The sequence below is a fragment of the Sphingomonas silueang genome (assembly GCF_040049155.1).
GTDB classification, from domain to species: Bacteria; Pseudomonadota; Alphaproteobacteria; order Sphingomonadales; family Sphingomonadaceae; genus Sphingomonas; species Sphingomonas silueang.
Genome location: NZ_JBDZDK010000020.1, coordinates 1 through 57,451, shown reverse-complemented (window position 1 = coordinate 57,451; position 57,451 = coordinate 1). Strand labels below are relative to the sequence as shown.

General features: G+C 69.3%; 52 protein-coding genes and 1 tRNA gene (1 of these 53 cut by a window edge). 38 read left to right on the top strand and 15 right to left on the bottom strand.

The features are described 5' to 3' along the window. On the bottom strand, positions 1–55 hold the beginning of the coding sequence (locus tag ABLE43_RS16480) for a hypothetical protein (protein WP_348979472.1). It extends 350 nt beyond the left edge of the window; 55 of the gene's 405 nt are visible here — the first part of the coding sequence; its start codon is at positions 53–55; its stop codon lies beyond the left edge, outside the window. Positions 56–165: 110 nt separating this feature from the next. Between ABLE43_RS16480 and ABLE43_RS16475 the strand changes: the two genes are divergently transcribed. From ABLE43_RS16475 to lexA, 6 genes are all read left to right on the top strand, one after another. Beyond that, entirely contained in the window at positions 166–738 is a 573-nt protein-coding gene (locus ABLE43_RS16475; protein WP_348979471.1) for an anthranilate synthase component II, read from the top strand. Continuing rightward, entirely contained in the window at positions 735–1,727 is a 993-nt protein-coding gene (gene trpD, locus ABLE43_RS16470) for an anthranilate phosphoribosyltransferase (RefSeq protein WP_348979470.1), read from the top strand. Before ABLE43_RS16475 ends, trpD begins: the two co-directional genes overlap by 4 nt. Next, entirely contained in the window at positions 1,724–2,500 is a 777-nt protein-coding gene (gene trpC, locus ABLE43_RS16465) for an indole-3-glycerol phosphate synthase TrpC (protein ID WP_348979469.1), read from the top strand. The genes trpD and trpC overlap by 4 nt, the downstream gene beginning before the upstream one ends. Further along, positions 2,497–2,964 (top strand): cyclic pyranopterin monophosphate synthase MoaC, encoded by a 468-nt coding sequence (gene moaC / locus ABLE43_RS16460; RefSeq protein WP_348979468.1) that lies wholly within the window; start codon positions 2,497–2,499, stop codon positions 2,962–2,964. The genes trpC and moaC overlap by 4 nt, the downstream gene beginning before the upstream one ends. Before the next feature lie 164 nt (positions 2,965–3,128). Further along, complete coding sequence (locus ABLE43_RS16455) at positions 3,129–4,307, top strand: molybdopterin molybdotransferase MoeA (protein ID WP_348979467.1); 1,179 nt, start codon at positions 3,129–3,131, stop codon at positions 4,305–4,307. 53 nt (positions 4,308–4,360) lie between these two features. Next, positions 4,361–5,029: a transcriptional repressor LexA gene (gene lexA, locus ABLE43_RS16450; protein ID WP_348979466.1), complete on the top strand. Its 669-nt coding sequence runs from the start codon at positions 4,361–4,363 to the stop codon at positions 5,027–5,029. Positions 5,030–5,224: 195 nt separating this feature from the next. On the opposite strand, the gene ABLE43_RS16445 is transcribed toward lexA, so the two are convergent. Further along, complete coding sequence (locus ABLE43_RS16445; protein WP_348979465.1) at positions 5,225–7,336, bottom strand: alpha-glucuronidase family glycosyl hydrolase; 2,112 nt, start codon at positions 7,334–7,336, stop codon at positions 5,225–5,227. A 116-nt stretch (positions 7,337–7,452) separates the two neighbouring features. Between ABLE43_RS16445 and ABLE43_RS16440 the strand changes: the two genes are divergently transcribed. Genes ABLE43_RS16440 through ABLE43_RS16430 form a run of 3 tightly spaced genes read left to right on the top strand, consistent with a single transcriptional unit; the run spans position 7,453 to position 11,161 of the window. Further along, positions 7,453–8,772: an MFS transporter gene (locus tag ABLE43_RS16440; RefSeq protein WP_348979464.1), complete on the top strand. Its 1,320-nt coding sequence runs from the start codon at positions 7,453–7,455 to the stop codon at positions 8,770–8,772. Further along, a complete protein-coding gene (locus ABLE43_RS16435; protein ID WP_348979463.1) occupies positions 8,769–9,920 on the top strand; it encodes an endo-1,4-beta-xylanase in 1,152 nt (383 codons plus the stop codon). The genes ABLE43_RS16440 and ABLE43_RS16435 overlap by 4 nt, the downstream gene beginning before the upstream one ends. Before the next feature lie 26 nt (positions 9,921–9,946). Beyond that, on the top strand, positions 9,947–11,161 hold the full coding sequence (locus ABLE43_RS16430; protein ID WP_348979462.1) for a flavin monoamine oxidase family protein: 1,215 nt from the start codon (positions 9,947–9,949) through the stop codon (positions 11,159–11,161). Positions 11,162–11,165: 4 nt separating this feature from the next. Here ABLE43_RS16430 and ABLE43_RS16425 read toward each other — a convergent pair whose 3' ends face one another. The 3 genes from ABLE43_RS16425 to ABLE43_RS16415 all read right to left on the bottom strand — a co-directional run bounded on the left by ABLE43_RS16425 (position 11,166) and on the right by ABLE43_RS16415 (position 18,998). Then, the gene (locus ABLE43_RS16425) at positions 11,166–12,596 is read right to left on the bottom strand and encodes a flavin-containing monooxygenase (RefSeq protein WP_348979494.1); all 1,431 of its coding nucleotides are present in this window, start codon (positions 12,594–12,596) and stop codon (positions 11,166–11,168) included. A gap of 73 nt (positions 12,597–12,669) precedes the next feature. After that, entirely contained in the window at positions 12,670–16,896 is a 4,227-nt protein-coding gene (locus ABLE43_RS16420; protein WP_348979461.1) for a translocation/assembly module TamB domain-containing protein, read from the bottom strand. Further along, positions 16,896–18,998, bottom strand: coding sequence for an autotransporter assembly complex protein TamA (locus tag ABLE43_RS16415; RefSeq protein ID WP_348979460.1), 2,103 nt, complete (start codon positions 18,996–18,998; stop codon positions 16,896–16,898). Before ABLE43_RS16415 ends, ABLE43_RS16420 begins: the two co-directional genes overlap by 1 nt. A 193-nt stretch (positions 18,999–19,191) precedes the next feature. Between ABLE43_RS16415 and ABLE43_RS16410 the strand changes: the two genes are divergently transcribed. Further along, complete coding sequence (locus tag ABLE43_RS16410) at positions 19,192–20,196, top strand: YihY/virulence factor BrkB family protein (RefSeq protein ID WP_348979459.1); 1,005 nt, start codon at positions 19,192–19,194, stop codon at positions 20,194–20,196. Here ABLE43_RS16410 and ABLE43_RS16405 read toward each other — a convergent pair. Continuing rightward, entirely contained in the window at positions 20,190–20,654 is a 465-nt protein-coding gene (locus ABLE43_RS16405) for a MarR family winged helix-turn-helix transcriptional regulator (RefSeq protein ID WP_348979458.1), read from the bottom strand. The two genes, ABLE43_RS16410 and ABLE43_RS16405, sit on opposite strands and share 7 nt — an antisense overlap. A 103-nt stretch (positions 20,655–20,757) precedes the next feature. Between ABLE43_RS16405 and gntA the strand changes: the two genes are divergently transcribed. The 3 genes from gntA (at position 20,758) to ABLE43_RS16390 (ending at position 23,274) form a co-directional block, all read left to right on the top strand. Beyond that, entirely contained in the window at positions 20,758–21,444 is a 687-nt protein-coding gene (gene gntA, locus ABLE43_RS16400; protein WP_348979457.1) for a guanitoxin biosynthesis heme-dependent pre-guanitoxin N-hydroxylase GntA, read from the top strand. Beyond that, positions 21,441–22,034, top strand: coding sequence for a DUF1989 domain-containing protein (locus ABLE43_RS16395; protein ID WP_348979456.1), 594 nt, complete (start codon positions 21,441–21,443; stop codon positions 22,032–22,034). Before gntA ends, ABLE43_RS16395 begins: the two co-directional genes overlap by 4 nt. A 61-nt stretch (positions 22,035–22,095) precedes the next feature. Further along, positions 22,096–23,274 (top strand): MFS transporter, encoded by a 1,179-nt coding sequence (locus ABLE43_RS16390; RefSeq protein WP_348979455.1) that lies wholly within the window; start codon positions 22,096–22,098, stop codon positions 23,272–23,274. A 140-nt stretch (positions 23,275–23,414) separates the two neighbouring features. Here the strand turns inward: ABLE43_RS16390 and ABLE43_RS16385 are convergent, their stop codons facing one another. Next, on the bottom strand, positions 23,415–26,306 hold the full coding sequence (locus tag ABLE43_RS16385; RefSeq protein WP_348979454.1) for a M16 family metallopeptidase: 2,892 nt from the start codon (positions 26,304–26,306) through the stop codon (positions 23,415–23,417). A gap of 114 nt (positions 26,307–26,420) precedes the next feature. Beyond that, the gene (locus ABLE43_RS16380) at positions 26,421–27,140 is read right to left on the bottom strand and encodes a Crp/Fnr family transcriptional regulator (RefSeq protein ID WP_348979453.1); all 720 of its coding nucleotides are present in this window, start codon (positions 27,138–27,140) and stop codon (positions 26,421–26,423) included. Positions 27,141–27,292: 152 nt separating this feature from the next. On the opposite strand from ABLE43_RS16380, the gene ABLE43_RS16375 reads away from it, so the two are divergent. From ABLE43_RS16375 to ABLE43_RS16345, 7 genes are all read left to right on the top strand, one after another. Beyond that, on the top strand, positions 27,293–27,868 hold the full coding sequence (locus ABLE43_RS16375; protein ID WP_348979452.1) for a NifU family protein: 576 nt from the start codon (positions 27,293–27,295) through the stop codon (positions 27,866–27,868). Continuing rightward, entirely contained in the window at positions 27,868–28,461 is a 594-nt protein-coding gene (locus ABLE43_RS16370; RefSeq protein WP_348979451.1) for a malonic semialdehyde reductase, read from the top strand. Before ABLE43_RS16375 ends, ABLE43_RS16370 begins: the two co-directional genes overlap by 1 nt. A 7-nt stretch (positions 28,462–28,468) precedes the next feature. Further along, positions 28,469–29,086 carry a tRNA (adenosine(37)-N6)-threonylcarbamoyltransferase complex dimerization subunit type 1 TsaB gene (tsaB, locus tag ABLE43_RS16365; RefSeq protein WP_348979450.1) on the top strand — a complete coding sequence of 206 codons (618 nt, stop codon included), beginning with the start codon at positions 28,469–28,471 and terminating at the stop codon, positions 29,084–29,086. Next, on the top strand, positions 29,083–29,586 hold the full coding sequence (locus ABLE43_RS16360; RefSeq protein ID WP_348979449.1) for a GNAT family N-acetyltransferase: 504 nt from the start codon (positions 29,083–29,085) through the stop codon (positions 29,584–29,586). The genes tsaB and ABLE43_RS16360 overlap by 4 nt, the downstream gene beginning before the upstream one ends. A gap of 77 nt (positions 29,587–29,663) precedes the next feature. Further along, positions 29,664–30,077, top strand: a complete 414-nt coding sequence (locus ABLE43_RS16355; RefSeq protein WP_348979448.1) for a Ros/MucR family transcriptional regulator — start codon at positions 29,664–29,666, stop codon at positions 30,075–30,077. 68 nt (positions 30,078–30,145) lie between these two features. Continuing rightward, positions 30,146–30,568 carry a Fur family transcriptional regulator gene (locus tag ABLE43_RS16350; protein ID WP_348979447.1) on the top strand — a complete coding sequence of 141 codons (423 nt, stop codon included), beginning with the start codon at positions 30,146–30,148 and terminating at the stop codon, positions 30,566–30,568. A 49-nt stretch (positions 30,569–30,617) separates the two neighbouring features. Then, complete coding sequence (locus ABLE43_RS16345; protein ID WP_348979446.1) at positions 30,618–31,295, top strand: lysophospholipid acyltransferase family protein; 678 nt, start codon at positions 30,618–30,620, stop codon at positions 31,293–31,295. A gap of 115 nt (positions 31,296–31,410) precedes the next feature. Here ABLE43_RS16345 and ABLE43_RS16340 read toward each other — a convergent pair whose 3' ends face one another. The 3 genes from ABLE43_RS16340 to ABLE43_RS16330 all read right to left on the bottom strand — a co-directional run bounded on the left by ABLE43_RS16340 (position 31,411) and on the right by ABLE43_RS16330 (position 33,878). Then, the gene (locus ABLE43_RS16340; protein WP_348979445.1) at positions 31,411–32,340 is read right to left on the bottom strand and encodes a Gfo/Idh/MocA family protein; all 930 of its coding nucleotides are present in this window, start codon (positions 32,338–32,340) and stop codon (positions 31,411–31,413) included. A gap of 66 nt (positions 32,341–32,406) precedes the next feature. Further along, on the bottom strand, positions 32,407–33,123 hold the full coding sequence (locus ABLE43_RS16335) for a FadR/GntR family transcriptional regulator (RefSeq protein WP_348979444.1): 717 nt from the start codon (positions 33,121–33,123) through the stop codon (positions 32,407–32,409). Further along, on the bottom strand, positions 33,123–33,878 hold the full coding sequence (locus tag ABLE43_RS16330) for a competence/damage-inducible protein A (protein ID WP_348979443.1): 756 nt from the start codon (positions 33,876–33,878) through the stop codon (positions 33,123–33,125). The genes ABLE43_RS16335 and ABLE43_RS16330 overlap by 1 nt, the downstream gene beginning before the upstream one ends. Positions 33,879–33,942: 64 nt before the next feature. Here ABLE43_RS16330 and map point away from each other — a divergent pair, with 64 nt between their 5' ends. From map to glnA, 3 genes are all read left to right on the top strand, one after another. Then, complete coding sequence (gene map, locus ABLE43_RS16325; RefSeq protein ID WP_348979442.1) at positions 33,943–34,770, top strand: type I methionyl aminopeptidase; 828 nt, start codon at positions 33,943–33,945, stop codon at positions 34,768–34,770. A 170-nt stretch (positions 34,771–34,940) separates the two neighbouring features. Next, positions 34,941–35,279 carry a P-II family nitrogen regulator gene (locus ABLE43_RS16320; protein ID WP_348979441.1) on the top strand — a complete coding sequence of 113 codons (339 nt, stop codon included), beginning with the start codon at positions 34,941–34,943 and terminating at the stop codon, positions 35,277–35,279. 89 nt (positions 35,280–35,368) lie between these two features. Then, on the top strand, positions 35,369–36,781 hold the full coding sequence (glnA, locus tag ABLE43_RS16315) for a type I glutamate--ammonia ligase (protein WP_348979440.1): 1,413 nt from the start codon (positions 35,369–35,371) through the stop codon (positions 36,779–36,781). 317 nt (positions 36,782–37,098) lie between these two features. On the opposite strand, the gene ABLE43_RS16310 is transcribed toward glnA, so the two are convergent. Beyond that, on the bottom strand, positions 37,099–37,404 hold the full coding sequence (locus ABLE43_RS16310) for a UrcA family protein (RefSeq protein ID WP_348979439.1): 306 nt from the start codon (positions 37,402–37,404) through the stop codon (positions 37,099–37,101). Between the two features lie 186 nt (positions 37,405–37,590). On the opposite strand from ABLE43_RS16310, the gene ABLE43_RS16305 reads away from it, so the two are divergent. The 7 genes from ABLE43_RS16305 (at position 37,591) to ABLE43_RS16275 (ending at position 45,825) form a co-directional block, all read left to right on the top strand. Continuing rightward, positions 37,591–39,864 (top strand): ATP-dependent helicase, encoded by a 2,274-nt coding sequence (locus tag ABLE43_RS16305; RefSeq protein ID WP_348979493.1) that lies wholly within the window; start codon positions 37,591–37,593, stop codon positions 39,862–39,864. A 106-nt stretch (positions 39,865–39,970) separates the two neighbouring features. Then, entirely contained in the window at positions 39,971–40,171 is a 201-nt protein-coding gene (locus tag ABLE43_RS16300; RefSeq protein ID WP_348979438.1) for a hypothetical protein, read from the top strand. A 64-nt stretch (positions 40,172–40,235) separates the two neighbouring features. Beyond that, entirely contained in the window at positions 40,236–41,063 is an 828-nt protein-coding gene (locus ABLE43_RS16295; RefSeq protein ID WP_348979437.1) for an alpha/beta fold hydrolase, read from the top strand. A 203-nt stretch (positions 41,064–41,266) separates the two neighbouring features. Then, complete coding sequence (locus tag ABLE43_RS16290) at positions 41,267–42,595, top strand: MFS transporter (protein ID WP_348979436.1); 1,329 nt, start codon at positions 41,267–41,269, stop codon at positions 42,593–42,595. Next, positions 42,592–43,512: a cysteine synthase A gene (cysK, locus tag ABLE43_RS16285; RefSeq protein ID WP_348979435.1), complete on the top strand. Its 921-nt coding sequence runs from the start codon at positions 42,592–42,594 to the stop codon at positions 43,510–43,512. The genes ABLE43_RS16290 and cysK overlap by 4 nt, the downstream gene beginning before the upstream one ends. Positions 43,513–43,529: 17 nt before the next feature. Continuing rightward, positions 43,530–44,843, top strand: coding sequence for a cell wall hydrolase (locus ABLE43_RS16280; protein ID WP_348979434.1), 1,314 nt, complete (start codon positions 43,530–43,532; stop codon positions 44,841–44,843). Between the two features lie 230 nt (positions 44,844–45,073). Beyond that, positions 45,074–45,825, top strand: a protein-coding gene (locus ABLE43_RS16275) for an IS5 family transposase (RefSeq protein ID WP_425475282.1) whose coding sequence is annotated in 2 segments (ribosomal slippage) — positions 45,074–45,404 and positions 45,404–45,825 — 753 coding nt in all. Because the reading frame shifts where the segments join, the coding sequence is not laid out codon by codon here. A gap of 13 nt (positions 45,826–45,838) precedes the next feature. Here the strand turns inward: ABLE43_RS16275 and ABLE43_RS16270 are convergent. Then, positions 45,839–47,287 (bottom strand): PH domain-containing protein, encoded by a 1,449-nt coding sequence (locus ABLE43_RS16270; RefSeq protein WP_348979433.1) that lies wholly within the window; start codon positions 47,285–47,287, stop codon positions 45,839–45,841. Beyond that, positions 47,284–47,787 carry a PH domain-containing protein gene (locus ABLE43_RS16265; protein WP_348979432.1) on the bottom strand — a complete coding sequence of 168 codons (504 nt, stop codon included), beginning with the start codon at positions 47,785–47,787 and terminating at the stop codon, positions 47,284–47,286. The genes ABLE43_RS16270 and ABLE43_RS16265 overlap by 4 nt, the downstream gene beginning before the upstream one ends. Before the next feature lie 111 nt (positions 47,788–47,898). On the opposite strand from ABLE43_RS16265, the gene purS reads away from it, so the two are divergent. Both purS and purQ read left to right on the top strand, forming a co-directional pair. Then, a complete protein-coding gene (gene purS / locus ABLE43_RS16260; protein ID WP_348979431.1) occupies positions 47,899–48,129 on the top strand; it encodes a phosphoribosylformylglycinamidine synthase subunit PurS in 231 nt (76 codons plus the stop codon). Then, complete coding sequence (gene purQ, locus ABLE43_RS16255; protein ID WP_348979430.1) at positions 48,126–48,794, top strand: phosphoribosylformylglycinamidine synthase subunit PurQ; 669 nt, start codon at positions 48,126–48,128, stop codon at positions 48,792–48,794. Before purS ends, purQ begins: the two co-directional genes overlap by 4 nt. A gap of 6 nt (positions 48,795–48,800) precedes the next feature. Here purQ and ABLE43_RS16250 read toward each other — a convergent pair whose 3' ends face one another. Then, a complete protein-coding gene (locus ABLE43_RS16250) occupies positions 48,801–49,532 on the bottom strand; it encodes a queuosine precursor transporter (RefSeq protein ID WP_348979429.1) in 732 nt (243 codons plus the stop codon). A gap of 56 nt (positions 49,533–49,588) precedes the next feature. Between ABLE43_RS16250 and ABLE43_RS16245 the strand changes: the two genes are divergently transcribed. The 6 genes from ABLE43_RS16245 (at position 49,589) to ABLE43_RS16220 (ending at position 57,192) form a co-directional block, all read left to right on the top strand. After that, positions 49,589–49,665: transfer RNA gene (locus ABLE43_RS16245), tRNA-Arg, on the top strand. Positions 49,666–49,923: 258 nt separating this feature from the next. After that, positions 49,924–51,303, top strand: a complete 1,380-nt coding sequence (locus ABLE43_RS16240) for an SWIM zinc finger family protein (protein WP_348979428.1) — start codon at positions 49,924–49,926, stop codon at positions 51,301–51,303. Then, entirely contained in the window at positions 51,296–52,702 is a 1,407-nt protein-coding gene (locus ABLE43_RS16235; protein WP_348979427.1) for a DUF5691 domain-containing protein, read from the top strand. The genes ABLE43_RS16240 and ABLE43_RS16235 overlap by 8 nt, the downstream gene beginning before the upstream one ends. After that, entirely contained in the window at positions 52,699–53,778 is a 1,080-nt protein-coding gene (locus ABLE43_RS16230; protein ID WP_348979426.1) for an ATP-binding protein, read from the top strand. The genes ABLE43_RS16235 and ABLE43_RS16230 overlap by 4 nt, the downstream gene beginning before the upstream one ends. A gap of 4 nt (positions 53,779–53,782) precedes the next feature. Further along, on the top strand, positions 53,783–56,023 hold the full coding sequence (locus ABLE43_RS16225; RefSeq protein WP_348979425.1) for a DUF5682 family protein: 2,241 nt from the start codon (positions 53,783–53,785) through the stop codon (positions 56,021–56,023). Next, positions 56,020–57,192: a VWA domain-containing protein gene (locus ABLE43_RS16220; protein WP_348979424.1), complete on the top strand. Its 1,173-nt coding sequence runs from the start codon at positions 56,020–56,022 to the stop codon at positions 57,190–57,192. The genes ABLE43_RS16225 and ABLE43_RS16220 overlap by 4 nt, the downstream gene beginning before the upstream one ends. Positions 57,193–57,451: the final 259 nt, after the last annotated feature.

Sequence of the window (57,451 nt, the reverse complement as noted above, 5' to 3'; positions counted from 1 at the left end):
CCAGCACCGGGCCGGTCGCCGCCAGTGCCATCCCCGCCAACATTACCCACCGCATCGCCGTTCTCCTCGTGCCGCCACTTGAGCGACGCCTTCGATTAGCCGGACATGAACGCACCAAAGTTTCGCGATGTTGCACCCGCGCCACGGGACGCTATGGCGGGGGGCATGATCCTCGTCATCGACAATTACGACAGCTTCACCTGGAACCTCGTCCATTATCTGATGGAGCTGGGCGCCGAGGTGCTGGTCGAGCGCAACGACGCGCTGACCGCCGCCGAGGCGTTGGCGAGCGGGGCCGACGCGCTGCTGATCTCGCCGGGCCCGTGCACCCCGAACGAGGCGGGGGTGTCGCTCGACCTCGTGGCGGCCTGTGCCGAGGCGCGACGCCCGCTGCTCGGCGTATGCCTCGGCCATCAGGCGATCGGCCAGCATTTCGGGGGCAAGGTGGTGCGCGGCGGGCTGATGCACGGCAAGACCTGCCCGGTCGAGCATGACGGGACCGGCATGTTCGCGGGCCTGCCCTCGCCCTTCACCGCGACGCGCTATCACTCGCTGATCGTCACCGACGTGCCCGATTGCCTCGCGGTCAACGCGACCGCCGCGGACGCCAGCGTCATGGGCTTCCGCCACCGCACCCTGCCGATCCACGGCGTGCAGTTCCACCCGGAAAGCATCGCCACCGAACACGGCCACGCCATGCTCGCCAATTTCCTGAAGGACGCCGGGGTGCGCGCATGACCACCACGGCGCTGCTGCCCGATCCCGCGACGCCGCTCAGCCACGAAAGCGCGGCGGAAGCCTTCGCCGCGATCCTCGACGGCACCGTCCCGGACGACGCCATCGCCGCCTTCCTGATCTCGCTGACGACACGGGGCGAGACGAGCATCGAGATCGCCGAGGCCGCCCGTGCGCTGCGCGCCCGGATGATCCCGATCCATGCGCCTGACGGGGCGATCGACGTCTGCGGCACCGGCGGCGACGGGCATCATACCCTGAACGTCTCCACCGCCGTCAGCCTCGTCGTCGCGGCATCCGGCGTGCCCGTCGCCAAGCACGGCAACCGCGCCGCCTCCAGCAAGGCGGGCGCGGCGGACACGCTGGAGGCGCTCGGCCTCGACATGGCGCGCGCCGGGGCCATGGCGGAGGCGACGCTCGCCGACCTCGGCATCGCCTTCCTCTTCGCCGCCAACCACCACCCGGCGATGAAGCGCATCACCCCCATCCGCCAGCGGATCGGGCGGCGCACCATCTTCAACCTGATGGGGCCGCTCGCCAATCCGGCGCGCGTCACCCGCCAGCTGATCGGCATCGCCCGCCCCGATTACGCGACCGTCTATGCCGAGGCGATGGAACTGCTGGGTGCCGAAACCGCGCTGATCGTGTCGGGCGAGGAAGGGCTGGACGAGATTTCCGGCGCGGGGCCGACGATCGTGGTGCCGGTCGGCATGCCGCTCGCCGATCGCATCGCGCCCGAGGACGCCGGGCTGCCGCGCCATCCGATCAGCGCGATCCGGGGCGGCGACGCCGCGCACAACGCGCTGGCGCTGCGGCGGCTGTTGCGGGGCGAGGCCGGTGCGTATCGCGACGCGGTGCTGCTCAACGCCGCCGCCGCGCTGCTGATCGCGGGCACCGCCGCCGACCTTGCCGAAGGGGCGGAGCGCGCCGCCGACACGATCGACAGCGGGGCCGCCGACCGGCTGCTCGACCAATGGATCGCCTATTCATGACGATGCTCGACACCATCCTCGCGACCAAGCGTGCCGAGGTGGCCGAACGGTCCGCCCGCGCGTCCTTCGCCGACCTCGACGCCCGCGCCGCCGCACAGAGCCGCCCACGCGGCTTCCGCGCCGCGCTCGATGCGGCGCCGGGCCATGCGCTGATCGCCGAGATCAAGAAGGCCAGCCCGTCCAAGGGGCTGATCCGCGCGGACTTCGATCCGCCCGCCCATGCCCGCGCCTATGCCGCGGGCGGTGCCGCCTGCCTCTCGGTCCTGACCGACGTGCAGTATTTCCAGGGGGCCGACGATTATCTGGTCGCGGCGCGCTCGGCATGCGACCTGCCGGTGCTGCGCAAGGACTTCAACGTCGATCCGTGGCAGGTGGCCGAGGCGCGGTCGCTCGGGGCCGACGCCATCCTCATCATCGTCGCCGCCCTGTCCGACAGCCAGATGGCGGAGATCGAGGCGGCGGCGATCGAGCGCGGCATGGACGTGCTGGTCGAGGTCCACGACCGCGCCGAGCTGGACCGCGCGCTGGCGCTCAAGTCGCGGCTGATCGGGGTCAACAACCGCAATCTCAAGGACTTCACGGTCAGCTTCGACCGGACCTATGAACTGGTCGCCCATGCGCCTGCGGGCTGCACCTTCGTCGCCGAGAGCGGCCTGACCGCGCGCGCCGACCTCGACGCGATGGCCGCGCACGGCGTCCGCTGCTTCCTGATCGGCGAGGCGCTGATGCGCCATGCCGATGTCGAGGGTGCGACGCGGGCGATGATCGGATGAGCCTGACCCATCTCGACGCTGAGGGCAACGCGCACATGGTCGATGTCGGGGCCAAGGCGGTGACGCAGCGGCTGGCCGTCGCCACCGGGCGGATCACCCTGTCGACGGAGGCGCTGGACGCGATCCGGGGCGGGCTGGTCCAGAAGGGCGACGTGCTGGCGGTCGCGCGCGTCGCCGGGATCATGGCGGCCAAGCGCACCAGCGACCTGATCCCGCTGTGCCATCCGCTGCCGCTGACGAAAGTATCGATCGACTTCGGCTTCGAGGAGGGCGCGATCCGGGTGACGGCGACGGCGGCGACCGCGGGCCGGACCGGGGTGGAAATGGAAGCGCTTACCGCCGCTTCCGCGACGCTCCTCACCATCTATGACATGGCCAAGGCGATCGACAAGGCGATGGTGATCGAGGGCGTGTGCCTGCTGGAGAAGCGCGGCGGCAAGTCGGGCGACTGGGTGCGCGGGTGAGCGGCGGTTGGTAGCACTCCGGATCGACCTGCCTCGTACCCCGGCGGATGCCGGGGTCCAGTTGGAGGCCGGATGTATTACAGAATCGACCTTACCCAACTGGACCCCGGTCTGCGCCGGGGTACGGCACAAGTGACGAAATCCAACCCGATAAAGGCCACGCCATGACCCTGCTCCCCGTCGCCGAGGCCCAGGCGCGCGTCCTGTCCCTCGGCCGCCCCCTTCAAACCGAAACGATCGCTATCGCCGACGCCATCGGTCGCTACACCGCCGCCGATGTGGTGGCGCTGCGCACCCAGCCCGCGCGCCCGCTGTCGGCGATGGACGGCTATGCCATCGCCTTCGACGACCTGCCCGGCCCATGGGAGGTGATCGGCGAATCCGCTGCCGGAGCCTCGTTCGGCGGCACCGTCGCTCCCGGACAGGCCACCCGCATCTTCACCGGCGCGGCCATGCCCCCCGGCACCGACTGCGTACTGGTGCAGGAGGAAGCCGCGCGCGACGGCGACCGGCTGCTGCTCGCGGGTGAAGGCCCGGTGCGCGGAGGCAACGTCCGCCGCGCCGGGCTGGACTTCCGCGAAGGCGACATATTGATCGCAGCGGGCGAGCGCATCACCCCGGCCCGCGCCGCGGTGGCCGCGATCGGCGGGCATGGGACGCTGAACGTCGGGCGGCGGGTGCGCGTCGCCATCGCCGCCACCGGCGACGAACTGGTCCCGGCGGGAAGCGCGATCGGCCCCGACCAGCTGCCCGAAACCAACTGCCTGATGCTGGCCGGGCTGCTCGCCGACCTGCCGGTCGAGCGGGTCGACATGGGTATCCTGCCCGACCGGATCGACGCGCTGGAAGCCGCGTTCCGCAGCGTCGACGCCGACCTGCTGGTCACGACCGGCGGGGCGTCGGTCGGCGATCACGATCTGGTCAAGCCCGCCCTCGTCGCGGCGGGCGGCACCCTCGATTTCTGGCGGATCGCGCTCAGGCCGGGCAAGCCGATGCTCGCCGGGCGGCTGGGCGATGCGGCGGTGCTGGGGCTGCCGGGCAATCCGGTGTCGGCGTGCATCACCGCGCTGCTGTTCGTCCGCCCGCTGGTCGCGCGGATCGCCGGGGCCGCCGATCCGCTGCCCCGCCCGCTCACCGCCACCCTCGCCCATCCGCTCCCCCCCAACGGCGCGCGGCAGGACTATCTGCGCGCGACGCTGATCGACGGACAGGCATCGACCGCCGCGATCCAGGACAGTTCGATGCTGCGCACGCTGGCCCGGTCGGACTGCCTGATCGTCCGCGCCCCCCATGCCCCGGCGGCGGAGGCGGGCGACTCGGCGGAAATCCTGCAACTCGCTTGACGGCAAGAAAATCGTTTCCTATTGGTTCCACGTCTGTTCCGACGGAGGACTTTATGCTGACCCGTAAGCAGCACGAGCTGATCTGCTTCATCGACGACCGGCTGAAGGCGACCGGCGTTTCCCCCTCGTTCGAGGAGATGAAGGACGCGCTCGACCTGAAGTCCAAGTCGGGGGTCCATCGCCTCATCAGCGCGCTGGAGGAACGCGAGTTCATCCGCCGCCTGCCCAATCGTGCCCGCGCGCTGGAAGTGCTGCGCATGCCCGACCGCCCGGTCGCCGCTCCGGCGAAGAAGCCCGCGGCAAAGGTCGCGCCGCAGCGCGGCCTGCCCGCGCCCGCCAACGACGTGGTCGAACTGCCGCTGCACGGCCGCATCGCCGCCGGTCTGCCGATCGAGGCGATCGAGGGACAGGCGACGCTCCCCGTGCCCGCCGCGCTGCTGGGCGCGGGCGATCATTATGCGCTGGAAGTCGCGGGCGACTCGATGGTCGAGGCGGGGATCCTCGATGGCGACTATGCCCTCGTCCGCCGCACCGAAACCGCGCGCGACGGCGAGATCGTCGTGGCGCTGATCGAGGACAGCGAGGCGACGCTGAAATATTTCCGCCGCGAAGGGGCGATGATCCGGCTCGATCCCGCCAACCGCAGCTACGATCCGCAGCGCTATCGCCCCGAACAGGTGCGGGTGCAGGGCAAGCTCGCCGGGCTGCTGCGCCGCTACTGACCGCGGCGCATACCACGCATGCGTGTCTGATCCAGCAACGCTGGATCAGGGCGGTACCGGCCCGCTCCCCACCCGGCCACCCACAGCGTATCCTGGATGGGTGGCCGGGTGGGGGAGCGGGCCGGCACCGCTTCCACGCAAGTGGATCAGACCCTGGCGCAAACTTTGGGCCGGGATCGCGCCCGGCCCGTGCCGTCATTTGCCGTTCCCCGGTGCGTACGGGGTGCGGATCGCCTTGTAATAGCTGAGCGGCTGCGGCGGCGGCACCACGCCCGGCGGCAGCGGTCGGCCCGAAACCTCCGCGAAGTAAGCGATGCAGGCGTCGCGCCACCACTGCGCCTCGCCGCGCTGGATGGCGAGGAACTGGCCGACCTCGGCGAAGCGCTGCGGATCGACCTGTCCTTGCAGGCCCGCCCAGGTCGCCTGCATCGCCGCCACCTCGGCCACGCCCCGGTCATAGTGCGCGACCAGTTCCGCCCACAGCGTCCGCCCCGATGCCATCCGCCGGTCCCACGACACATGATGGAACCACAGCAGCAGCCGCTCCGGCACCCGGTCCGGATCGCCCCACATCTTCGCCAGCGCCGGGGCATATTGCGCCACCGCATCGCTGCCGGTGCGCGTCCGGTCGAAGCCGATGCCGCCGCGGTCGGCCTTGTGGAAATAGACCGGGTTCCAGTCCTCGCGCGGCAGGTCGTCCACCCATGGCCCCGGTCCGTAATGATGCCCGGTGGCGAACAGATGGTTGAGCCCCAGCGGCATCATGTAATTGACCACCGCCTCGCGCGACCGCAGCATCATGCCGACGATCGGCGTGGCCGGGGCCGGCCCCCAGGTCTGCGCCGCCCAGTCGTGCGCGATGTCCGCCGCCGACCCCTGCGGGTCCCACGCCAGCCGCCCGAAGGCGTACCAGTTGGCCTGGTCGAACTGCGATCCCGACCAGTTGCGATCGGTGCCGATGTTCGCCACCCCCGCCATGCCGGTCAGCCCGCCGGGCCGCGCCAGCACGTCGGCGACGGTCGTGCCCCGGCGCGGGCGGAACGTATCGCTCCGGAGCACCTCCTCCCACATCGTGCCGAGATAGGCGAGATGGGTCGCGAACCCCAGATATTCCTTGGTGATCTGCACTTCCATCATCAGCGGCGTGCGCGGCATCGCGCCGAACAGCTGGTGGAACGGCTCGCGCGGCTGGAAATCGATCGCGCCGTTCTTGACCTGCACGATCACATTGTCGGCGAAGCGGCCGTCGAGCGGCGCGAACTCGCTATAGGCCTGGCGCACCCGGTCCTCGGGCTTCTCGCTGGCATAGACGAACGCCCGCCACATCACGACGCCGCCGTGTGGCTTGAGCGCGGCGGCGAGCATGTTCGCGCCGTCGGCATGGGTGCGGTGATAGTCGCCCGGCCCCGGCTGCCCCTCCGAATTGGCCTTGACGAGGAAGCCGCCGAAATCGGGGATGCGGGCATAGATCTCGTCCGCCTTCGCCTTCCACCACGCCGCGACCTGCGGGTCGAGCGGGTCGGCGGTCTTCAGCCCGCCGATCTCGATCGGGGCGGAAAAGCGCGCCGACAGATAGACCCTGATCCCCCACGGACGGAAGATCGCGGCCAGCTTCTCGACCTTGGGCAGGAACGCCGGGGTGAGGATGTCGGCGCTGGCGTTGACGTTGTTCAGGACGGTTCCGTTGATCCCGATCGAGGCATTGGCGCGCGCGTAATCGGTATAGCGCGGGTCGTCAAAGCCGGGCAGCTTCTGCCAGTCCCACAGCGACCGCCCGGCATAGCCGCGCTCGACATAGCGATCGAGATTGTCCCAGTGGTTGAGCAGCCGCAATTGCAGCTTCGGCCGGTCGCGGATCGCCAGCGCGGCGGGCGACATGCCGGTCTGGAGTTCGCGCAGCAGGCGGAAGCTGCCGTAGAGGACGCCGACCGCTGCGTTGGCCGCGACCACCGTCACCCGCCGCCCGTCGATCGTGGCGGCGCGCACCACGAATCCCTCACGCCCGAGCCCGTCCAGCGGCAGGCGCAGCGCGGCGATGCGCGGCGAGCGCGGCGTGCCGATCACGACGCTGCCGTCACCGATCGCCGATTCGCCGACGCTCCGCGCCGCCATCTGCGACAGCCCGCGCACCAGTTCGGCGGCGGCGAGATCGATCGTCGGATCGCGCTCGTCGCGCACCACGCCGCGGACGCCCTGCGCCCCCGCCACCGGGCGATAGCGCAGCCACAGGTCATACCCGTCCTCGGCCCGCGCGGGCGTACTGCCCATGACACCGGCCAGTATCGCCAGCACCACCCATCTGAACATGCCGCATCCTCTTTTCATCCCGTCTGACCGACGGCGTTGACAGCGGCATAGCAGGAAGATCATGGTAGCGCTACCACAGCAAGACCACATCGCAGAATGTGGCGAGGGAGAGCCCGATGCACCTGAACCCGCCCGCACGCCCCCTGCCCGGCCTATCGCCGCCGCTTGCGAAGCCTGCGGGACGGGTACGCTGGATCGTCTGCGCGATGCTGTTCCTCGCGGTCGTGCTGTCGTACGTCGACCGGCTGGTGCTGGCGGTGCTGAAGCCCGACCTCGCGCAGACCTATGGCTGGTCGGAGACGGGCTATGCCGACCTCGCCTTCTATTTCCAGCTCGCCTATGGCCTCGCCTATGTCGTCGCCGGGCGGATCGTCGACCGGGTGGGGGCGAAGGCGGGCTATGCGCTGGCGATGATCGTGTGGACGATCGGCCATGTCCTCCACACCGCCTTCACCTCAACCAGCGGCATGATCCTCGCGCGGATGCCGCTGGCGGCGGGCGAGGCGGGCACCTTTCCCGCCGCGATCGCCGCGACCAACGAATGGTTTCCGAAGCGCGAGCGGGCGCTGGCGATCGGCATCTTCAATGCGGGATCGAACGTCGGCGCGATCCTGACGCCGCTGCTGGTGCCGTTCATCGTCGTGACGCTGGATCTCGGCTGGCGGGCGGCGTTCTGGATCACCGGCGCGCTGTCGCTGGTGTGGCTGGCGGCGTGGTTCGCCTTCTACCGCCGCCCGCGCGACAAGGCGTCGCTGACCCCCGAGGAGCTGGCGTGGATCGAGGCCGATCCGGTCGAGCCGCAGCGGCAGGTGCCGTGGCGGCGCATGTTCCGCATCCGCCAGACCTGGGCCTATATCGCCGGGCGGTTCCTGATCGATCCGGTATGGTGGACCTTCCTGTTCTGGCTGCCCGATTATTTCGCCCGGTCGTTCCACCTGTCGATGAAGGCGTTCGGCCCGCCGCTGATCGCGGTGTATCTGCTGGCAGATGTCGGGTCGGTGAGCGGCGGCTGGCTCAGCACCCGGCTGATCGGGCGCGGCATGTCGATCGGGCGCGGGCGCAAGACGGCGATGGTGTGCGCGGCGCTGTGCGCGGTGCCGATCGCCTTTGCCACCCATGCGCCCAGCATGTGGATCGCGGTCGCGCTGATCGGCCTTGCCTGTGCCGGGCATCAGGGGTTCTCGGCCAATCTCTATGCGCTGCCCGGCGACCTGTTCCCGCGCTGGATGGCGGGATCGGTGGTCGGGATCGGCGGGCTGGCGGGCGCGGTCGGCGGCATGTTGATGGCGAAATACGCCGGGCTGATCCTAGAGACGGTCGGCAGCTACCAGCCGATCTTCCTCGTCGCCGCCTTCGCCTATCTGATCGCGGTCGGCGTGATCCACCTGATCGTCCCCGACTATGCGCCCGTCGATGGCAGGGAGGTTGCCGCATGACCATGATCGACCGTCGCGGCGCGCTGATCGGCGGGGCCGCGTTGCTCACCGCCGCTGCGGCACCCGCCGCCCCCGCGCCCACGCTCAAGTCCGCCGCCGCCGTAGGTGGGCGGCGCTTCGGATCGGCCTTTACCTGGCGTCCGGCGGGGATCGACGCCGCGTCCTTCGCCAACCCCGCCTATGCCGCGATCCTGCGGCGCGACTGCACGGTGCTGGTGCCCGAGAACGAGATGAAGTGGCAGGCGCTGCGCCCCGCGCCGGACCGGTTCGATTTCGCCCGCTTCGATGCGATGGTCGACTGGGCGACGCGCAACGGCTTCGCGATGCGCGGGCATACGCTGCTCTGGGCCTATTCGCGCTGGTTCCCGCAGTGGCTCAACACCCACGGCTTCGGCACACGACCGGCGAGCGAGGCGGCGCGGGTGCTGACCAGCCATATCGATACCGTCACCCGCCGCTATGGCCGCCGGATCACCAGCTACGATGTGGTGAACGAAGCGGTCGATCCCGATACCGGCGACCTGCGCGTCACCTCGCTGTCGACCGCGATGGGCGGGACCGAGGCGGTACTCGACCTCGCCTTTCGCACCGCGCGCGCCGCCGCGCCGCATGCCGAGCTGGTCTACAACGACTATATGAGCTGGGAGGACGGCAACGAACGGCACCGCGCGGGCGTGCTGAAGCTGCTCGAGGGTTTCCGGAAGCGCGGCGTGCCGGTCGATGCGCTGGGGGTGCAGTCGCATATCGGGCTGTTCGCGCCGACGACCGATGCAGGCGCGCTGGCGAAGCGGCTGGAGCCGGAATGGCGGCGCTTCCTCGACGCGGTGGTCGCGATGGGATACCGGCTGGTCGTCACCGAGTTCGACGTGCGCGACAAGGGACTGCCGGTCGCGATCGGCCCGAGGGACCGGGGGGTGGCGGACTTCGCCCGCGCCTATCTCGCCGTCATGGTCTCCTATCCGCAGCTGGGCGACGTGCTCGCATGGGGGATGAGCGACCGCTACAGCTGGCTGCGCGGGTTCGAGCCGCGGGCGGACGGTGCCATCACCCGCGGCTGCCCCTATGACGAGCGCCTTGCCCCCAAGCCGCTGCGCGATGCGATGATCGCGGCGCTGGCCGACGGAACCCCGGCGACACCCCGCGCATAATAGGGATCGCCAGCGAAGGGACCGACATGCTCGACGTCGCCATCATCGGGGCCGGAGCCGCCGGGATCGGTGCCGCCCGCACGCTCCACGCCGCCGGGCGATCGATCGCCGTGGTCGAGGCGGGCGACCGGGTGGGCGGACGCGCGCATACGCTGGCGGTCGGCGGCATGGCGCTCGATCTGGGGTGCGGCTGGCTCCATTCGGCGGGGCGCAATCCGTGGGTCGGCATCGCCGAAGCGGCGGGCTTCGCGGTCGATCGCAGCCGCCCGGCATGGGGCAAACAGTATCGCGACCTCGGCTTCCCGCCCGGGGAACAGGCGGCGGCAGCGGCGGCGTTCGACCGGTTCGAGCAGCGGCTGCGCAACGATCCCCCGCCCGGCGACCGTGCCGCCGACGCACTGGAGCCGGGCGGGCGGTGGAACGCATGGCTGGACGCGATGTCGGGCTATATCAACGGGGCCGATCTCTCGGCGCTGTCGGTCAGCGACTATCTCGCCTATGACGAAGCCGCCACCGAAGACAACTGGCGGCTGCCCGACGGATACGGCGCGCTGGTCGCCGCCAGCCTGCCCCCGGTGCCGCTGCATCTGGCGAGTGCGGTACGGCGGGTCGAGGAGACGGCGAACGTCGTGCGGCTCCACACCGATCGCGGCACGATCGATGCCGGGGCGGTAATCGTCACCGTCTCCACCGCCGTGCTGGCGGCGGGCGGCGTCGCCCTGCCCCCGGCGTTCGACGATGCGATGCAGGCCGCGACCCGCCTGCCGCTGGGCCTTGCCGACAAGCTGTTCCTGCGCCTGCCCGAGGATCACGGAATCGACGCCGACAGCCATCTGCTCGGCAATCCGCACCTCGCCCGCACCGGCAGCTATTATCTCCGCCCGTTCGGTCGCGAAGTGATCGAATGCTTCTTCGGCGGCAGCGGCGCCCGCGCCCTGGAGGCGGAGGGACTGGACGGGGCGGCGGCGTTCGCCAAGGCCGAGCTGGGCGCATTGCTGGGGCGCAACCTCGCCGATCGCCTGACGCTGCTCGCCGGATCGGCATGGGGCAAGGCGGACGGCTTCGGCGGATCGTACAGCCATGCCTGTCCGGGCCATGCCGATGCCCGCGCCGTGCTGGCGATGCGGCGGCACGATCGCATCCTGATCGCGGGGGAAGCGACCTCGCCGACCGATTTCTCGACCGCCCACGGCGCGCTCCAGAGCGGGATCGCGGCGGCAGACGCATTGCTGGCGCGGTGACGCCCTACCGAAACTCGATCTGTTCGGTCAGCACGCCGAAGCGCATCGCGATCCGGTCGCGCAGATAGCTCTGCCGCACCCGCCACGGCGCCTTCGACCCCTGCCGCGGCAGCCGGTCCTTGCCGCGCTGGACATAGCCGGAGGTGAAGTCGAGCAGCGGTTCCTCGGTCAGGTCGGGGTCGGCGACACGCGGGGTCGCCTGTACATGGCCGTGCGCACGCATATGGTTGAGCAACCGGCAGACATAGTCCGCGGTCAGATCGGCCCTGAGCGTCCATGACGCATTGGTATAGCCGAACACATAGGCGAGGTTGGGAATGTCGCTGAACATCATCCCCTTGTAGTGCATCGCCTTGGTCGGATCGGTGGCGACCCCGTCGATGCCGAGCGTCGCCTTGCCGAACAATTGCAGTTCCAGCCCGGTGGCGGTGACGATCAGGTCGGCCGGAACCTCGGTGCCGTCCTGCATGCGGATGCCGTCCGGGGTGAAGCGGTCGATATGGCCGGTGACGACCGCTGCCCGGCCGGACCGGATCGCCGCGAACAGGTCGCCGTCGGGGACGATGCACAGCCGTTGGTCCCACGGGTCGTAGCTGGGGGTGAAATGCCGCTCGACCGGATAGCCCGGCGGCAGCGCCTTGCGCGTCTGTTTCAGCAGCCAGCGTCGCACCGCCTGCGGACGGCGGCGCGAGCGGACGTAGAAATACTGGCTGATGCCGATCCGCAGCCAGCGGGCGATGCCGAACGCCATGCGCCACGGCAGGATGCGGCGCATGACTTGCAACAGCGGATCGCTCGCCGGGGTCGAGAGCACATAGCTGGGCGAGCGCTGGACCATCGTCACCTGCGCCGCCTTGCCCGCCATCGCCGGGACCAGCGTCACCGCGGTCGCACCGCTGCCGATCACCGCCACCCGCTTGTCCCTATAGTCGAGGTCGTCGGGCCAGAATTGCGGGTGGACGATCCGCCCCGCGAAATCCGCCTCCCCGGCGAAGTCCGGGCGGTATCCGGCGGCATGGTCGTAATAGCCGGTGCACAGGAAGAGAAAGCGGCAGGCGAGCGTCCGCTCCGCGCCGTCCGTGGCGACGGTCAGCGTCCAGCGCGCGTCGGCGCTCGACCACGCTGCATGGACCAGCCGGTGGCGATAGCGGATGTGCGGATCGATCCCGCCCTCGCGCGCGGTGTCGCGGATATAGTCGCGGATCGTATCGCCCTCGGCGATCGCCTTGTCCCCCGACCATGGGCGGAAGCCATAGCCGAGGGTGAACATGTCCGAATCCGATCGCACGCCGGGATAGCGGAACAGATCCCATGTCCCGCCCGCCGCGTCGCGCGCCTCCAGCACGGTGAAGCGATGATCGGGGCACAGCCGCTTCAGGTGGTGCGCGGCCCCGATGCCGGACAGCCCGGCGCCGACCACGATCACGTCGAACATCTCGCTCACCGGCGAACCATGCGCTCTCTCCACATGGTCCGCCTGTGCCCCGCCGCGCCCGGCGGCACAAGGATCAGTAATCCCGGCTGTAGCGTACCGATGCGTTCGATCCGCCGAACGACCCGGTCTGCGACAGCACCGACAGGGTGCGGGTCAGCGCGATCTGGATCTGCGTGGCGGTGAAGCCGCGCGCGTCGGTGATGATCTCGATATAGATGTCGTCGGTGAGGTACTTGCCCGCCGCGAGGCTGGTGCCGCGCCCGCTCGCCTCGTCGCCGCCCAGCACGCGGAGGCGATCGAAACCGGTGGCCGAGCGCAGCTTGCCCAGCGGATTGAGCCCGCCCCCGCCCGAACCGCGCAGCGAATTGAGCGCGGCGGCGAGCTGGATCGCCTCGGTCGCCGACAGGTTCGTCACCGAACTGCCGAACAGCAGCCGCGAGAGCACCTCGTCCTGCGCCAGCGCGGGGGTGGAGGTGAAGGCGATCTGCGGCGCCTGCGCGGTGCCGGTAACGTTGATCGTCGCGGTCACGCCCTCGGCGGTGGTGGTCGCCGAAATGTCGATCACCGGATTGGCGAAATTCTCGCCCTCGAACCGGATGATGCCGCGCTCGACCTCGAACCGCTTGCCCGCGAAGGAATAGGTGCCGCGCACGAGCCGCAGCTGCCCGTTGATCGTCGGCGCGGCGGAGGTGCCCGCGATGCGCAGGTCGGCCTGCCATTCCGATTCCAGCCCCATGCCCGACACGAACAGCCGGTTGTCGGCACGGACGCGCAGCGCAAGGCGGAACAGCCCGGCGGAGGCCGACGCCTGCGGCTGCTGCCGGGCGGGCCGGTTGGCGTCGCTCTTGCGGCGGACCCCGGTCAGTTCGGGCACCTCGGCGGCACCCTGGCGGATGATCTGATAGCGTGCCTCGGGAATGACGAGATCGCCCGAGATCAGCCCGCCGTCGCGACCGTTCTGGATGCGGATGTCGCCGGTGGCGGTCGCGCCCAGCGCGTCGCTGCGCGCCAGTTGCGCATCGCGCAGCTGCGCCCGCACATCGATCGGGAAGCCGCTGTCGGCCGCGAGGCCGACGTTGCCCTGCGCCGCGACGGTGCCGTTGCCCGCCCTGGCGCGCAGCTGCACCAGCTCGAACCGGTCGTTGGTGAAGCGCCCGTTGATGCCGAGGTTGGTCAGCCGGGTGCCCAGCGTCTCGTTCTCGTACGTCAGGTCGTTGGCGCGGACCACGCCGGTCAGCTGCGGTGCCTGTACCCGCCCGGCGAAGTCGGCGGCGACCCCGATCGCGCCCGACAACTGCTGGTCCGCAAGCCCTGCGAACGAGAACAGCACGCCCGCCGGACCGTTATAGCGGATACCGCCCGACAGCGGTGCCGCCAGCATCCGCGTCACCCACGAACCGCTGCCCGGCGGCAGCGGGCGCAGGTTGGCGACCATCCGCCCGACCGTCGCCTGCCCCTGCCGGATCAGCGCGCGTCCGCTGCCGCCTTCGGGGCGCAGGTCGCCCGCGAACACCACATCGACCGGATCGGAGATCGCGGCGAGGCTGGTGCGCTGGAAATTGCGGATCGTCAGCCGGGCATCGGCACGCGGGAAGCTCTGGTCCGCCGCCTGCGCGAAGTCGAGGCTGCCGGTCGCGCTGCCGCCGATCCCGGTGCCGGGGACGAAGGCGTTGATGATCGACAGGTCGAGCCGGTCGAGCCGGGTCTGGATCGACACGCCGTTGCCATAGACGCCCGCCGCCCGGATCGAGCCTTGCGCGAAGTCGATGCGCGTCGGGTACAGGCGATAGCCGCCGGTCGCAGGGGCGATCCGCGCCGGATTGACCGTGCGGAACGGGATGTTGTTCGCCACGCCCTGCAACGCCACCAGATAATTGTCGGGGCGCAATTGCGCGTTCGCCGCGACCCTGAACGGCACGCCCGAAGATCCTTCGGCGAAGAGCTGCGCGGTGCCGTTGCCGCCGCGATAATTCACCTTCGCGCGCGAACGCTGGAGCACGAAGTCGCCCATCGACAGATTGGCGATCTGCGCGTCCGCCACAATCTGCGGCTGGTCATAGAGGATGGCGGTGCCGGTCACGATCGCCCGCCCGATGCGCAGCCCCATGTTGCCGGGGATCACCGCGTTGAGGGCACGCGCGTTGACATCGGCCCGCTGGTAGCGTCCTTCCGCCGACAGCCGCGCGATGCCCGCCACGCCCGATCCGGCGAAGTTGACCCGGCCCGCGAACGGCCCCGCGTTGGTCGCCTCGACGCGCCCGTCGATGTTCATGCCTGCAAAGGTCGCCGAACGGATGTCGACCGCAAGGCGGGGCGACGTGCCGATCACCACATCGGCGCGGAACGGCCCGTAGTCGGTGCCGCCGGTCGCCTCGATCGCATAGCGATCACCCTGGCCCCGCACCCGCGCTTCCAGATTGGCGAGGCCGATGCCGACGCCCGGCCGGGCGGCGCGCAGCAGGATCTGCGGCGCGGCGACCGTCCCCGTCACCTGCGCGGTCAGCGGGCCGTACTGGTTCGACACCGCCTGCGCATTGAACAGCAGCGGCCCCGCCGGGTCATAGCGGCCCGATCCGTTCAGGATGCGGAACTGCGGCGCGTTCATCCGCACATTGGCGAAGCGGACGATCCCGTCCGGATCGACCGCGACATCGGCCCGCGTCGTCGACACGTTCCCGCCGAGGAAATTGCGCACGCCCTCGTTGAACAGCCGCGTGGTCTGCGCGACCACCCGCCCCTTGATCCCGAAGCCGCCGTTCGGCGCGGCATAGAGGCTGGCGTCGGTGGTCAGGTTGAGGATGCCGATGCTGGCGACCTCATACTCGTTGATCCGCCCCTTGATCGCGCCGGTATAGCGCCCGGTCGAAAGGTTCGCGGCGACGATCGCGGTCGCGTCGATCCGGTCGGAACGGATGCGCAGATTGTCGGACAGCACCTGATCGCCCGAGATGGCGAGGTCGCCGTTGATCGCGACATTGGTGACGAGCCCGCCGACCGCGGCGTTCAGCCCGGCGATGCGCTTGGCCCGCGCGTTGATCGGGATCAGGATGCGATCGGCATCGACGGTCGCCCGCCCCTCGGCATAGAGCTGCTCGACGATCGTCTCGCCGAAGCCCAGCGCCGCCGCCTGCACCTTGTAGTCCACCGTCGGCGTGCCGAAGCCGCCGTCGAGCACCACCGCCGCCCGCACCGATCGCCCGTTCAGGTTCGGCGCGATCGCGCCCGGCGTCAGCAGCATCGCCTCGGTCCGGAAATTGCCGAACCGGCTGTTGGCAAGGTCGAGCATCCCCGCCGCATTCACCGCCAGCGCGCTGGAGCGCAGCTGGATGCGGGTATCGGCCTTGCGGTCCTGCAAGGTGGCATCGATCGCCACGTCGAGCCGCGGTGCGGTCAGCCGTTCGACCGGCCCCGCCAGAATGAGACCCGGCCGGGTCGATCCGCGCACGGTGAAGGTACCGCTGCGCCCGGTGATCGCCAGATCGGCGAGCGGACGCCCGCCGAGCGTGCCCGCAAGCCGCCCGCGCCAGTTGCTCCAGCTGCCCTGCCCGTCGATCGTCGCAGCGATCGGCGCCTTCAGCCCCGCCATCCCGGCGATCATGCCGTTCGCCGGGCCGGTCACGCGCGCGGCGATGTCGAACCTGTCGTCGTCGGGCACCGCATCGAGCTTCAGCGCGATCCGGTCGCCGCCCGCCACGCCCGGCGCGGCGATGGTCAGCGCGTTCGCCGACACCTGCGCGCGACGATCGGCGATATGTACCTGCCCGTCGAGCGATGCGATATGCCGCTGCCCGGTCACGGCGGGGCCGACCTCGATCCGGTCGATCTTCAGCCGGTTCACGTCGATGTCGTAATCGGGCAGCAGCGGCGCGTTGGGATCGCCCGGCGGCGTGTCCTTCAGCACCGGATTGCGGGCATAACGCACCAGCGGGCTGGCGAGGCTGCGCACATCAACATGGCCGTTGGCGAAGGCGAACGGCCGCCAGTCGAGCGCGATCGCGGGCGAATAGGCGAACACGCCGCGCGTATCGCTCAGCCGCAGGTCGCGGATGGTCAGCGCGCCATAGAGCGAACCGTCGATCCGCCCGACATTGACCTTCAACCCCGACGCGGTGGTGTAGCCGTCGAGCTGCCGGACGAGGAAGCCCCTGCCCGGCCCGGTGTTCAGCGCGAAGATCAGCGCCGCCACCAGAACGAACAGTACCGCGACGGCGATGCCGATCCATTTCAGGATGCGCACCCACAGCGGCTGCTTGCGCACGATCACGGTGTCGGTCGCGGTGGAGGTCGGTTGCTCGGCCATCAGAATGCCTGCCCGATCGAGATATAGAGCGCGATCTTCGACTCTCCCGGCCTTCTGCCGATCGGCGTCGCCACGTCGACGCGCAGCGGCCCGAAGTTGGTGTAGAAGCGCCCGCCGATCCCCGCACCGAAGCGCAGGTCGGACGCATCGGGCAGCGGCCCCTCATATACCTGCCCGGCATCGAGGAACGGCACGATGCCGAAATTGCCGAAGCGGTAGCGCGCCTCGATCGCGAATTCGTTGAGGCTGCGCCCGCCGATCGGGCGGTTCAGGTTGTTGCCGTCCTCGTCCACCTCGGGCGTGCGCGGCCCCAGTTCCTGAAAGCCGAAGCCGCGGACCGATCCGCCGCCGCCCGCATAATAGCGCCGCGAGGGGGCAAGGTCGTCGCGGGCGATCCCCTGGATCGATCCGGCCCGGGCACGGCCCGCGATCACGATGCTCTCGCCGATCGGATAATAGCCGGTCCCCTCGACCATGAAGCGGCCATAGGGGCGCACCCCGTCCGATACCGCGCCTTCGGGGCTGACGTTCAGCTTCACGCGGAACCCCCTGGTCGGGTTCAGCAGATTGTCGGAGGTGTCGAACCCGGCGAACAGCGGGATGGCGGCGATGCCATAGGTCCGCCGCCGCCGCTCGGCGACCGTGAAGTCGTAGGTGTCTTCGTTGGTGCCGATCAGTTCGGCCCCGAACGCATAGGTGAAGCGCTTCTGCCAGATCGGCGTGGAATCATAGGACCAGCGGATACCGAGCGTGCCGGTGAACGCCTCGAACGCATCGTAATCGGTGCGGCTGGCGTTGGCGAGCAGCTGGAAGGTCCGGTCGCGCCGCCCGGCGTTGGACCGGCGGAAGGTGACGCCCGCGCCCTGTTCCTGCGTGCCCGCGACGCCGCGGACGATCAGCGCGCCTTCGGGGGGGAACAGGTTGCGGTGGGTCCATGATCCCTCGACCCGGATGCCCTGTCCGGTGCCGTATCCCGCCTCGCCCGCCAGCGTCCGCGCCGGGCCTGCGTCCTGCCGGACCAGCAGGTTGACCTGCTCGGTCCCGTCGGCGGCGATCCGTCCGGTCCGCTCGGGCTCGACCGAGACGCTGGAGAACAGCCCCGTCGCGACCAGCGCGGCGCGCAGATCGTCCACCTTGCGGCTGTCGTACAGCTGCCCTTCGCGGAAGCGCGCCAGCACGCCGACATGCCCGGCATCGAACGCCAGCTTGCCGGTGGTGGAATAGGTGCCGAACGACGACCTCGGCCCGGTATCGACCGGCAGCGTGTACGCGCCCGTCACCGTCGCATCGTCGAGCAATATGTCGCGCTCGCCGACCTTGACGAAGGGATAGCCCTGCTGCGGCAGCTTCAGGCTGACATTGGCCTCCGCCGCCTGGATCCGTTCGGCATCGATCGGGTCGCCCGCCTTCAGCGGCAGTTCGCGCTGCACCAGATTGGGAGGCCTCGTCGGCTGCGAGTTGATGGTGACGGACTCCAGCGTGTAGAGCTTGCCCGGCACCGCCGTCACCACCGCGCGCAGCCGCCCGCCCTGCGGCTGTTCGATCGCGGAGGTGACGGTGCCGTCGTAATAGCCCTTGGCCCGCATGATGCGCAGCGCCAGTTGCTCGTCCTCCTTGGCACGCGCCTGCACCATCGTCGCGTTCGCCGCCTTGCCGTCGCCTTCCTCCAGCGCGGACAGCGACCTGAACTGCGACGTACCGTCGATCGCGTCGAGCCCGTTGACGACCGTATCGTAGCGGATCTCGACCGCGCGCGACGTCTTGGCATCGGCGACGTCGTTCGGATTGACGTCGAAGCCGTTGAGCGGCGGAAGCGGCTGCGCCAGCTCGGCCGCCTCGGGCAGCACCGCGTCGGGCAGCGTCTCGGCGGGCACCTGCGCTTCGGTGGCGGGCACGGTCGGGCGCAGCTGCACGGGTGCGGCATCGGGGGCGGGCGCGGCCTCGAAACCCCGGATCGGTTCGAGCGGCGCGTTGATGTCACCCGACAGCGGCGGGAGTGCTGCATCGAACTCGGCATCGGGCACGATCGGCGCGTCCTGCGTCGCGGGAACGGCGGGCGGGGTCGCGGGTTGCGTCTGCGCGGTCGCGAGGGGCACGCTCATGGTACCTGCGAGCAGCAGCCCGATCGTCCGTGCGCGAAATGCCCCCAACTGCCGTCCCCGTGCCGTCTATCCGGGTTGCAGCGCACAACCCCCCTTGTCGCCCTCAACGCACGTCGGCGGGATTTGGTTCATTTCTACCATCGGCTGCATCCGTTCGCGGACACGCGCGTTGCAGTGCGGAAAGGGGAATCAAGTGACGGAAAGCGCGACGCAAATCGATCCGGCGACCATTCCCGGCAGCGATTCCACCCATCCGTGGGCGCATCCATGGCCCGCGTGGAAGGCGATCTTCGGCCGGGTCTATGTCATGGTCGGCTATCACAATCTGACGCTGATGGCGGCGGGCGTGGCCTTCTACGCCTTTCTCTCGATCGTGCCGATGCTGGGTGCGATCGTGATGACCTACGGCCTCGTCGCGGATACCGCCACGGTCGCGCGGCACATGCAGACGATTTTCGAGCTGGTGCCCGCCGACGCCGCCCGGCTGATCTCCGACCAGCTGATCGCGGTCGTCACCACCGCATCGCGGCAGGCCGGGCTGGGGCTGGTCGTGGCGCTGCTGCTCGCCATCTATGGCGCGATGCGCGCGGCGAGCGCGATCATCCAGGCGCTGAACGTCATCTATGAGGAAGAGGACGAACGCAGCATCATCACTACCACGCTGCTGTCGGCGATGATCACCGTCGCGGCGATCGTCGCGGTGCTGGTCGGCATCGTCTCGGCGGGCGTGCTGACGTGGTTGCAGGGCGCGGTCGCCTTCCTCGGCACGCCGGGCGCGGTGCTGATCCAGATCGCGACCTGGGCCGTCGCGGGCGCGATCACCAGCGCAGGCATCGCCTTCGCCTATCGCTACGGCCCCGATCGGGCGCGGGCGCGGTGGCGCTGGCTGTCGGTCGGATCGGTCGCGGCGACGATCCTGTGGCTGCTCGCGACGATCGGCTTCGGCTTCTATGCCGCCAATTTCGCCAACTACAACGCGACCTACGGCGCGCTGGGGGCAGTCGTCGTGCTGCTCATGTGGCTGTTCGTTTCCAGCCTCGCGATCCTGATCGGCGCGGAGATCAATGCGGAGGCGGAGCGGCAGACCGCGATCGATTCGACCGTCGGCCATGCCCGCCCGATGGGCCATCGCGGCGCGCGGCTGGCCGACACGCTGCCGAGCAAGCGGCAGCTGAAGCCGCGCCGCGACGCCTATTGAGGGTCGCCGCGCTCGCCTTCCAGCCGGTCCGCCGCCGCCTGCACCCGCGCCAGCATGTCGCGCAGCACGTCGATCTCGTCCGCGCTGAACCCGGCGAACAGGTCGCGCTCGATCTTCAGCGCCTTGGGCGCGACCTCGTCGTACAGCGTCCGCCCCGCGGTGGTGAGCGTCAGCAGGTGCGAGCGCTGGTCGCCGGTATTGGCGCGCCGCTCGACCAGCCCGCGATCGACCAGCGCGATCGCCGCGCGGCTGACCGTCACCTTGTCCATCCGGGTCGCGACGCACAGCGCCTGTTGCGTGATGCCGTCGCTCTCGGCGATCACCGTCACCAGCCGCCATTCGGGGATGCGCAGCCCAAACAGCGAGCGATAGGTGGAGGCGATAGCGTCGGACACGCGGTTCGACGCGATCGACAGGCGATAGGGCAGGAAATCGTCGAGCAGCAGGCGTTTGTTCACGGTGTCGATTGTTACCGGTTCATGACGGCAGGTCAACGACTTGGAACCGGGAACGGGTACGAAACGTACTTCCGTTCCAACAACCGGGTCGGGATCTCCGAGAATGTTCAACTGGAAGCATGAAGCGCAGGATCGCCTGCAAGCCATGCTGTTCGCCCATGTCGACGACCGGGCCTTTCCCTGCGTCGGCGCGAAATCGGCGATGGCGCGCGGCACGCTCGACGTGCTGGCCTGCTCGCGGATCGACAGCGCATGGGACGATGTGCGCATCCACGACGCGCTGATGCGCCTTGCCGAGGCGTATCGCGCCGACCGGCAGATGTACCGCAGCTTCGCGGTGGTGTTCGACGGCCCCGGCGACCTCACCGAGGCGCAGTTCGAGGCGGCGCTGTGGCAGCGGGTACAGTCGCTGTCGGACAAGGACGTGTGGCGCGGGCAGGATTATGACGCGCGGGTCAGCACCGATCCCGACAATCCGCATTTCTCGCTCAGCTTCGGCGGCGAGGCGTTCTTCATCGTCGGGCTGCACCCCCATGCCAGCCGCCCGGCGCGCCGGTTCGAGCGGCCCGCGCTGGTGTTCAACCTGCACGACCAGTTCGAGCGGCTGCGCGCCGAGGGCAAGTATGAAGGGATGCGCGAGAAGATCCTCGTGCGCGACGAGGCGCTGGCGGGAAGCCGCAACCCGATGCTCGCCCGCCATGGTGCGGCCAGCGAGGCGCGGCAGTATAGCGGGCGGGTGGTCGACGATCGCTGGTCCTGCCCGTTCCATTATGCGGGGTCGCCCAAGTGAACCACGTCATCCCCGAACGTTCGGGCACCGCCTTTCGCCTGAACGCGGGCGAACTGCTGACCGTGATCGATCCGCGCGGCGAGCAGGTGGCGGACCTGCTGGCGTTCAACGCCGCCGATCTGGACGAGGTGATCTCGTCCGGTCGCACGCTCGACTATGCCGAGACGATCCGGCTGACCACCGGCCACCGCCTCTATTCCAACCGCAGCCGGGTGATGCTGGAGATCGTCGACGACAGCGTCGGCATGCATGATTTCCTGCTGACCCCCTGTTCCTACGACACCTTCCATCATTTCTATCCGAACCTGCCGCCGCACCGCGGCTGTTTCGGCAATCTCGCCGCCGCGCTCGAACCCCATGGCGTCGCGCCGGACCGGATACCCGTGGCGTTCAACTGCTTCATGCACGTTCCCATCGACGGCACGACCGGCAAGCTGCGCGTGTTGCCGCCACTCAGCAAGGCGGGCGATCACATCGTCTTCCGCGCGGCGATGGATCTGGTGATCGGGCTCACCGCCTGTTCCGCGCCGGATTCCAACGGCGGCAGTTTCAAGCCGATCGAATATCGCATCGATCGCAGCGACGGTTGATCCGACCTGTCCCGATACCATATAGCGGAATTCATGCTGCATTGCAGCAAAGGAGTCCGCCATGTCCGCCGTCCGTTCCCCCGCCCTCGTCCATTTCGCGCTCGCGCTCGGCGGGTTCGCGATCGGGACGACCGAATTCGCGACGATGAGCCTGCTGCCGTTCTTCGCGAGCGGGCTGCACATCGACGAACCGACCGCGGGCCATGTCATCAGCGCCTATGCGCTGGGCGTGGTGGTCGGCGCGCCGCTGCTGGCGGTGCTGGGCGCGCGGATGGCGCGGCGGACGCTGCTGATCGCGCTGATGGCCTGTTTCGGCGTGGCCAATGCGGCCAGCGCGATCGCGCCGACCTATGAGGCGATGCTGGTCGCCCGCTTCTTCAGCGGCCTGCCGCACGGTGCCTATTTCGGGATCGCCGCGCTGGTCGCCGCGTCGCTGGTGCCCGAGGACAAGCGGGCGCAGGCGGTCGGCCGGGTGATGCTGGGGCTGACGACCGCGACGATCGTCGGCGTGCCGCTGGCCAATGCGCTGGGGCAGGCGATCGGCTGGCGCTGGGGCTTCGGCGTGGTCGCGGTGCTGGCCGCGCTGACCATGGCGATGGTCGCATGGGTCGCGCCGCGCGACGCGGGCGACCGGCGCGCCAGTCCGCTGGCCGAGCTGCGCGTGTTGAAGGTGCCGCAGCTGTGGCTGACGCTGGGCATCGGCGCCATCGGTTTCGGCGGCATGTTCGCGGTCTATACCTATCTCGCCTCGACGCTGATCGAAGTGACCGGCGCGACGGCAGGCACGGTGCCGATGGTACTCGCGGTGTTCGGCGTGGGCATGACCGTCGGCAACATCGTCGTGCCGCGCTTCGCCGATCGCGCGCTGATGCCGACCGCGGGCGCGCTGCTGCTGTGGAGCGCGGCCACGCTTGCGCTGTATCCGCTGGCGGCGGGGCAGCTATGGTCGATGCTGGCGATCGTGTTCCTGATCGGCATCGGCGGCGCGCTCGGCACCGTGCTCCAGACGCGGCTGATGGACATCGCCAGGGACGGGCAGAGCCTCGCCGCCTCGCTCAACCATTCGGCGTTCAACACCGCCAATGCGATCGGGCCATGGGCAGGCGGCCTCGCGATCGCGGCGGGCTATGGCTGGACCTCGACCGGACTGGTCGGCGCGGGGCTGGCGCTCGGCGGGTTCGCGGTATGGGTCGTGGCGCTGCTGACGAGCGCGCCGGATCGGGTACGGGCGACGGCGTAAGCTCCTCCCCGGCACGGGGAGGGGGACCAGCGAAGCTGGTGGAGGGGGATATCCGCAAACGCCGCCGATGCGTGCGTGGCGATCCCCCTCCACCATCCGCTGCGCGGACGGTCCCCCTCCCCGTGCCGGGGAGGAAGGCGCTACTTCTTCTCCGGCACCACCGCCATCGACCAGTCCTTGCCGGGCACCAGATATTTCGCGGCCAGCGCCTGCAACTCCGCCGGGGTGGTGCCCCGGATGTCGTTGATGATCGCCGGGATCGCCGCCAGCCGCGCCGGATCGCGCGTGCCGCCCGCCGTCTGGTTCATCCAGAACATGTTGCCGCTCGACATGCGCGCGATCAGCTGCACCACCGGCAGCTTCGCCCGGTCCAGCTCGTCCGCCGGAACCGGGGTCTTCACCAGATCGGCGGCGATCTCGCGCACCAGCTGGAAGAAGAAGTCGGTCCGGTCGGGCGGCACCATGCCGATCGCCATGATCCGCCCGCCGCCGGGCAGCCCCACCGGCCAGCCGTTGTCGACATTGGGCGAATAGCTCACCCCCGCCTGGCTGCGCAGCCGATCGAGCAGCCGGTCGCGGAACACCGCCGCCAGCACCTCCAGCTTGCGGCTTTCGGTCAGCCCTGCGCTGCCCCCGCCGGTCGGCCATGCGATCGCCGCCGCCGCCTGGTTGGGCTGGCCGCTGTGGGTGCGCGTGACCGGGGTCGCGACATGCGCCGGGAAGCGGACCGGCGGCGGGGTGCCGCCCGCCGCCTTGCGCGGGGCCATCGCGCCGATCGTCCAGGCGACGGCATCGACCGCCGCGCTCTGGGTCACGTCGCCGAACACCTGCACCTCGATCGGACCGCTGGCCAGCAGCGGCGCCCACAGCGCCTTGAACGACGCGGCGTCGAGCGCCTCGATCGCCTTGCGGTCGGGCGATCCCCAGCGCGGGTCGCCGTCGTGCAGCAACCCGTCGAGGTCGCGCGCCATCACCCCGTCGGGCGATGCGCCCATCCCGTCATAGCCCGCCAGCATCACCGCCCGCGCCCGCGCAACGGGATTGGGGTCCCAAGCCGGGGATTGCAGCTTGGCGGCGATCAGCTTCAGCTGGTCGGTCAGGTCGGCGGCGGTGGTGACGCCCGACAGGACGAACGCATCCTCGTCGATCCCGAACGACAGCCCGATCTGCCGCCCGCCGGTCAGCCGGTCCAGCTCCTCCTGCCCCAGCACGCCCTTGGGCGTCTGGATGCCCGAGGCGACCAGCGCGAGGTCGGCGGCGAACGCCGGGGTCCGGCGGTCGGCAGGCAGCGCGTTCAGCCCCCCGCCGAAGCGGACGCGGACATAGACCTTGCCCGTCTCGGACTCGTTGGGGAACAGCAGCAGCGAGGCGCCGTTGGCGAAGTCGACCCGCTCGACCGGCGGATCGGCCAGCGCCATGCTGCGCGACACGATCGTCCCCTTGGGGCCGAGCGGGGCCAGCCGGTCGAAGCCGATCGCCCCCTGCCCCGTGCCCGCAGCGGTGCGCCCGGCGATCTTCGCCGCCAGCGCCGCGGCGAGCTTGGGCTGCACGGTCGGATCGGGGGTGCGCGTATTGACCAGCGCGCGGGTGGCGGTGCCCGCGAACACCTTCTTCGTCGCCGCCAGCACGCGGGCGGGGGTGAAGAACTTCTTCGTCACGGCCCCCTCGAAGATGCGCAGCGACGTTTCCGGCCCGGCCACCGTCTCGCGGATGTCGGTCGCCTCAATCAGATTGTCGGCGAGCAGCGCGCCCGCCGTCACCGGCGCGGTGCGGACCTCATTCTCCATGCCCGCGCGGATCTCGCCGATCTCGCGGTCGATCTCCGCCTGGGTCGGCGGGTTGCGCATCGCGTCGGCGATCGTCTGGCGCACGTCGCGCAGCGCCGCCTGCCAGTCGTCGCCGACCGGCAGGATCGATACCTGGGTGATGTTCGCCGATCGCGACACGTCGTCGAGGTTCGCCCCCGCCGAGATATAGCTGCCGCCCGATCGCGCCCGGCTCTCCAAGCGGCGGTTGAGGATGCGCAACGCGATCTGGTCGATCATCCGCTCCTGGTTGAACAGGATGGTGTCGTCGCCGATCGTCCACGGGCGCAGCACCGCCATCTGCACCAGCGGCGGCACGGCGGGCTCGGCGGTGGCGGCGGCGGTCGGCTTGCCCGCGACCGGCGATCCGAACTTCGGTTCGGCGGGCGCGGGGCCGGTGCCGCTCCACGCGGAGAAATGCTTCTTGACCATTGCCTCGAGCAACGCCGGATCGGCGTCGCCCGCGATCACGATGATCGCCCGGTCGGGGCGATACCAGCGGTCGTGGAACGCCTTCACGCTGGCGGCGGTCGCGGCCTGCAACGTCTCGACATTGCCGATCGGCGAGCGGTCGGCGAGCGGCTGCCCGGCGAAGAACAGCGCGCGGGTGGCATCGCCCATCCGCACCTGCGGCCCCGGCTGTTCGCGCTGTTCGGACAGCACCACCGGGCGTTCGGCATCGAGCGCGACCTGGGTCAGCGTCGGCTCGGTCATCATGCCCGACAGGATCTTCATGCTCTCGTCCAGCCCGGCGGGCGTCGCGGCGGGCAGGTCGAGCTTGTAGACCGTCTGGGTGAAGCTGGTCGATGCGTTGCTGTCGGAGCCGAAGGTGACGCCGAGGCGCTGCCACACCCGCTTCGATTCGCCGTCGGGGACGTGCACCGACCCGCGGAACGTCAGATGCTCGATCAGATGCGCGAAGCCGCGCTCGCTGTCGGTCTCCATCAGCGATCCGGTGCCGATCGCGACGCGGATCGCCACCTGCCCCGGCGGCACCCCGTTCTTGCGCACGGCATATTTCAGGCCGTTGGGCAGCACGCCATAGGTCCACGACCGGTCGGGCGGAATGTCGCTGCCCTTGAACAGCCACGGCGTGTCCGGCCCCTGCGCCACCGGTTGCAGCGGCGGCAACTGCCGGAGCGGCGCGGGCGAGGATGCCGGGGGGGCGGTCTGCGCGGCGAGCGGCGCGGCGATCAGGGCCAGGGTCGAGAATGCGCCCGTGGCCAAGCGTACGAAGGATGCCATGGCGGCAGGTGTAGCGTCGTTGCCACGCTGCGACCAGTATCGACCGCATGCGCGAAATATAAAGCCGAACGCCCCGCGACGTTCAGCCTGCGCTCATCAGCGATCCTCGCGGCGGAGGTACAGGTAGCTGTCGTCGAACTCGGCCAGCGCCTGCAACCCGGCCGGATCGAGGATCGTGACCCGCTTGCTCCGGAACTCCATCAGCCCGCGCTCGCGCAACTCGCGCAGCGTACGGTTGACATGAACCGGGGTCAGGCCGGTGCAGTCCGACAGGTCGGCCTGCGTCAGCGGCAGCTCGAACCCCGTATCGTCCGCCATGCCGACCAGCCCGAGGCGCACCCGCAGCTCGCAGATCAGATGCGCGATCCGCTCGATCGCGCTGCGCCGCCCGAGTGAGAGCACCCATTCGCGGTGGATCGCGGCGTCGAGCGTGGTGAGGAACCAGTAGACCCGCGCCAGGTGCGGATGCCGCTCGGTGATCTCGGTCAGTCGGGCATGCGCCACCAGCACGACCCGCGAGGTGGTGAGCGCAAGGATATTATGGTCGAGCATCTTCAGCGAGAAGCTGTGCAGGTCGAGGAAGTCGCCCGAGGTGTGGATCTCGGTGATCTGCCGTTCGCCGCCGGGCAGGTCCTTGTAGCGGCACATATACCCGTCGAGCAGCAGCGTGCTGTGGTGCAGCCGCTCGCCCGCGCGGATGCAGGTGGTGCCCGCGGGCACGGTCCGCACCTCGCCCAGCGACGCGCGGATCACCGCCTCCTCCTCCGCCGAGATCGTGTCGCGCGCGCGCAGCTTCGCCAGATGCGTCTCGATCATCGGTCGTTCTATCCCCGCAATGAAGATGTCGGGGGTTAGCCATCGACGCCGTCCAACGCAACGGCGCACGCCGGACGGACCACGCGATCCCCGAACGCAGCGTTTCCGTCGCCGCCCTTGATCCGCCGCCCTGCCCGCGCCAAATGGCGGCCATGCTGATCGAAACCGAACCCACGCCCAACCCGGCGACGCTCAAGTTCCTGCCGGGGCAGGTCGTCATGGACAACGGCACCCGCGACTTCGCGACGCCCGAGGAGGCCGAAGCCTCGCCGCTGGCCACGCAGCTGTTCGCGCTGGGCGATGTCGTCGGCGTGTTCTTCGGACGCGACTTCGTGTCGGTGACGAAGGCGCCGGGCAGCGAGTGGAGCGACCTGAAGCCCGATGTGCTCGCGCTGCTGCTCGATCACTTCGGCGGGCGGATGCCGCTGTTCCATACGACCGGGACGGCGGGCTTTTCGGTCCCGGCGGAGAACGCGACCTTCACCGACGATCCCGCCGACGCGGATATCGTCGAGCAGATCAAGGAACTGATCGAGACGCGGGTGCGCCCGGCCGTGGCCAACGACGGCGGCGACATCGTCTATCGCGGGTTCGACCAGGGCAAGGTCTACCTCCAGTTGCAGGGCGCGTGCTCGGGCTGCCCGTCGTCCAGCGCGACGCTGAAGAACGGCATCGAGCAGCTGCTCAAATATTATGTCCCCGAAGTCACGGAGGTTCGCGCAGTCTGATGGCCCGGCCGCTCGACGATACGGCGCTCGACACGCTGTTCCGCACCGCCCGTACCTTCAACCACTATACCGACCGGCCGGTCGAGGAAGCGACGCTGCACGCGATCTGGGACCTGATGAAATGGGGTCCGACCAGCGCGAACCAGCTGCCCGCACGCATCGTGTGGTGCACGTCGCAGGAGGCGAAGGACAAGCTGGCCGCGCATTGCACCGGGGCCAACCCGGACAAGGTGCGCGCCGCGCCGGTGTCGGTCATCATCGGCATGGACGTGGATTTCCACGAGCAACTGCCCGAACTCTATCCCGCCGCTGACGCCAAATCATGGTTCGAGGGCAACACCCCGCTGCGCGAGGCATCCGCATTCCGCAACTCGTCGCTGCAGGGCGGCTATTTCATCCTCGCCGCGCGGGCGCTGGGGCTGGACGTCGGGCCGATGTCGGGGTTCGACAATGCGGCGGTGGACAAGGCGTTCTTCGCCGACACGCCGTCGGTGCGCAGCAACTTCATCGCCACGCTCGGCTATGGCGACCGGGACAGGCTGCATCCGCGTTCGCCCCGGCCCGATTTCGCCAAGTTCAACCGGATCGCCTGACCCGCCGGTGCGGACGCTCGTCATCGCCACTGCCACCGCCGCCTGTTCGGTCGCGCTGATCGAGGGCGAGCGGCTGGTCGCGCGCGAGCATGTCGTGGTCGGGCGCGGCCATGCCGAGCGGCTGGTGCCGATGATCGGCGCCTTGCCCTGCGGCGGCCGTGCCGACGCGATCCTCGTCGATTGCGGGCCGGGCAGCTTCACCGGGGTGCGCGTCGGGCTGGCGGCGGCGCGCGGGCTCGGGATCGGCTGGGGCGTGCCGGTCTGTGGATTTTCCTCACTGGCGCTGCTCGCCGCCGCCGCCTTTGCCGACAGCGATGCCGAACGGCTCGTCGCGGTGCTCGACGGCGGGCATGGCGAGGTGTTCGCGCAAGCGTTCGACCGCGCGCTGGCGCCGGTCGGGCCGATGGCATCCTATCCGCCCGCCGCCGCGATCGCGCGGTTCGCCGGACTGCGCTTCGTCGGACAGGGTACCGCCCGGCTGGCGCAGGCCGACCCGGCGATCGCGGTCGATGCCATGCTGCCCGACGCCGCCGACGCGCTGCTGCTGCCCGCCGCTGCGGTCGCGCTGCCCCCCGCCCCGCTCTATGGCCGCGCGCCCGACGCGGTGCCGAGCCTGCGCGCGTGAGCGATCCGCACGCGCCCGTCACGCTGGCGGACGGCGGCCCGGCGGATATCGACGCGGTCGATGCGATCATGCAGGCGGCGTTCGATCCGCGCTATGGCGAGGCATGGACCAGGGCGCAGTGCCTCGGCATGCTGTCGCTGCCCGGCGTATGGCTGACGATCGCGCGTGATGCCGCAGGCGCGCGCGGCTTCGCGCTGACCCGCGCGATCGCGGGCGACGCCGAACTGCTGCTGCTCGCCGTCCGGCCCGAATCGCGGGGGCGGGGCATCGGCCGCGCACTGCTGCGCGCCGCGGTCGACGGAGCGATGCAGCGCGGCGCGGAGCAGATCTGCCTCGAGATGCGCGCGAACAACGATGCGACCCGGCTGTATCAGCGCGAGGCTTTCCGCAAGCGCGGCGAGCGGCGCCAATATTATGCCGGAAACACCGGCGAACGCTTCGACGCCCATACCTATGTACGATCGCTTTGCCGTACGGAATTCCAAAAAAGCGGCGAATAATGTTGCGCCGCTTTTCGTCCGGGCCGATAAGGTTTCAGACGGCAACGGTATTGCCGATGCGTAAGTTAAGGATTGCAATGGAACTGCAAGCGGAGCGCGACGACACGCTCATCGCCCTGACCGCCGACATCGTCGCGGCCCATGTCAGCAACAACAACGTCGAGGTGTCGGACATTCCGGTGCTCATCCGCAGCGTGCACGACGCGCTGCACGCGCTGGGCGGGCAGGACGAGGAGAAGCCGAGCCGTGCCGATCCGGCGGTGCCGGTGCGCAATTCGATCAAGCCCGATTACATCGTCTGCCTCGAGGACGGGCGCAAGCTCAAGATGCTCAAGCGGCATCTGATGACGCACTACAACCTGACGCCCGAACAGTATCGCGCCAAGTGGAACCTGCCCGCCGACTATCCGATGGTCGCGCCCAACTATGCCGAACAGCGCCGGACGCTGGCCAAGAAGATCGGGCTGGGAACGCAGCGCCGCGTGCGTTGAAGCGGGCTTCCGCTGGACGGCGCCACGCGGTATCAGGGGCGTGAGCCTCAAGGAACGTACAGGAACGCATGGCCCGCAAGATCGATCTCGAAGCGCTTTGCCAGCAAAAGGGGCTGCGCATCACCGAACAGCGCCGCGTGATCGCGCGCGTCCTGTCGGAGGCGGAGGACCACCCCGACGTCGAGAAGGTCTATGAACGTGCCTCGGCGATCGATCCGGGCATCTCGATCGCGACCGTCTATCGCACGGTGCGGCTGTTCGAGGAGGCGGGCATCCTCGACCGCCACGACTTCGGCGACGGGCGCGCCCGCTATGAACCGTCGCCCGAGGCGCATCACGATCACCTGATCGACGTCGAGAGCGGACGGGTGATCGAATTCGTCGATCCGGAACTGGAACTGCTCCAGAAGCAGATCGCCGAGCGCCTGGGGTTCCGGCTGGTCGATCACCGCATGGAACTCTACGGCGTCAGCCTCGAACGCAAGGGCTGATCCGCTGACGCTCCGCCAGCGCCTGCGACTGTTCCGGCGCGCGGGGGCGATGCTGGCGGCGCTGCTGTTCTATCTGGGGCTGCATGGCACGTGGCGGCTGTTCCGGCGGCGCTCGCCATGGCCGCCGCGGTTCCTGGGCAGCATCGCGCGGATCGTCGGCGCGAAGGTGCGGGTCGTCGGCGCGCCGGTGCCGCGCGACGTGCTGTACCTCGCCAATCACCAGAGCTGGCTCGACATCCTCGCCATCGCCGGGGCCAGCGGCAGCGCGTTCGTCGCCAAGGGCGAGTTGCGCGACGCGCCGCTGGTCGGCTGGCTGTGCACGCTCAACCACACGCTGTTCGTCGATCGCGGCGACCGGCTGGGCGTCGCGCGGCAGATCGATACGCTGCGGGCGGCGCTGGCCGCCGACCATCCGGTGACGGTATTCCCCGAAGGCACGACCAGCGCCGGGCGTGACCTGCTGCCGTTCAAGGCGGCGCTGCTCGGCGCGATCGACCCGCCACCGCCGGGCCTGCGGGTACAGCCGGTGTATCTCGATTACGGCAGCGCGCAGGATATCGCATGGCTCGGCGACGAACCGGGCACGACGAATGCCGCACGGGTGCTGGCGCGCGCGGGCCATGTGCCGCTCACGATCCATTTCCTCGAACCTTTCGATCCGGCGGGCATGGGCCGCAAGGCGGTGGCGGCAAGAGCACGCGACGCGATCGTCGCGGCGATGGCGTAGCGGGCGGATCCGTTCGTCCCGAGCGAAGTCGAGGGACGTGCGTCGCGCGCAGCACGCGGTGTCTCGACTGTGCTCGACACGGACGGTCCGGACTTCCGGTCGGTAAACCCGCCGCCTATTCGCTGAATTCCCCCACCACGACCCGCCGCCCGAGCAGGAAGGCGTCGTTGACATGGACGAACGGCGACAGGTCGACATCGCTCTGCCGCGCCGCGAGACATTCGGCAAAACGGCGGTAGAGCCGGGCATATTCCGGCTCGTCGCCGACATCGACGGCCACGCCGTCAACTTCCATCCGCGACGCGCCCATCGACAGCTTCAGCCTGCCCGCGTCGGTTTCGACGTCGATGTCCCACGTCTGCGGCCCGGTCTGGTCGAAGTCGAACTCGACGCGCACCGGCACGCCCGCGGTATCGGTGAAGTCGAGGTCGGCGGCGATCGGCGCGTCGCGGTTCGACGGGAAGCGCAGTTCGGCGGCATCGAGCAGCAGCGGGCGCGGCAGGATGCGGGTGATGACCGACAGCGCGTTGATCCCCGGATCGAACACGCCGATCCCCGGTTCCCAGATCCACGCCTGCCCCGGATGCCAGACGCGCACGTCTTCCTTCCAGTTGACTGCGACGCGGCGCAGCGTCCGCCCGGCGATCCATGCCCGCGCGGGTTCGACCGCCGCCGCCTCGCGCGAATGCCAGGTCGCGAACAGCACCCTGCCCGCGCGCTCGGCCGCCCGGGCGAAAGCCTGCGCCTCCGACAGGGTGGCGGCGGGCGGCTTCTCGATCATCACGTCGAGGCCGTGGGAGAGCGCCTCCTCGATCAACGGCAACCGCCCGCGCGGCGGCGTGCAGATCGAGATCGCCTGCACTTCGGGCATCGCCGCCATCATCTCGGCGATGGTGCGGAACCCCGGCACGCCCTCGGGCGGGGTATGGCCGGTGACGGCGGCGACCAGCTCGAAATCGGGGCTGGCGGCGATGTGCGGGATATGCTGGTCGCGCGCGATCTTGCCGATGCCGGCCAGCGCGATGCGGGTCGGGGCGTTAGCCAACGTCGCTCTCTCCTGGGTGATTTATTAGTCAGACATATCGCCCATTCTCCGACGGGGCAAGCGGGTTCAGCCGGGCAAGGTGACGCGCGTGTCCTGAAACGCCATGTCGACCAGATCGGTCATGGCGGCATGGGCTGCGGCACCATCGCCAGCTTCCACCGCCTCGAACACGCGGATGTGATCGGGCAGCGGATCGCGGCGGAGCGGGCTGTTGCGCTGCTTGAAGATCGTGGTCCACGCAACCGCCGCCCCCACCCCGCTGGTCAGGGTGACGAGGAACGGATTGCCCGACGCATCGAGCATCGCCGAGTGGAACCGCTGGTCGGCATCGCGCCCCGCCGGGGTCGCCAGCGTATGATCGCGCATGTCGGCCAGCGCCGCACGCATCAGCGCCAGTTGCGCCTCGTCGCGGCGCAGCGCCGCCAGTTGCGCAGCGGCAGGCTCGACGATCTTGCGCAACTCGAACAGGCTGCCGATCAGCCGTTCGTCGGGTTCGGTGTTGAATACCCACGACAGCACGTCGGGATCGAGCAGCTGCCACTGGTCGCGCGGCGACACGCGGGTGCCGGTCTTGGGCCGCGATTCGACCAGCCCCTTGGCGGCGAGCATCCTGAGCGCCTCGCGATAGGCGGTGCGCGATACGTTCAGGCTGCCGCTCGCCGCGACCTCGCCGTCGAGCAGGTCGCCCGGCGCCACCGCGCCCGAGACGATGCGGATGCCGAGGTCGCGGGCGATGGTGCCGTGAATGCGCAGCGGACGCGGGCGGGGCGTGGGCGTCGACATCAGATGCCCCCCTGCACGACGTCGCGCCCCGCATCCGCCAGCGCGGCGGTCAGGTCGGCGAGGCAGGTATCGACCAGCGCCGGATCGGTCGCGCGGACGACGAAATTCGCGCCGGTGCGTCCCTCCCGGAAGAAGGGATAGCTGCCGATCGCCACGCCGTCGTGACGCTTCTCGGCGGTGCGCAGCAGGTCGGCGACCTCGCTTTCGCCGACCCAGCAGCCGATCGTGCCGGAGACGACGGGCAACCCGCCCTCCAGCGTGCCGGTCAGGCTGTCGAGCATCGCGGCGGCGATATGCGGCACCCCGGCCATGATGAAGATGTTGGCGATATGGATGCCCGGCGCGCCGGACATGCGGTTCTCGATCAGTTCAGCGCCTTGCGGCGTCCGGGCCATGCGCAACCGCGCCTCGGTCAGCCCGCCGCGGGTCTCGTAATAGGCTTCGAGGATCGCGCGTGCCTGCGGATGCACCACCACCGGCAGGCCGAGCGCCGCCGCGATCGAATCGACGGTGATGTCGTCGTGCGTCGGGCCGATGCCGCCGGTGGTGAACAGATAGTCGTTGCGCGCACGCAGGGCGTTGACCGCCTCGACGATCGCCGCCTCGCGATCGGCGACGACGCGCACCTCGGACAGGCGGATGCCCTGCACGTTCAGCCATGTCGCGAGTTGCGCGACATTCCTGTCCTGCGTGCGGCCCGACAGGATCTCGTCACCGATGACGAGCAGGGCGGCGGTCCAGATACGTTGCGTCATGGCCGCATCGATAGCGCGTGGCCGCGCCCTCGCCTAGCGCGTCCTGTGCCTCTATAGGACGGGAATGACCGAATATCAGACCGTCACCGCCGACATGCCGCTGGCCCGCACCGGCGCGATCAAGCTGCACGATGCCGCCGCGTTCGAGGGGATGCGCCGCGCCGGACGCCTCGCCGCGCATATCCTCGACGAGATCACGCCGCATGTCGTGCCCGGCGTCACGACCGGCGAGCTGGACGCGATCATCTTCCGCCTGATGCGCGAGGGCGGCGCGGTGCCCGCCACGCTCGGCTATCGCGGCTATGGCCATTCGACCTGCATCTCGATCAACCATGTGGTATGCCACGGCATCCCGTCGGAGCGGACGCTGAAGGACGGCGACATCGCCAATATCGACGTGACCCCGCTGCTCGACGGCTGGCACGGCGACAGCAGCCGGACCTATCTGGTCGGCAACGTGCCGATCAAGGCGCGCAAGCTGGTGGACGTGACCTATGAATGCCTGATGCTCGGCATCGAACAGGCACGGCCCGGCAACCGGATGGGCGACGTGGCGCACGCGATCCAGCGCCATGCCGAATCGCATCGCTACGGCGTGGTGCGCGACTTCTGCGGGCATGGCCTGGGTCGGCTGTTCCACGATGCGCCGGAGGTGGTGCACGCCGGGCGCCCCGGCACCGGCCCGGAGCTGCGCCCCGGCATGTTCTTCACCATCGAACCGATGATCAACATCGGCCGTCCCGACGTGAAGCTGCTCGACGACGGCTGGACCGCCGTCACCCGCGACCGCTCGCTCTCGGCGCAGTTCGAGCATTCGATCGGCATCACCGAGGACGGCTGCGAGATCTTCACGCTCAGCCCGAAGGGGTTCACCAGGCCGCCCTATTGCTGACGATGGCCGTGCCCGAAATTCGGGCACCCTGCCCCTTCGGCGGGCAATATCGACAGCGCTACCGGGATCGCCGATGATCGCGCACAGGGCGAATCGCCTGTTGGCACGAGTTTTGATTAGCAGGGCGGTAACGTCCGTTACGGGCGACGTCCGGGGGATCGGCAGAACGCATGAAAAAGATCGAAGCCATCATCAAGCCGTTCAAGCTGGATGAGGTGAAGGAAGCGCTGCACGAAGTCGGCGTCAGCGGCATCACCGTGACCGAGGCCAAGGGCTTCGGGCGGCAGAAGGGCCATACCGAACTGTATCGCGGTGCGGAATATGTCGTCGACTTCCTGCCCAAGGTGAAGCTGGAGGTCGTGGTCGAGGACGCGCTGGCCGAGCGGGTGGTCGAGGCGATCGCGCAGGCGGCGCAGACCGGGCGCATCGGCGACGGCAAGATTTTCGTCATTCCGGTCGAGACGGCCTTGCGCATCCGCACCGGCGAGCGCAACGACGACGCGATCTGACGCGACGCAGCATAATTTCGATTCGAGGGGCGTTCCGGCACGTATCGTTGCGCCGGAATGCGGGGTTTCATCAGAAAGGGCAGTTTTCCATGGCTACTACCGCCGGCGATATCCTGAAGCGCGTGAAGGACGAGGAGATCGAATGGATCGACCTGCGCTTCACCGATCCCAAGGGCAAGTGGCAGCACCTGACCATGGTCGCCTCGATCCTGGGTGAGGACGAGCTGACCGACGGCCTGATGTTCGACGGTTCGTCGATCGAGGGGTGGAAGGCGATCAACGAGTCCGACATGGTGCTCAAGCCCGATCTGGACGCGGTCTACACCGATCCGTTCTCGGCGACGCCGATGCTGGTGATCTTCTGTGACGTGGTCGAGCCGTCGACCGGCGAACTCTATGCCCGCGATCCGCGCTCGACCGCGAAGCGCGCCGAGGCGTATCTCAAGACGACCGGCATCGGCGACACCGTGTACGTCGGCCCGGAAGCCGAATTCTTCATGTTCGACGACGTCCGGTTCGAGAACACGTATTCGACCAGCTACTACAAGATCGACGACATCGAACTGCCGGGCAACTCGGGCCGCGAATATGAGAGCGGCAACATGGGCCACCGCCCGCGCGCCAAGGGCGGCTACTTCCCCGTCGCCCCGGTCGACTCGGCGGTCGACATCCGTGGCGAGATGGTGTCGACCATGCTCGAAATGGGCCTGCCGTGCGACAAGCACCACCATGAGGTCGCCGCCGCACAGCACGAACTGGGCCTGACCTTCGGCACGCTGACCACCACCGCCGACCGGATGCAGATCTACAAGTACGTCGTGCACCAGGTCGCGCATGCCTATGGCAAGACCGCGACGTTCATGCCGAAGCCGATCAAGGAAGACAACGGATCGGGCATGCACACCCACTTCTCGATCTGGAACGGCGGGTCGCCGCTGTTCGCGGGCGACGGCTATGCCGGTCTGTCGGACATGTGCCTGTATTTCATCGGCGGCATCATCAAGCATGCCAAGTCGGTGAACGCCTTCACCAACCCGACGACCAACAGCTACAAGCGGCTGGTGCCGGGCTATGAGGCGCCGGTGCTGCTCGCCTATTCGGCGCGCAACCGTTCGGCGTCGTGCCGCATCCCGTACGGCACGGGCCCCAAGTCGAAGCGCGTCGAGGTCCGCTTCCCCGACGCGATGGCCAACCCGTATCTCGCCTATGCGGCGCTGATGATGGCGGGCCTCGACGGCATCCAGAACAAGATCCATCCGGGCGACGCGATGGACAAGAACCTGTACGACCTGCCGCCCGCCGAACTGGCGCAGGTGCCGACGGTGTGCGGTTCGCTCCGCGAGGCGCTCGACAGCCTCGAGGCGGATCACGACTATCTGCTCAAGGGCGACGTGTTCTCGAAGGACCAGATCGAAGCCTATATCGAGATCAAGCGCGGCGAAGTGGCGCGCTGGGAAATGACCCCGAGCCCGGTCGAATACGACATGTACTACAGCGCGTAAGGCGCGGCCCCGACCGCGCCGGTGCGCCCCGCAGGGCGCATCCGCGCGGTCGGTCGGCCTCGCACGCGCGAGGACCGACGACGCGGCTTCGCCGCGGCGGGCGATAGAGAAAGGGCACCGGGATCGCTCCCGGTGCCCTTTCTGCGTCGGATCGGCTGCTTCGGCGTGCCGGTAGCATCGACCCGGACCAACTCCCCGTTCGTCCCGAGCGAAGTCGACGAACGTGCCGCCACCGATGCGTGCGGTGTCTCGACTGTGCCCGACACGAACGGGCTCGATGGAAAGGGCTGGCCGGAATCAGGCCTGTCGCGTCATTCTCAACGCGCGGCGGCGACCACGACCGGCTTGCCGATCTGCGCCACGCGCACCTGTGCGTCCTGCCGCATCTCCGCCCGACACCGCGCGACGTCGGCGAGGGCGCGCAGGCCCGATGCGTTCGACACACAGGCGCGACGAACGGCGCGATCGATGCGCGCGTCGAGGGTACGGCGACCGGCCGCACTGGTCAGGTCCAATCCGGCATAGGACACGCGCGCCGACACCGGCTCGCGCGCTTCGGCATGGGCGACGGACGAAAGGCACGACAAGGCTGCCGTCGCGAGGACGGTGAAACGGATGGTCATGATAGGGCTCCTGCGAAAGTCCTGCCCGTCGCAGCAGCGGTCCCGGTATCGGGCCGCCGTCCACCGGCAGCCGCCGCCTAGCCGGGTTGCGTTGCGGCAAGGCGACGCGGACGTTGCGCGACGATGACAGAAGCACAACGAAATCCTTGCTTGTCGCCCAACCGTTCGTTCCCTACCTGTTCGGCCATGTCGCTTGCCCCCGCCCCGCTGTCGCCCGAGCCGCCCTATCTGTCCGCGCTCAACCCGCCCCAGCGCGAGGCGGTGCTGACGACCGACGGCCCGGTGCTGGTGCTGGCGGGGGCGGGCACCGGCAAGACCGCCGCGCTGACCGCACGGCTGGCGCACCTGCTCTACACCCGCAAGGCGTATCCGTCCGAAATCCTGTCCGTCACCTTCACCAACAAGGCGGCGAGGGAAATGCGCGAGCGGGTCGCCCGGCTGGTCGGTGACATGGTGGAGGGGATGCCGTGGCTCGGTACCTTTCACGCGATCGGCGCGAAGATGCTGCGGCGGCACGCCGAACTGGTCGGGTTGCAGTCGAACTTCACCATCCTCGACACCGACGACCAGTTGCGCCTGCTCAAGCAGTTGATCGTGGCCGCGAATCTCGACGAGAAGCGCTGGCCCGCGCGCAGCCTCGCCGGACTGATCGACGGCTGGAAGAACAAGGGGATGACCCCGGCGGATGTCGATGCGGGCGAGGCCGAACGCTTCGCCAACGGGCGCGGCGGCGAACTGTACCAGCAGTATCAGGACCGGTTGAAGGCGGTGAACGCCTGCGACTTCGGCGACCTGCTGCTCCACGTCCTGACCATATTGCGCACCAACCGCGAGGTGCTGGCGCAGTATCAGCAGCGCTTCCGCTACATCATGGTCGACGAATATCAGGACACCAACAGCGTCCAGTATCTCTGGCTGCGGCTGCTGGCGCAGGAGCGACGCAACATCTGCTGCGTGGGTGACGACGACCAGTCGATCTATTCGTGGCGTGGCGCGCAGGTCGAGAATATCCTGCGCTTCGAGCGTGATTTTCCGGGCGCGAAGATCATCCGGCTCGAACAGAATTACCGCTCGACCCCACATATCCTGGGGGCAGCGTCTGGCGTGATCGCGCACAACGGCGGACGGCTCGGCAAGACGCTGTGGACCGAGACGGATGTCGGCGAGAAGGTCCGCGTGATCGGCGTGTGGGACGGGCCGGAGGAGGCACGCCGCGTCACCGACATGATCGAGCGCGAGCGGCGCAATCTCAACGACTTCGCCATTCTGGTGCGCGCGCAGCACCAGACGCGCGAGTTCGAGGATCGCTTCATCGCCACCGGCATGCCCTATCGCATCGTCGGCGGCTTCCGCTTCTACGAACGCGCCGAGATCCGCGATGCGCTGGCCTATCTGCGCGTCGTCAACCAGCCTGCCGACGATCTGGCGTTCGAGCGCATCGTCAACGTGCCCAAGCGTGGCCTGGGCGACAAGGCGGTGCAGACCATCCACCGTTTCGCCCGCGCGACCGGCAGTTCGCTGATGACCGCCGCCGCGCGCATCCTCGACACCGACGAGCTGGCCGGAGCGGCGCGCAAGTCGCTCGGGCGGCTGGTGGGGGACTTCGCCCGCTGGCGCGACATGGCGCGCGACCTGCCGCACGCCGAACTGGCGCGGCAGCTGCTGGACGAGAGCGGCTATACCGCGATGTACCAGGCGGAGAAGACGGCGGAGGCCGCCGGTCGCCTCGAGAACCTGACCGAACTGGTCCGGGCGATGGAGGAATATGAGTCGCTCGGCGCGTTCCTCGAACACGTCAGCCTCGTCATGGATAACGAGGCTTCGGCGGAGGAGCCGAAGGTCACGATCATGACGATCCACGCCGCAAAGGGGCTGGAGTTCGACACGGTGTTCTGCGTCGGCTGGGAGGAAGGGCTGTTCCCCTCGCAACGCTCGCTCGACGAGGGCGGCACCGCCAGCCTCGAGGAGGAGCGCCGCCTCGCCTATGTCGCGATCACCCGGGCGCGGCGGCTGGCGGTGGTGTTCCATGCCGCCAACCGGCGCATCTATGGCCAGTGGAATTCGTCGCTGCCCTCGCGCTTCGTCGACGAACTGCCACCCGAGCATATCGAGGCCGAGACGACGATGGCGGGCGGCGAGAGCCTGTGGCGCGCCAACTGGAGCGAGCGCGCCGACCCGTTCGCCGACGTATCGCGCGGCACCGGCCGGGGTCCGGGCTGGCAGCGGGCGGCGGCGCAGGGATCGACCTTCACCCCCGCCCCGTCGCGCGTGGTGGAAGCGCGGGCGAGCGCGGTGAGCCTCGGCAACAAGGGGCGCGGCGATCTGGCAAAGGGGCAGCGCGTGTTCCACCAGAAGTTCGGCTATGGCGCGATCGCGCTGATCGAGGGCAACAAGCTGGAGGTCGAATTCGACACGGCGGGGCGCAAGCGGGTGATCGACACCTTCGTCACCGCCGCATGAACCGATTGATTTTTCAGCCAGATTGAACCGAAGCTTAACGCAGGTGAGCGGATTGGCCAATCCATAGGCGTATACTGAAATCGTGGACAACCGACAGGAGGCCACGATGAACGACCGCAATGACTGCAGCTATTACCGCGCCCGTGCCGAGGAGGCGCAAGCACGCGCGCGCGCCGCGACCCTGCCCGAAGTGCGTCGGGTGCATAGCGAGATGGCGGAACGCTACGCCGCCCTGCAACGCGAAGCGGAGCGGGAATCGCGCCTGGCGCAGACGCATCCGATGCTCGGCATCGTCCACCCCGGTTAGCACGGGCGGAACGCGCCGCGGTTCGGACCGTTTTCCGCTCGATCCGAACCGAGAGGATGTTTCCATGCCCTATGTAAAGACGCGCGACGGCACCAACCTGTTCGTCAAGGATTGGGGACAGGGCCGCCCGGTCGTGCTGATCCATGGCTGGCCGCTGTCGGCCGACAGCTGGGACCCGCAGGCCTATGCGCTGGCCGACGCCGGATACCGCGTCATCGCCTATGACCGGCGCGGCTTCGGGCGCTCCGACCAGCCGTGGTCGGGCTATGACTATGATACGCTGTCGGACGATCTGGCCGACGTGATGCAGGAAACCGGCGTCAGCGACGATGCCGCGCTCGTCGGTTTCTCGATGGGCGGCGGCGAAGTGGCACGGTACTTCGCGCGCCATGGCGGCAAGGGCGTCTCGCAGGCCGCGTTCATCGGATCGGTCGTGCCCTATATGCTCAAGACCGACGACAATCGCGACGGCGTCGCGCAGGACCAGCTTCAGGAGATCGCCGACAACATCAAGGCGGATCGCCCGAAGTTCTTCCGCACCTTCTTCGACCAGTTCTACGGCGTCGGCTTCATCACCAGCCCGGTGAGCGAGGAGACGCTCGACCTGTCGTGGAACACGGCGATGCTGGCGGGGCTGAAGCCGACGCTGGCCTGTGCCGAGTCGTTCGGGACGACCGACTTCCGCCCCGACCTGCCGTCGATCACCGTGCCGACGCTCATCATCCACGGTACGGCCGACCAGACCGTGCCGATCGATGCGACCGGCCGCGCGCTGCACAAGGCGCTGCCGCAGTCGGACCTGATCGAATATGACGGCGCGCCGCACGGCCTGTTCGCGACCGAAAGCGACCGGTTGACCGCGGACCTGCTGGCGTTCCTCGGTCGGCGCTGATCGATCGCAGTCCCGTCGTCATTCCCGCGAAGGCGGGAATCCATAGACGCAGCCAACATTGCTCGACCGCGAACGGCAGCGTGTATGGACCCCCGCCTGCGCGGGGGTGACGATCGGGTGGTGATGGTAGCAAGCCCACCCCCAATACCCCCCAAGCCGATCTGCATTGCGCCCGGCTCCAAGCGGACCTAAGCCCCACCGATATGTCCGCCACCCCCCATCCCTTCGCGATCCCGGCATTTCGTGCCTATTTCCTCGCCAGGCTGTCGAACACGCTGGCACAGATTGCGATGGTCGTCGTCATCGGCTGGCAGGTGTACGACATCGCGCGCGGGACGATGACGATCAAGCAATCGGCGTTCCAGCTGGGGCTGATCGGTGTCGCCCAGTTCCTGCCGCTGCTGGTGCTGTCGCTGGTCGCGGGCTGGGTCGCCGACCGGATCGACCGGCGCTGGATCGCGCGCGGATCGGTGGCGCTGGAGGGCAGTTGCGCGCTGCTGCTGGCGTATCTGACCTATAGCGGCGGGATCAGCCTGCCGTGGCTGTTCTTCGTCGCCGCGCTGCTCGGCGTCGCACGCGCCTTTGCCGGTCCGGCGTTGCAGGCGCTCGCCCCCAATCTCGTCCCCGCCGCCGTGCTGCCGACCGCGATCGCGATGAGTTCGATCGCGTGGCAGGGCGGATCGGTGCTCGGGCCCGCGATGGGCGGCTATCTCTATGCCGCGGGGCATTACCTGCCCTATGCGGTGTCGGCGGCGCTGTTCCTGTTCGGCCTCGCCATGCTGTTTCTCATCCCGCCGATCCCGCGCGCGGTGATCGCGGGCAAGGCGAACCCGTGGCGGCAGATGCTCGACGGCCTCGCCTATGTCCGGCGCAACCGGCTGGTGTTCGGGGCGATCTCGCTCGATCTGTTCGCGGTGCTGCTGGGCGGGGCGACCGCGATGCTGCCGATCTATGCGCGCGATATCCTGAAGATCGGCGCGGACGGGCTCGGCCATCTGCGCGCCGCCCCGGCGCTGGGCGCGGTGGTGGTCGCCGCCGTGTTCGCGGTGAAGCCGTTGTCGCGGGAAGTCGGTGCCAAGATGCTGCTGGCGGTCATGGGGTTCGGCGCGGCGACTGCGTTGTTCGGCCTGTCCGCGCCGCTGCTCATCCCCGTGTTCGGGCAGGCGGCGATCGGCCATGATACCGCCCCCGCCGTGCTGCTGGCTCTCGCCGCGCTGTTCGTGGTGGGCGCGACCGACATGGTGTCGGTCTATGTCCGCCAGTCGCTGATCCAGCTCCATACCCCCGATGCGATGCGCGGGCGCGTGGGTGCCGTCTCCACGCTGTTCGTATCGGGATCGAACGAGCTGGGCGAGGCGCGCTCGGGCTTCCTCGCCGCGCTGGTCGGCCCGGTCGTCGCCGTCGCGGGCGGCGGCGTGCTGGCGATCGGCGTCACCATGCTGTGGTCGCGGCTGTTCCCCGAACTGCGTGCCGCGCGCAGCTTCACGCCCCCTTCCGACCTCGAAGTGATCCCAAAGGAGACGCAGCCATGAAGGCCGATACCATCCTGCAAACGATCGGGAATACGCCGCACGTCCGCATCCGGCGGCTGTTCGGCGATGCCGAGGTGTGGATCAAGTCCGAGCGCTCGAACCCCGGCGGTTCGATCAAGGACCGCATCGCCCTCGCCATGATCGAGGCGGCGGAAGCATCCGGCGAGTTGAAGCCCGGCGGCACGATCATCGAGCCGACCAGCGGCAACACCGGCGTCGGCCTCGCGATGGTCGCGGCGGTCAAGGGCTACAAGCTGGTCCTCGTGATGCCCGAAAGCATGAGCATCGAGCGCCGCCGCCTGATGCTGGCCTATGGCGCGTCGTTCGACCTGACCCCGCGCGAAAAGGGCATGAAGGGCGCGATCGAACGCGCGCATGAGCTGGCCGCGCAGACGCCCGGCGCATGGATTCCGCAGCAGTTCGAGAATCCGGCGAACATCGACGTCCACGTCCGCACCACCGCGCAGGAGATTTTGAACGACTTCGCCGACACGCCGATCGACGTCATCATCACCGGCGTCGGCACCGGCGGCCACATTACCGGCGTCGCCGAGACGCTCAAGCAGCACTGGCCCGACCTCAAGGTCTATGCGGTCGAGCCCGAACTCTCGCCGGTCATCTCGGGCGGACAGCCGGGGCCGCACCCGATCCAGGGGATCGGCGCGGGCTTCGTCCCTGCCAACCTGCACACTCAGGCGATCGACGGCGCGATCAAGGTCGATGCCGCCGTCGCCAAGGACATGGCCCGGCGCAGCGCGCGCGAGGAAGGGCTGCTGGTCGGCATCTCTTCGGGCGCGACGCTGGCGGCGATCCTGCAGAAGCTGCCCGACCTGCCCGACGGTACGCGGGTGCTCGGCTTCAACTACGACACCGGCGAACGGTACCTGTCGGTGCCCGATTTCCTGCCCGAACAGTGATCGATCCCGCCCGCCCCGTGCCGGCGGCCCCGGCGCGGGCGGGCGGCATCTCCACCGGTTCGCACCTGCTCGACGGGGTGCTCGTGGCGCTGTCGGCGGCGGCGGTCGCGCTGCCTGCGATCGTCGTCGACCGTGCGCCGCCGATCATGCCGCAGCCGAAGCGGGTCCGCGCGATGGCGCAAGCGGCACCGGTCGTACCGCCGGAAACCCTGCCGCCGGTCGAGCCGACCGCATTCCGCGAACTGCCGCCCGACGAGGCGCGCGCGTTCAACGCCGCGGTGCCGTTCGTCACCGGCCCCAATCCGGCGGCGCGGCCGTTCCGCTTTTCCGGCGATCTCGAGAACCGGACGCGGGCGACCGACTGCCTTGCCGCCGCCGTGCTGTATGAGGCGGGCGACGACGCCAGGGGACAGCGCGCGGTGGCGCAGGTCGTGCTCAACCGGCTGCGCCATCCCGCGTTCCCGAAAACGGTGTGCGGCGTGGTGTTCCAGGGATCGGAGCGCAGCACCGGCTGCCAGTTCACCTTCACCTGCGACGGCGCGCTCGCCCGCGCCTATCCGCAACCCTTCTGGGACCGGGCACGCAGCGTTGCCGCACAGGCGCTGGCGGGCAGCGTCTATGCCCCGGTCGGCTATGCGACCCATTACCACACCAACTGGGTCGTCCCCTATTGGCAGTCGAGCCTCGACAAGATCGCGGCGGTCGACACGCATCTGTTCTTCCGCTGGACCGGATGGTGGGGCACCCCGCCCGCCTTCCGCCGCACGCCCGAGAGCGTCGAGCCGCGCATCCTGCAACTCGCGCCGTACAGCGACGCGCACAAGCTGCCCGAGGTGCTGGCGGTCGAGCAGGAGGTCGCGGCGCTGCTGCCCGGCACCCTGACCGCCACCGGGCCGCTGCCGCAGCCGTCGGCGGACGATCCCGAAACCTTCCTCGTCACGCTGGACGGTGCATCGCATTCCGACGACTGGCCGCGCCTCGCCATGGCGGCGTGCGGCGAGCGGGCGCGGTGCAAGTTCCTCGGCTGGGCAGAGGCGACGCAGGTGCCGGTCAGCGCGGCGGCGGCGAACGCGCCCGCGGCGCTGGCGACGATGCGCTTCAGCTATCTGCGCGACCGCAGCGTGCCGTTCGAGCGGGCGCTGTGGAACTGCCAGCAGGTACCCCGCCCCCCGGCACAGTGCATGCGTCGCGCGGCATCCCCGCCCGGCCCGGTCGCGACCCCGGCGGTCCGGCTGCGGATGGAGCCCGCCGCGCCCCTGTCGGGCGTGCGGCGCAAGGGGGAACCGGCGGCGCAACCGACACCGGGCGCGACGCCCAAGGCAGGCGAGTAGCGCTCCATCCAAACGGTTTGGTCCATGTGCCAAACCGTTCGTGTCGAGCACAGTCGAGATACCATGCGCAGCGTACGCGGCACGTCCCTCGACTTCGCTCGGGACGAACGGGGAGCGCTGGTCCGGATCGATGGAAGCGCGGCCTAGGCCGGATCGACATTCAGGATTCCCAAACGACGTGAAGGCTGATTCATAGGCGCCCGTGTCGAGACGCGGAGCAGGTGATGGGGATCAAGCGGTACGAGCTGAGCGAGGCGCAATGGTTGCGGATTGCATCGCTGGTTCCGGGCAAGACGGCTGATCCCGGCCGGACAGGCGCGGATAACCGCCTGTTCGTGAACGGATGTTTGTGGGTGCTGCGCTCTGGCGCGCATTGGTGCGATCTGCCGGAACGCTACGGCAAGTGGAAGACGGTGCATCGGCGTTTCAGCCGCTGGTGCCATGCCGGCGTCTGGGAGCGGGTGTTCGAGGCGCTGACGGCGGATCGCGACAACCAGTATCTGATGATCGACAGCACGATCGTTCGCGCCCATCAGCAGGCGGCGACCGGAAAAGGGGGGCCAAGGATCAGGCGCTGGGGCGTTCCCGAGGTGGACTGACCACCAAGATCCACATGCTTGCCGACACATTTGGTCGGCCCTTGCGGTTCCGCATCACGCCCGGGCAGGCCAGCGACATCGCCTCGGCATCCAGCCTGCTCGAAGGTCAGCGTGGCAATGCGGTACTCGCCGATAAGGCGTATGACAGCAATGACTTGCGCGACCAGATCGCAGGCATGGACGCCGAGGCGGTGATCCCGTCCAAGCGAAACCGCAGGATCGCCATCCCGCACGATGCCGGCATCTACAAGCATCGCAACCAGATCGAGCGATCCTTCGGCCGCCTCAAGCACTTCCGTCGCTTCGCGACACGCTACGACCGCCGCACCATCCACTTCACCGGCTTCGTCCACCTCGCCGCCGCCATGATCTGGCTACGATGAATGTCGATCCGGCCTAGCGTCCGCCCGCAGCACCCCGCACCAGCGCCGCCGCCAGCGCATCGGCATCCTCGACCGCCAGATCGACCACATCGGGCCGCGCCATGCCGCTGGCCCCCGCCGTGCCGACCCGGACGGTCGCGATGCCGAGCAGCCGTTGCAACGGGGTGCGGACCACCGACACCGCCTGAATGCGGTGGAGCGGCACGATCCACGCCTGCCTGGCGAGCACCCCGCGCATCACCTGCAACGTATCGCCGACGATCGCATAGCGATGCCGCCGCCGCGCCATCAGCGCGAGCGCGACCGGGATCGGCACCAGCACCAGCGCCAGTGCGATCAGCGGCAGGAAGAAACTCGCGATCAGGATCGCCACCAGCGGCACCCCGCCGCGCAACACCCCGGCGCGCACGACATGGCCGAACGCCACGGGCCGCAGCGGCAACGGATCGAAGCGCGGATAGCCCGCCTCCGCCAGCAGCGCCGCGACTTCGCCGTCGCGCGCGAACGGGGCGATCGCCTGCCGCCCGCCGACATCGTCGCTGCCGCCCAGCGTCTGGAACCGCAGCGACGACCAGCCGAACCGCCCGCTCACCATCCCCCGCTCGATCAGCGCCAGCTGCACCCGGCGCAGCGCCACCACCACCTCGGTCCGGGTCAGCAGCCCGCGCACGCGACGCAGCCGGTCGCCCTCGCGCTCCAGCCGGAAACCATGCTCCACCAGCAGCGTACGGACGATCCCGCTCGCCGCGCCCAGCGCCAGCGCGACGACAAAGGCCATGGCGGCGAACAACGGGGTCGCCAGCGCCATCGCCTGCCCCCGCGCGACCCCGGCGATATCGCGCACCTCGCCCCAGTCGAACCCGATCACGTCGCCGATCTGGTTGAGCGCGGCGAACAGCACGCCGACCCAGACCAGCGAGAAGCCGAACGCGCCCATCGTCAGCACCCGCGCGGGCGGCATCGCGAAGATCACGCGCTTCGCCGACGGGGTCGGGACGGCTTCCGCCGCCGCCACGCCCGCCTGCCCGCCCTGCCGCAGCACGCCGCGCAGCCGCGCCGCCTCCGCCAGCGTCACGCTGTCGAGCGTCGCCTCGTCCGCCTCGCCGCCGCCGGTTTCCACCTTCACCTTGGCGAGGCCGAAGACTCGGGCGAGCGGCCCCTGCTCGATCGACACGTCCTGGATCCGGTCGAACGGGATCGAGCGGCGCTTGCGCTGGACCAGCCCCTCGGCGATCGTCAGCTCGCCCGCGCCGATGGTATAGCTGAACTGGCGCCAGCGCAGGAACGTGCCGATCCCCATCACCGCGCCCCATATGCCGAGGATCGCCAGTGCCACCCACGTCTTGCCGCGCGACAGCGCGGCGAACATGGCGACGAGACCGGCGACCTGCTTGGGTGCCTGGGCCACGATCCGCAGCACGATCGTGCCGGGATGGAGCCTGCGCGTGTCGGGCGTGCTCACCACGGCGACGCCTCGATCGCGGCGCGGATGCGGTCGCGCACCGCTTCGGCCCGGTCGCGCGCAAGGCCGGGCACGACCACCTTCGCATGCTCGGTACCCGCGGTATGCAGCACCAGCGTGGCGACGCCGCACATCCGCTCGACCGGCCCCTGCGTCAGGTCGATGTGCTGCACCCGCGCGACCGGCACGATGGTATGGACCCGCACCCACCAGCCGTGCGCGACATGCAGTTCGGCATCGGTCAGCGCGAAGCGCCAATGGGCATAGCGTCGCGGCGGGGCGACGATCGCGAGCCACAGCCCCAGCGCCACCGCGACCGCCAGCACGATGCCGTTGGGCAGGTCGGTGCGGTAGAATACCGTCTCCACGCCCAGCGCGACGACCAGCAGCACGACGGCGGTGATCGTTCCCTTCCAGCGCAGCACGCGCAGGAACCGGGGGTCGAGCGGGCTGAGCGGCGTGGGTGTATCGTCCATGCCGGTGTGATAGGCAGGCACCACGCCGCGCTCAAGCGAAACCCGCCCCCCCGACGCCCGCCCCCTTGTGCCGCGCTCCAACCGGGGCCATAGCGCCGGGCATTCCACTCCACGCAAACGGGTCAGGCTTCTCCCATGAAACTCCGCATCGTCGTGACGCTCAAGAACGGCGTACTCGATCCGCAGGGCAAGGCGATCGAACATGCGCTCGGCACCCTCGGCTTCTCGGGCGTGGCCGAGGCGCGGGTCGGCAAGCTGATCGAGCTGGACGTCGCCGACGACACCGACGACGCGACGATCGACGCGATGTGCCGCAAGCTGCTCGCCAATACCGTCATCGAGAACTACCGGGTCGAACGCGCATGAAGACCGCCGTCATCGTCTTTCCCGGCTCCAACTGCGATCGCGACATCGCCGTCGCGCTGGAGGCCGTGACCGGCACCGCGCCGGTGATGGTGTGGCACCGCGACAGCGACCTGCCTGCCGACATCGGCCTCGTCGCCGTGCCCGGCGGCTTCTCCTACGGCGACTATCTGCGCTCCGGCGCGATCGCCGCGCGGTCGCCGGTGATGCAGTCGGTCGTCGAGCGTGCGGGCAAGGGGCTGCCGGTGCTGGGCATCTGCAACGGCTTCCAGATCCTGACCGAGGCGGGGCTGCTGCCGGGCGCGCTGATGCGCAACCGCGGGCTGGCGTTCGTGTGCCGCGACGTGGCGCTGAAGGTCGGCGATACCCGCTCGGCCTTTACCAGCGGCTATCGCGCGGGCGACACGATCCGCGTGCCGGTGGCGCATCACGACGGCAATTACGTCGCCGACGAAGCGACGCTCGACCGGATCGAGGGCGAGGGCCAGGTCGCGTTCCGCTATGCCGAACCGGTCAACGGATCGGCGCGCGACATCGCGGGGGTGGTCAATGCGTCGGGCAACGTGCTCGGCATGATGCCCCACCCCGAACGCCGGATCGAGGCGGCGCACGGCGGCAAGGACGGTCGCGCGCTGTTCGAGGGGCTGCTGGCGACGATCGGCGCCTGAGCCGGATCAGGCGAAGGGCGAGAAGTCGGTGTCGGCGTCGAACACGTCGACACCCTCGCGCCGCTTGAGCCAGCCGACCACCGCATAGGTCACCGGGGTCAGCACGACCTCCCACGTCACCTTCATCGCCCAGTTGGTGACCATGACGGTCAGCACCTGCTGCGTCGACCAGACGCCCAGAAACGCGAGCGGATAGAAGATCGCGCTGTCGACCGCCTGCCCCACCACCGTCGATCCGATGGTGCGGCTCCACAACGCCCGCCCGCCGGTCCACACCTTCATCCGCGCCAGGACATAGGCGTTGACGAACTCCCCCGCCCAGAAGGCGGCGATCGAGGCGAAGACGATGCGCGGCACCTGCCCGAACACCGTCTCGTACGCGCCCTGCCCGTTCCAGCCGGGCGCGGGCGGCATCGCGACCACCGCGGCGGCCATGAACGCCATGAACAGCAGCGCCGCGAACCCGACCCAGATGCACCGCCGCGCAAGGCCATAGCCATAGACTTCGGTCAGCACGTCGCCGAGCACATAGGAGATGGGAAAGAACAGGATGCCCGCGCCGAACACGAACGGCGTCGCCCCGACCTCGATCATCGCGACCTTGCCCGCGCCGATGACGTTGGAGAGCAGCAGGATCGCGACGAACGCCGCCATCACCACGTCGAAATGGCGGAAGCTTCCCGCACCCCGCCTGCCTGCCTCGACCCGTCGCGGCCGTTCCTGATCGCCGTGCTGCATGGCGGCAGTATGATTGCGGTTCCGCTTTCCCGCAACTCGCGCTAACACGCCTGCGGGCACCCGTAGCTCAGCTGGATAGAGCAAGGAGCTTCTACCTCCTTGGTCGGGGGTTCGAATCCCTCCGGGTGCGCCATTTGCTGGAAGACGCTGATCTTCGGCCGTTATCTGCTGCATGGTCGGAACAGCGACGGGCACTGGCTTGTCCTTGCCTCGCGCTGTTCGTCATCCGGACGCCGCCCATCGCTTCGCAAATGCCGAGAAGATGTTGGAGTCCCGAATTCAGCACCTTGCGAAAAGGCTCGGCGGTCAACTGTTCCGAAGAAGCTGAAGCAAGTTGAGCTTCTGCGATTGTTCCGTATCATCCGCTGTCGGGAAATGGTTCGGGGGCGGTGTGGCGGTCGATTTGGGAGCGGTGGAGCAGCTCGCCACCGATCAGGCGTCGCTCAAGGCCGCTGCCGGACTGGCGAAGCCGGGGAAATGGTCGGGCGTCGGCATCAGCGATGACGCGGTGCTGATCTGGGGCGAATGTGCCGGATCGGGAGCCAGTCCCTATCGCGTGATGGCCGACCTTCGCGACAGGGGAAGCAAGTGTACCTGCCCATCGCGCAAATTTCCGTGCAAACATGCCCTCGCCCTGTTCTGGTTGAGGGCGGAGGCGATCGTCCCTTTCGCCGTCGCGGAACCACCGGAATGGGTGAGCGAATGGCTGGCGCGTCGGCGCTCGACCGGCGCTGCACCCAAGGCGGCGAAGCCGGCGGGGGACAAGGATCTGGAGGCCGCCCGTTCCGCCGGACCCGAGCCCGTCGACGATGCCAAGGCCGCGGCGCGACGTGACGCGGCCAACGCCAAACGGACGGAAGACACCGGGCGCCTGATCCTCGACGCGCTGAACGCGCTGGAGCAATGGGTCAGCGATCAGCTTCGTCTGGGGCTTGGCGGTTTCGTCGATGATGTGACGGCACGCTGTCGCCGGATCGCGGCGCGGTTGGTCGACGGCAAAGCCGCCGCGCTGGCGGGCCATGTCGATGAGATGCCCGCGCGGCTACTGGCCTTGCCCGGTGGCGACAGAGTGCGCGGAGCGACGGTGGAACTGGCGCGACTGGTGCTGCTCGCCCGCGCGTTTCGGGCCGACCCGCGCGATCCCGAACTGCGCCGCGTCGTCGCTTCGGCCGAGAATCGCGAGACGCTGCTCGCCGATCCGGCACCACCACGGGTAACCGCCGCGTGGGAAGTGCTTGCGGAGCGGGTTCATACGCGCCGCGACGGACTGGTCTCGCAGACGACCTGGCTGCTCAACCTGACCACCGGGCCGCGCTTTGCGATGCTGCTCGATTTCTTTCCGCCCAGTGCCGGGCGCCGTAACGCCGCCTTCACCCCGGGCGAGCAGTTCGTCGGCGAACTGCTGTTCTATCCGGGGCGGGTGCCCCTGCGCGCCCTGCTGATCCAGCGGGACGCGGCGCTCGTCGACGGGGCGCCGCTCGACTGGCCCCCGCCGGATACGTCGTTGGAGGAGGCGCTGACCGCACCGCTGCTGGCGGAACCTTGGGCGACCGAACGACCGGTCCTGCTTCCACCCGGACGGATCGGCTTCGATCGCGCCGGTCGATCCTGGTGGCAACCGGACGGCGGAGGGTCACCATTGCCGCTAGCGGAGGATGCCGAGGGGCTTGCCACCGGAACCGAGCTGACCCGCACGGCCGCCTTGTGGTCGGGCAACCGGCTGGAGATGCTGGCGATGCGGACGCCGTGGGGGCGAATCGGCCATGGCTGACGCAATCCTCGATGCGCTCGGCCCGGTGCTGACGCGCTGGACCATGGGCGGCAGCGCGGCCCCTCATGCCCCCGCCGTCTGGCGCGATGCGCTGGACACCGATGCGCGTGAGGGGGAATTGCGGCTGCTGGCGCTGTCCGGCCAGTTGCTCGGCACGCTCGCGATTGCGCAGCCGTTGGGTGAGGTTCGTCCACGTGGCGACATTCCGGCGCTGGCCCAGCCGCCGCTTCCCGACAGGTTCCGGCCGCGTGCGCGGCGCCTGCTTCAGCAGATGCGCGATGCGCAGATGCGCCGTCATCTGCTCGATTTCGTCGACGCGCGCGGCTGGACGCTGCATCCGGGCGACTGGATGCCCCGCCCCGATGAGGACGTGCCCGCCATCTATGCGGCATGGCAGGACTGGGCCACGGCGCAGCGGTCGGCATTGGTGGCCCCCGAGGCGCTGAGCATGGAGAACTGGGATGATTTCGCTCCCGCCGCGCGGCATGCGGCGTTCGCCGCGTTACGGACGCAGGATCCCGCACAGGCAAGCCTTTTGCTCTCGGACAAGATCGCCGGTGAACCCGCCGATCGCCGCGTGCGCCTGCTCGAGATGCTGGCCACGGGGCTGTCCGATGCCGACCGGCCGCTATTGGAACGGCTGACCGGCGACCGGGCTTCGCGGGTCAAGGGGCTGGCCGTCGCGCTGCTGGCGCGTCTGGGGCAGGGCGGGAGCGGCGATGCGGACGGCGTGGAACTCGCGGCCTTCTTCACCATCCAGACCAAGGGCCTGTTGCGGCGCACCCGCGTCGTCGTCGCGGACGCGCTGAAGACCCCCGCGCAGCGGAATCGTCGCGCCACCTTGTTCCAGACGCTGTCGTTCGACGGGTTCGCGCAGGCGCTCGGCCTCTCCTCGACGGACCTGATCGCTGGCTGGCCGTGGGGTCAGGATCTGCCCGGCGATCATCAGCTGGTGGCGATGGCGGCGCGCTCCGCCAGCGATACGATCGTCGACATGGTCGCCGACGCGGCCAGCGCGGCCAGCACGATCGACGCCCATACGCTGGTCGAGCTGTCGGCACGCCTGGCTCCGTCCGCGCGCCGCCGGGCCGCGACACGGCTGCTGGGCGCGCAGGATGCCAGCTTCGTAATGGCGCTGGCGATCGCCGGGGGCGATGGCGGGATCGATGAAGCGATCCGCACTGCCGCAGGCACGGCGCTGCTCGGCGCGCTGGCATCGGACAACGCGAGGTCCGGCGATCAGGCCGATGCGTTACTGGCGCTCGGCCTGATCGCCTCGCGCAGCGCGGCGCGGCAGGCGCTCGACCAACTGGCCGCGGCGGGGCTGGCGGCCTCCGATCCGCGGCTGGACATGCTGCGGCTCAACGCCGCGCTCGACAACAGGAGACCGACCGAATGAGCGAGAAGCTGCGCCTGCCCGCCGAGGACATCTATGCCGGGGAGCTTGCCGCGCTCGCTGCGGACGATGCCGATCGTCGCCCCCCCGGCTGGGCGCTGTCGCCCAGGCGCGTCGTCACCTATCTGATGGGCGGCATCGCCCCCGACGGCACCGCGATCACGCCAAAATATGTCGGCGACCGGCGGCTGATCGAGACCGCGGTGGCGACGCTCGCCACCGACCGGGCGCTGCTGCTGCTCGGCGTGCCGGGAACCGCCAAGTCGTGGGTGTCCGAACATCTGTCGGCGGCGATCACCGGCGATTCGACGATGGTGATCCAGTGCACCGCCGGGACCGACGAAAACCAGGTTCGCTATGGCTGGAACTATGCCCAACTGCTCGCCCATGGTCCCAGCCGGGAGGCGCTGGTCCCGACCCCGCTGATGCGCGCGATGGAGTCGGGCAAGCTGTGCCGCATGGAGGAGCTGACCCGGATGGGATCGGACGTGCAGGACACGTTGATCACCGTCCTGTCCGAAAAGATGATGCCGATTCCCGAGCTGAACGGCGCCGTCTATGCGCAACGCGGGTTCAACATCATCGCCACCGCCAACAACCGCGACAAGGGCGTCAACGAACTCAGTTCGGCGCTCAAGCGGCGGTTCAACGTCGTCGTCCTGCCGCTGCCTGACAGCGCGGACAAGGAGGTGGCGATCATCGTCAAGCGGGTCGGCGAAATGGCGCATAGCCTCGACCTGCCAGCGCCCAAGAACGTCGCCGAGGAAGTGGCGCGGGTCGTCGCGATCTTCCGCGAACTGCGCTCCGGGTCGACCGAGGACGGCAAGGTCGCGTTGAAATCCCCCTCGGGCGGCCTGTCCACCGCCGAGGCGATCGGCGTGATGGTCGGCGGGATCAGCCAGGCGACCTTCTTCAACGACGGGCGGCTGACGCCCGACATGCTGGCCGCCAACATGATCGGCGCGGTGGTCAAGGATCCGGTTCAGGACAAGGCGGTGCTGGGCGAATATATGGAAACCGTGCTCAAGAAGCGCCGCGGGTTCGAGGGCTATTACGCCGCGCTGACCGGGCTGATCTGACGCGATGGCGGCCGAGGTATCGCTGTTCGGCGTGCGTCATCACGGCCCCGGTTCGGCGCGCCGTCTGGTGGAAGCGCTCGACGCGCTCCGGCCGGTGACGGTGCTGATCGAGGGACCGGCGGACGCCTCGCATCTGTTGCCGATGCTCGCCGATCCGGGGATGGCGACGCCGGTCGCGCTGCTCACCTATGCCGAGGACGATCCCGCCCACGCCAGCTTCTTCCCCTTTGCGGACTATTCGCCCGAATATCAGGCGGTGCGCTGGGCGGTGGCGCACGGCGCCGGGGTGCGCTTCATCGACCTTCCGGCTTCCGATCGACTTGGAGAGCGGCCCGGCGAACACCAGGGCACCGGGACCGGCGAAGAGTCCGGGGTCGCCGCCGACGATGATCCGATCGCCCGCGATCCGATCGGCGCGCTGGCCATGGCGGCGGGCTATGACGATGGCGAATCCTGGTGGGCCGACGTCATCGAGGAGAACCCCGCCTCGGCATCGGTGTTCGCGGCGGTGGCCGACGCCATGGCCGCGCTGCGCAGCGAAGCCGGTTCCCCGTCCGGCCGGGAGGCGGCGCGGGAAGCGCATATGCGTATCGAAATCGCGCGCGCCGCCAGGGAGAGCGACGGCCCGGTCGCCGTGGTCTGCGGCGCATGGCATGTTCCCGCGCTCGCCGCCAAGGGCAGCCTCTCCGCCGACCGCGCCCTGCTCAAGGGGCGCCCCAGGGCGAAGACGAAGGCGACCTGGGCGCCATGGACCGCGCCCCGTCTCGCCCGGGCGAGCGGCTATGGCGCCGGCGTCGTCGTCCCGGGATGGTGTGACCATCTCTGGGACACGCGCCAGGCCGGTGATCGCGACGCGATCTGGCTCGCCCGCATCGCGCGGGTGATGCGTGAACATGGTCACTTCGTTTCCACCGCGTCGGTGATCGAGGCGCAGCGGCTGGGCCATGCGCTGGCCGCCTTGCGCGCGCGGCCGCATCCCGGCTTCGAGGAACTGCGCGAGGCGGCGATCGCCTGCCTGTGCCAGGGCGAAGGTGCGATATGGGACGACATCGCCGCCGAATTGCTGATCGGGTCGGCGGTCGGCGTAATTCCCGCCGACACGCCGCTGGCCCCGCTGCTGGAGGATCTGCAACGCCAGCAAAAGGCCACGCGGCTGAAACCCGAAGCGCTGGAACGCGCACTGACGCTCGACCTGCGCAGCGACAGCGGGCTGGCACGCTCGACGCTGCTGCATCGGCTCGACGCGCTCGGCGTGCCCTGGGGTCGTCTGGCCGATGCCGGGCGCAGCCGCGGCACGTTCCGCGAGAATTGGGTTCTGGCCTGGCAGCCCGAATTTGCCGTTCAACTGGTCGAGAACCTCGTCCATGGCTCGACCATCGCCGAAGCCGCCGACGGGCGGCTGACCGAGGCGATGCGGGGGGAAACCGATCTCGGCGCGCTGGCGGAGCTGGTGCGCGGGGCGATGATCGCCGACCTGCCGCGCGCGACCCGGACCGGCATTGCGCTGCTCGAAGACAGGGCTGCGCTCACCAGCGACGGTCAGGCGCTGCTCGCCGCCCTGCCGCCCATGGCCGACATCCTGCGCTATGGCGAAGCACGGAGCGGGACGGTCGAGCATCTTGTCGGGCTGATGCCCCGGATCGTGGTGCAGGCGGCGCTGGCCTTCCCCTATGCCGCGCGCAACCTCGACGCCGAAGCCGCCGGCGCGCTGCGCGGTGCGGTCGTGGCGGCGGAACGGGCGATCCAATTGGCAGAGCTGGCGCCGGACGTGATCGCGACCTGGCACGAGGCTTTGCACAAGCTGCTCGACGACAAGCAGACGACCCGCCTGATCGCCGGGTCCGCCGCGCGCCTGCTCTACGAGGCTGAGGAACTGTCTGCCGACGAAGCCGCCGCGCTGCTCGCCCGGATGCTGTCGCCCGGGACCCAGGTCGCCGAGGCCGCAGGCTATTTCGAAGGCTTTCTGGAGGGCGCGGGACAACGGCTGATCCACGACGCGGCCTTGCGCGAGGCGGTCGATGCCTGGCTGGCGACGTTGGCGGAGGAGGCCTTCGTCGCCCATCTGCCGCTGTTTCGGCGGGTGTTCTCGGCCCTCGACCGCAACGAGCGTCGCCGGCTGATGGATGCGGCTATCGGGCGATCCGGCGGCGGCGCACGTGGCTATCGACTGCTGCCGGGTGCCGCCGCGATCTGGCCAGCGCACGAAACTCGCGTGATTGCGCTGATGACGGGGGTGCGGCCATGAACGAGGATCAACGCGGACGCCGCTGGACGCTGGCACTGGGTGTCGAGGGTGCCGACGACGAGGGCTTCGCGCTATCCGAAAGCGATCGCCGCATGTCGCGAGCCTTGTCCGCGCTCTACGGCGACGGCGAGGAGGAGAAGAAAGGGCGCGGCGGCCTTGGCGGTTCGGTGCCGCAGGTCGCCAGATGGCTGGGCGACATTCGCGACTTCTTCCCCGCGTCCGTCGTCCAGGTGATCCAGCAGGACGCCTTCCACCGCAAGGGTCTGCGCCAGATGCTGCTCGAGCCGGAGTTCCTGGCCACGGTCGAGGCGGACGTGAACCTGGTCGCCGATCTGGTCGCCTTGCGCGCAGTGATGCCGGAAAAGACCAGGGAGACGGCGCGCGTCGTGATCGCGAAGGTGGTCGCGGCGCTGCTGGCCCGGCTGGAGGCGCGCACCGCGGACGCGATCCGCGGCGCGCTCGATCGTTCGCGGCGGACCAGCCGGCCGCGTTTCGCCGACATCGACTGGCCGCGCACCATCCGCGCCAATCTCGGCCAGTATCAGCCCAAGCATCGCACGGTGGTGCCCGAACGCCTGATCGGCTTCATGCGCCAGCAGCGGCGCATCGTCGATCTGGACGAGGTGATCCTGTGCGTGGACCAGTCTGGGTCGATGGCCAGTTCGGTGGTCTATGCCTCGATCTTCGCGGCGGTCATGGCGTCGCTGCCGGTGGTGGCGACCAGGCTCGTCTGCTTCGACACCGCGATCGTCGATCTGACCGGGGAACTGGCCGATCCGGTCGAGGTGCTGTTCGGTGTGCAACTGGGCGGTGGCACCGACATCAACCGGGCGGTCGCCTATTGCGAGGGCCGGATCGAGCGGCCCGGTAAGGCGCATCTGATCCTCATCACCGACCTTTACGAAGGCGGCGATGCCGAGGCGTTGGTCGACCGGCTCGCACGCATGGCGGTGTCGGGCGTCAACGTCGTCGTGCTGCTTGCGCTCACCGACACGGGGCGACCGTCCTATGATCCGCGTCTTTCGGCGCGGGTGGCATCGCTGGGCATTCCGGTGTTCGCCTGCACGCCCGACCAGTTTCCCGAACTGATGGCGACGGCCCTTCGCCACGAGGACATCCATGGCTGGGCGGCCGATCGCGATATCAAGCTGGTTCGCTCCGATGCATGAGGCGACTCGATCGGCCAGATAGCTGACGTCACGCCGTTCTTCGCACCGAGATTAGCCAACGATCCGAGTGCCCATCGCTTTCACCTCGGGCGCGCCACGACCTTCGCCGATCCGCACGGCAACGCACCTAGAGCGTGATGACGTGGTGTTGACCCGTCGTGATTGTCCTGAGCCGTTCGTCGGCGAGGAGCGGCGCGCAGCGCGGGCTGGTAGCCCATGCAAGCGGCGCGACGACGTCCGGCGGGCGGCTCAGGACAAC

Coding starts and splice junctions, on each gene's coding strand:
- ABLE43_RS16300 (WP_348979438.1), top strand. CDS start 39,971: ATGAACGACCGCAATGACTGCAGCTATTACCGCGCCCGTGCCGAGGAG.
- purS (WP_348979431.1), top strand. CDS start 47,899: ATGAAACTCCGCATCGTCGTGACGCTCAAGAACGGCGTACTCGATCCG.
- trpC (WP_348979469.1), top strand. CDS start 1,724: ATGACGATGCTCGACACCATCCTCGCGACCAAGCGTGCCGAGGTGGCC.
- ABLE43_RS16290 (WP_348979436.1), top strand. CDS start 41,267: ATGTCCGCCACCCCCCATCCCTTCGCGATCCCGGCATTTCGTGCCTAT.
- ABLE43_RS16305 (WP_348979493.1), top strand. CDS start 37,591: ATGTCGCTTGCCCCCGCCCCGCTGTCGCCCGAGCCGCCCTATCTGTCC.
- ABLE43_RS16435 (WP_348979463.1), top strand. CDS start 8,769: ATGACCATGATCGACCGTCGCGGCGCGCTGATCGGCGGGGCCGCGTTG.
- map (WP_348979442.1), top strand. CDS start 33,943: ATGACCGAATATCAGACCGTCACCGCCGACATGCCGCTGGCCCGCACC.
- ABLE43_RS16355 (WP_348979448.1), top strand. CDS start 29,664: ATGGAACTGCAAGCGGAGCGCGACGACACGCTCATCGCCCTGACCGCC.
- ABLE43_RS16425 (WP_348979494.1), bottom strand. CDS start 12,596: ATGTTCGACGTGATCGTGGTCGGCGCCGGGCTGTCCGGCATCGGGGCC.
- ABLE43_RS16445 (WP_348979465.1), bottom strand. CDS start 7,336: ATGTTCAGATGGGTGGTGCTGGCGATACTGGCCGGTGTCATGGGCAGT.
- trpD (WP_348979470.1), top strand. CDS start 735: ATGACCACCACGGCGCTGCTGCCCGATCCCGCGACGCCGCTCAGCCAC.
- ABLE43_RS16350 (WP_348979447.1), top strand. CDS start 30,146: ATGGCCCGCAAGATCGATCTCGAAGCGCTTTGCCAGCAAAAGGGGCTG.
- lexA (WP_348979466.1), top strand. CDS start 4,361: ATGCTGACCCGTAAGCAGCACGAGCTGATCTGCTTCATCGACGACCGG.
- ABLE43_RS16320 (WP_348979441.1), top strand. CDS start 34,941: ATGAAAAAGATCGAAGCCATCATCAAGCCGTTCAAGCTGGATGAGGTG.
- ABLE43_RS16310 (WP_348979439.1), bottom strand. CDS start 37,404: ATGACCATCCGTTTCACCGTCCTCGCGACGGCAGCCTTGTCGTGCCTT.
- ABLE43_RS16455 (WP_348979467.1), top strand. CDS start 3,129: ATGACCCTGCTCCCCGTCGCCGAGGCCCAGGCGCGCGTCCTGTCCCTC.
- moaC (WP_348979468.1), top strand. CDS start 2,497: ATGAGCCTGACCCATCTCGACGCTGAGGGCAACGCGCACATGGTCGAT.
- ABLE43_RS16420 (WP_348979461.1), bottom strand. CDS start 16,896: ATGGCCGAGCAACCGACCTCCACCGCGACCGACACCGTGATCGTGCGC.
- ABLE43_RS16440 (WP_348979464.1), top strand. CDS start 7,453: ATGCACCTGAACCCGCCCGCACGCCCCCTGCCCGGCCTATCGCCGCCG.
- ABLE43_RS16415 (WP_348979460.1), bottom strand. CDS start 18,998: ATGAGCGTGCCCCTCGCGACCGCGCAGACGCAACCCGCGACCCCGCCC.
- ABLE43_RS16330 (WP_348979443.1), bottom strand. CDS start 33,878: ATGACGCAACGTATCTGGACCGCCGCCCTGCTCGTCATCGGTGACGAG.
- ABLE43_RS16380 (WP_348979453.1), bottom strand. CDS start 27,140: ATGATCGAGACGCATCTGGCGAAGCTGCGCGCGCGCGACACGATCTCG.
- ABLE43_RS16375 (WP_348979452.1), top strand. CDS start 27,293: ATGCTGATCGAAACCGAACCCACGCCCAACCCGGCGACGCTCAAGTTC.
- ABLE43_RS16390 (WP_348979455.1), top strand. CDS start 22,096: ATGTCCGCCGTCCGTTCCCCCGCCCTCGTCCATTTCGCGCTCGCGCTC.
- purQ (WP_348979430.1), top strand. CDS start 48,126: ATGAAGACCGCCGTCATCGTCTTTCCCGGCTCCAACTGCGATCGCGAC.
- ABLE43_RS16295 (WP_348979437.1), top strand. CDS start 40,236: ATGCCCTATGTAAAGACGCGCGACGGCACCAACCTGTTCGTCAAGGAT.
- ABLE43_RS16335 (WP_348979444.1), bottom strand. CDS start 33,123: ATGTCGACGCCCACGCCCCGCCCGCGTCCGCTGCGCATTCACGGCACC.
- ABLE43_RS16220 (WP_348979424.1), top strand. CDS start 56,020: ATGAACGAGGATCAACGCGGACGCCGCTGGACGCTGGCACTGGGTGTC.
- ABLE43_RS16235 (WP_348979427.1), top strand. CDS start 51,296: ATGGCTGACGCAATCCTCGATGCGCTCGGCCCGGTGCTGACGCGCTGG.
- ABLE43_RS16225 (WP_348979425.1), top strand. CDS start 53,783: ATGGCGGCCGAGGTATCGCTGTTCGGCGTGCGTCATCACGGCCCCGGT.
- ABLE43_RS16370 (WP_348979451.1), top strand. CDS start 27,868: ATGGCCCGGCCGCTCGACGATACGGCGCTCGACACGCTGTTCCGCACC.
- ABLE43_RS16230 (WP_348979426.1), top strand. CDS start 52,699: ATGAGCGAGAAGCTGCGCCTGCCCGCCGAGGACATCTATGCCGGGGAG.
- gntA (WP_348979457.1), top strand. CDS start 20,758: ATGTTCAACTGGAAGCATGAAGCGCAGGATCGCCTGCAAGCCATGCTG.
- ABLE43_RS16475 (WP_348979471.1), top strand. CDS start 166: ATGATCCTCGTCATCGACAATTACGACAGCTTCACCTGGAACCTCGTC.
- ABLE43_RS16345 (WP_348979446.1), top strand. CDS start 30,618: ATGCTGGCGGCGCTGCTGTTCTATCTGGGGCTGCATGGCACGTGGCGG.
- cysK (WP_348979435.1), top strand. CDS start 42,592: ATGAAGGCCGATACCATCCTGCAAACGATCGGGAATACGCCGCACGTC.
- ABLE43_RS16250 (WP_348979429.1), bottom strand. CDS start 49,532: ATGCAGCACGGCGATCAGGAACGGCCGCGACGGGTCGAGGCAGGCAGG.
- ABLE43_RS16430 (WP_348979462.1), top strand. CDS start 9,947: ATGCTCGACGTCGCCATCATCGGGGCCGGAGCCGCCGGGATCGGTGCC.
- glnA (WP_348979440.1), top strand. CDS start 35,369: ATGGCTACTACCGCCGGCGATATCCTGAAGCGCGTGAAGGACGAGGAG.